Origin of the sequence: Shewanella spartinae (genome assembly GCF_019457555.1) — a bacterium.
Classification (GTDB): Bacteria; Pseudomonadota; Gammaproteobacteria; order Enterobacterales; family Shewanellaceae; genus Shewanella; species Shewanella loihica.
The window spans coordinates 115,344-173,014 of record NZ_CP080418.1; the positions used below are offsets into that span (position 1 = coordinate 115,344).

Genomic DNA, 57,671 nt, shown 5'->3' on the forward strand with positions numbered 1-57,671 from the left:
TCGGCACGCCCGGCTGGAAGAAGAAGGTCTGGTTATGGCCCATCTCGTGGAAGTCGCCCAGGTAGTGCGGCTGCCACTTGTGGAACAGGGCGATGCGCCCTTGAGACTCGGGATGACGCAGGAACAGCCAGTCGCGGTTCAGGTCGGCAAAATAGTGGTTACGCCTGCCGGCCGGCCAGTTTTGTCTGTGCTCGTTGTGATTCTCATCGCTCACCTTCACCTTGCCTGTGTAGTTGTTGGTCCAGGTGGAGAAGCGATCTAGGCCGTCGGGGTTTTGCGATGGGGTGATCAGTACCACGGCCTTGTCCAGCAGCTCCTGCACCCAGGGCTCCTGGCTCTGGCTGAGGCGATAGCTGACCTCAAGCGCCGCATGGGCGCCGCTGGCCTCGTCGCCATGAATCGAATAGGCCAGCCAGATGATCAGCGGCCCGTCGGGTGCCTTACCCGCCTTGACCTGCTGACGTCCCTCAATGATCTCTGCCAGCCTGGCCTGGTTGGCGGCCGAGGTGATCACTGCCGTGAGCTGCTGTCTGGCCTCGTGGCTCTGTCCGGTGGATTCCAGGCTGACTCTGGGGCTGTTTTGGGCCAACTGCTTGAGGTAATAGTTGATCTGATCGTGGCGCAGATGCCACTGGCCGAGGGGATAACCGAGAAACTCGCTAGGCGACGCTAGGCTGCTGGCACTCTGGGTAGCGGACGCGACTGAGATCACGCTTTGGGCATTTGTCGCAAAGCTTAGGAGCAGGGGGACGATAGAAAGCAGCAAAAGGCAGAGTCGCAGCATGGTAATGCTCTTTATTATTGTATATAAAGGCTAAATTAACAGTTAGGCCAATGAGTTTCCAGCATCAGGCCTGACTTTAGAGCATACTGCCAAGGCAAAAATCTCGCGACTATTAGACAAAGGGGCTACAAAGCTGATGATAGTCGGAGTATTATAGGCTTAATTCTTACTAAATCACTCGGGTTTATCCTGACGGAGCATGTCTTAATGATCACCATTTCCGATGCAGCTCAGGCGCATTTTGTTAAGCTACTCGCTGACCAGCCTGAAGGAACTCATATTCGCGTTTTTGTTATCAGCCCGGGTACCCCTTCGGCTGAGTGTGGCGTGTCTTACTGTCCGCCGGATGCCGTAGAGGCAGACGACATCGAACTCGAATTTAATGGTTTTCATGCCATGGTGGATGAGAAGAGTGCTCCTTTCCTCGAAGAGGCTTCTATTGATTTCGTCACCGACCAGCTGGGTTCACAACTGACCCTGAAGGCGCCCAACGCCAAGATGCGTAAGGTCGATGCCGACGCGCCGCTGAAAGAGCGTATCGAGTATGTGATCCAGTCTGAGATCAACCCACAATTGGCTAGCCACGGCGGTAACATCATGCTGGTGGATATCGACGAAGCCGGTATCGCTATCCTGCAATTCGGTGGTGGCTGTAACGGTTGTTCTATGGTCGATGTGACCCTGAAAGATGGTATCGAGAAGCAGCTACTGGATATGTTCCCTGGCGAATTGACTGGTGTACGCGATGTCACCGAACATCAACACGGTGAACACTCTTACCAATAAAGGGTAAGCAAGCAGACAGCGGGATGACTTAGGTCATCCCGTTTTCGTTGGGGTCAACATCTTGCTGAGGCGGTAGTGGTAATCCAGTGCCAGGCTGAGGCTGCGGGTCAGCATAAACAGGCTCATGGCGGCCCATAGGGCATGGTTGCCATAGCCCTGTAGCAGTAACCATGTGGGGAAGAAGACCCCGAAGGTGGCGAGTATCATGGTGTTGCGCATCGCCTTGCCTTGGGCGGCGCCGATATAGACGCCGTCGAACAGGTAGGAGCCGAAGGCGAGTAGTGGCAGGGCGACCACCCAGCCCAAGTAGGCCTGAGCCTCCTGGCGCACCTCAGAGATGTTGGTCAGCAGCTTGATGATCTGCTCGCCCCACAGGGCAAAAAACAGGGTAAACAGCAGGGCAAAGATGGCCGACCAGAGCCCGGCAAGGGTGATGCTCTGGGTCATGCGCTCATGGCTCTTTTCACCCACGGCCCGACCCACCTCGGCCTCACCATAATAGGCGATACCATCCAGGGCGTAGGAGATGAGCAGCAAAAGGTTGAGCAGCACGGCGTTGGCGGCCACAGTATTGTCGCCCAGGTTCGCTCCCTGAAAGGTCATGAAGGCGAAGGCAAGTTGCAGGCAGAGGCTACGGATAAAGATATCCAGGTTGAGGCGCACCAGGCGCTGGTAGCTATTGAGCGACAGGCTGCTAAGTAGGGTCAGGAATTCGAAACCTCCCTGTCGCTTGATGGTACGCACCACCATGCTGGCGGCCACGGCAAAGCCTGTCATGTCGGCCAGTACAGAGGCCAAAGCGGCTCCTTCGACGCCCCAGCCAAGTCCGATTACGAACAGCAGATCCAAAAGTATGTTAGTGAGGTTGGCGGCGATGAGCTGCCACATGGCGGCCTTAGGCTGCTGGCGCCCTAGCAGCCAACCCAGCAGGGCCAGGTTGACCAGGGCAAAGGGGGTCGACCAGATGCGGATGTTAAAATAGGCCTGGCTGTAATACTGCACCTGCTCACTGGCGTCGGAGAGCGCCATCGCCGTGGCGATTATGGGTTGCTGCAGGAGTAGCACCAGCAGGGAGAGCAGCAGTGCCAGGCTGGCTGACTGCATCAATAAACGGTATTGGGTGTTAAGCTCCTTGGCGCCGAAGGCCTGCGCCACAAGACCCGTAGTCGACATGCGCAGGAAGCCCAGAATCCATAAAATCAGGGTGATCACCGTTGACCCGACGGCGACTCCCCCTAAATAATAGGCGTTACTCAGATGTCCCACGACGGCAGTATCGACCAGCCCCAGCAGGGGAACCGTAATGTTAGACAGAATCATAGGCACGGCGAGCGCGAACAACTGGCTGTTTTTCTGTTTATTTAACAATAAGTTTAGTGGCGACATAGACTCTCAGAGGTTACTCAATATGTTTAGAAGCGTGATTGCAGCGCTATTTGCCTGTCTCAGTTATTCGGCTCATGCTGTGGTGATTCTACAATATCATCATGTATCCGAGGATACCCCTAAGGTGACCAGTGTGACACCTGCTCAGTTCAGAGAGCAGATGAGCTATCTGAGGGAGAATGGCTTCAAGGTCAAGCCCTTGGGCCAAGTGGTCGAGGCGATAAAACAGGGACGAGAGCTGGCGGACAAGACGGTGGCCATCACCTTCGACGATGGCTATCAGAACATTGCCGATACCGCCCATCCTATCCTGAAGGAGTTCGGCTATCCCTACACCATCTTTATCTCCATCGACCCTATAGAGCGCAAGCATAAGAATGTGATGAGTTGGGCGACCCTGAAACGCCTGAGCGATGAGGGGGTGACGCTGGCCAACCACAGCTGGGGCCATGAGCATCTTATTCGCCGTCTACACGGTGAGGATGAACAGGCCTGGCTGAGTCGGATTACAGAGAATCTGCTCGCTACCGAGGCCGAGATAGAGGCGAAAACCGGTCAGAGCGTGAAGATGTTAGCCTATCCCTATGGCGAATATAACACGGCCATAGAGGCGCTGGTGCAGAAGCTGGGCTTCGTGGGCTTCGGCCAGCAGTCTGGCGCTGCAGGCGGTTACTCTTCGCTTACCGCCTTGCCGCGCTTCCCGGTGGCGGGTGCCTATGCTGATCTCACCTCGCTCAAGGCCAAGCTCTATAGCCTGAATATGCCTGTGTTAGCGCTCACCCCGCGCAATACCCAACTGCCCCTGGGGCAGTGGCGGCCCGAGATGCAGGTGACCTTAGATATGGCAGATATCGTCGCCAGCCAAGTGATGTGCTTCGTTCAGGGGCAAGGCGCCATGAAGCCTAGCTGGGAGAGTGAAGATACCTTCAGTATACAGGCGGTGACAGACCTGCCGCCGGGACGTTCGCGCTATAACTGCACAGCCCCAAGCAAGGCAAGCGGACGCTATTATTGGTTTTCCCAGGCCTGGGTGCGGCCAAAAAACGACGGCACCTGGGTGAAGGAGTAGTTTAGGTAGACGAGTAGATAAGCTAAATCATTAGATTAGCTTAACAACTCGCGAGAGCTAAGAGATCTCCGCCGTCTTGCTGGTGTTGAGTAGTTGCATCAGCCGGGCGGGGATCTTGTCCAGATGCAGTATCTCCCTGTGGGCATTGAGCTCTGCGGCGGCGCCGGGCATGCCCCACACCACAGAGCTGGCCTCATCCTGTATTATGGTGTGACTGCCGGCAGCCTTGAGGCGTTCCAGCCCCAGGGCACCATCTTTTCCCATTCCTGTCAGCAGTATGCCTATGGTGTTGGCTCCAAAGCAGTCGGCGATACTGTTGAATAGCACATCCACCGCAGGTTTATGTCGATTGACCGGATCTGAGTCCAGTAGCTTGGTATAGAGCCTGGCGCCGTGTTTCTCGACTGTGAGATGAGCATCCCCAGGGGCCAGATAGGCGGTGCCTGACGCTATGAGTTCGCCGCCCTTGGCCTCGATCACCTTCATCGCCGAATGGCTGTCCAGCCGCTTGGCGAAGGAGAGGCTAAAGGCGGCGGGAATATGTTGGGTGATCACTATGGGCGGCGTATTTGCCGGCAGCGGGGTGATCACCCGCTGGATAGCCTCGGTTCCGCCGGTCGAGGCACCGATGGCGATCAACTTGTCCCCCGTAAGGGAGAACTTATTATTGGAAGCGACCTGAACAACCGGCCGGGTGAGCGGCTTAACATGGCTGACTGCGGCGGTGCGCACCTTGTCGATCAGCTCATCGGTATAATCCAGCAATGTATTGGTGAGATCCGACTTGGGCTTAGAGATGAAGTCCACCGCTCCTAGGGCCAACGCCTCCAGGGTGATTTCGGCGCCCTTGTGGGTCAGGGTCGAGACCATGACGACCGGCATGGGTCTGAGCTTCATCAGATTGCGCAGGAAGGCGATGCCGTCCATCTTGGGCATCTCGATATCCAATGTCAGTACATCTGGGTTGAACTGCTTGATCAGGCTCCTGGCCTCATAGGGGTCTTCGGCGGTGGCGACCACCTTGATATCCGGCGCCTGTGAGAGCATATGGGTAAGCAGCTGCCTGACCAGAGGTGAGTCATCTATGATCAATACTTTTATCATATGGCGCCATCCTTTTGCGTCATCTGGCTCATGCACCGACACCGAGTCGTTGCCGCACCAGGGCGGCGTGTTGAGGTTGATAGATGGTTTGGCCGATCAATTTGAAATCGCTCGAGATATTATGCAACGTCTCCGAATGACCGATAAACAGGTGACCATCGTCGGCGAGCAGTCGTCGAAACTGGCGGATGATCTTCACCTTGGTCTGGGCATCGAAGTAGATGAGCACGTTGCGACAGAAGATGAGATCGAAGGGGCCATGCATGGGCCATTCGCCTAGTAGATTCAATTGCTTGAAGTGGATCAGCCGCTTGAGCGAGTCGCACAGCATGACCTCGCCGGGATGGGGCCCGGGTTCCACATATTGGTTCAGCAGCGCCTTGGGCAGGTTGGCCATCGCCTCCTGGCTGTAGATGCCGGCCCTGGCCTTGTCCAGCACATTAGTGTCGAGATCTGTAGCGAGGATCTTGAGATCCCAGCTGGCGGGCGGAAAGTGCTTCGCCAGGGTCATGGCGATGCTGTAAGCCTCTTCGCCGGTGGAGCAGGCCGACGACCAGACGCGCAGGCGGCGATTTCGTCTCTGTTGCCACTGAGGCACCAGGTGCCGCTCCAGGTAGTCGAAGTGGTGGGCCTCGCGAAAGAAGGAGGTGAGGTTAGTGGTCAGGGCATTGATGAAGTTGATCAACTCGCCGCCGTCGTCCTCTAGCCTCTGGCAATACTGATGGAAATTGTTCAACTTGAGTGCGCGCAGGCGTCTGCTGAGGCGCGAGTAGACCATGTGCTGCTTCCTGTCTGGCAACACTATGCCCGACTCGCGATAGGCAAGCTGCCGAATAAATTCGAAGTCTTGCTGCGCCATCGGAAATTCCTTTTCATTGCTCTGTTCCAATTGCATCCCCTAGCCTGAAATCGGCTGCTGGCTATCGAATCGACTCTATGGGGCGCCTTCCTCTGGCGCCCACAGTTCCTAAAACTCGTTCCACTCCTCGTTGCTGATGTTAAGGGGGCCATGGCTATCGCCGGCCACCAGGGAGAGCGGCGCCGAGGTCATGCCCGAATGCACCGGCGTCTGGGACTGGAAGAAACCGAGCTGCGCCTTCATGTTGCGTGCCTGCTCGGCCATGGCATCGCCAGCGGCCGATACCTGTTCGACCAGGGCGGCATTTTGCTGGGTCATCTCATCCATCTGAGAGATCGCCTTGTTGACCTCCTGAATGCCAGCCGATTGTTGATCCGAGGCGATGCTGATCTGGCTAATCATGTCGGCGACCTTAGTTACCGCCTGTACGATGTCTTCCAACGTTTCACCGGACTGGTTCACCAGCTGGGTACCGTCGGTCACCTTGGTCACGCTGTCACGGATCAGCTCCTTGATCTCCTTGGCGGCGCCGGCGCTGCGCTGTGCCAGGTTACGCACCTCGCCAGCCACCACGGCAAAGCCGCGTCCCTGCTCGCCCGCTCTGGCGGCCTCGACGGCGGCGTTGAGGGCCAGCAGATTGGTCTGGAAGGCGATCTCATCGATCACCCCTATGATGTCGGCGATACGCTTGCTCGATTCGTTGATTGCCTCCATGGCGGTCACAGCCTGCTCCACCACCTTGCCGCCATGGGCGGCCTTAGTGTTGGCCTCCTGGGCCAGCTGATTGGCGACCGTGGCGTTTTGCGCGCTCTGGGTGACGGTTGCCGTCATCTCCTCCATGCTGGAGGCTGTCTCTTCGAGGGAGGCGGCCTGCTCCTCGGTGCGCTGACTCAGGTCGGCGTTGCCTTGTGCGATCTCTTCGGCGCCAGAGGTCACTGTATTGGCCGACTGGTTGATTCCGTCGAGCACCTCGGTCAGCTTGGCAGCGGTGGCATTGGCATCGGCCTGTAGCTTGCCGAACTGGCCCTGATACTCGCCCTGGATCTGACGATTGAGATCCCCCTTGGCCAGGCCGTCGAACATGTTCACCACATCGCCTATCACCTGGTCGGCGATGCCGACCAGACGGTTGAGGCCGTTGGAGAGGTTGAGGAAGAAGCCTTCCTTATCCTGGGTGCCGACCCTCAGGGAGAGATCCCCCTTGCTGGCGGCGCCTATGATGGAGTCAATCTCATGCTCTATCGCTACCTCGGCGGTTCTGTCGGCCCACTCCACAACCGTGCCTATGCTTTCACCGTTAGGATCGCGGATAGGGTTGGCGACTACCTGGAAGGTGCGTCCGCCAACCTTGAGCTGGCTGGTGTAGGTGGTGGTCAGCGTCTTGAGCAGGTTGCGTTGATGGCTGGGATTCTTGTGGAAGTTGTCTATGTTGACGCCCATGAGGTTGCTGGCGTCGAAGTTAGGCAGATCCTTGGCAATATCATTCTGCGCCTGCTTGAACATCTGGCTGACGGCCTTGTTCATGTAGATGATGTTCAGATCGGCGTCGGCCACCATGGTATTGGAGGAGACATTGTCCAGCGCCTGCTTGATGCGGGCGTTCTCGGCGGCCAGTTGACGCTCCTTCGCCTCCTTGGCCAGCTTCTCGGTGACATCCTGCCACTCGACCACAGTACCGGTGCGCACGCCATTCTCAAATACCGGGGTGGCGATCAGGGTGAAGTCCAGCCCCGCGACCTGGATGCTGGTGTCGTAGCTGCCGGTAAGCCTGTCGAGCATCTTACGTTGATGGGCCGGGTTCTGGTGGAAGAGATCGATATTGCTGCCGAGCAGGCTATCGGTATTGAATTTGGTCAGCGTCTGTTGCAGCGTCTGCTCATTATCCTTAAGCATCTGGGTGACAGAGTCGTTGAGGTAGATGATGTTGTAGTCGGCATCCGCCACCATGACGTTGGCGCGGCAGACATCCAGCGCCTGCTTGATGCGGCTGTTCTCCTGGGCCAGCTTGTTCTCTGCATCGGCCTTGGCCAGGGCCTCGGTCTTATCCTGCCATTCGACCACAGTCGCGATGCGTTGATGTTCGTCGTCAAATACGGGAGAGGCGATCAAGGAAAAGATGCGACTACCCACCTTAATCTGCGCCGAGTGAGGGCGCTGCAGCTTAGCGATGATGTTTTGTTGATGGCTGGGTTGCTGGTGGAAGGTATCCATGTTGGTGCCGATAAGCGTGTCGACACTGAAGCTGGCTATCGCCTGCTGTATGTCGGACTCGGCCTTTTCCAGGGTCTGGCGCAGCGATTGGTTGAGGAAGTTAATATTGCCTTGGGGGTCGGCCAGCATCACGTTGGCCTGGCAGATCTCCAGTGCCCTGAGCTGTGCCTGATTGCCCTGGTTGGCATGCCATTGCTGGGTCAGGCTCTGGCTGATCTCAGGCCAATGGGGATAGTCGAAGGCGGAAAAGCTCGGCGGATTCTTGCCGTCGAGTGCCTGGCGGATCTCCTCGAAGGCTTGCCGCAGACTGTGTTGCATCTGCCCCTGTTGTTGAATACCCAGGGCGATGACGGCGATGGCAACCACCTGAGCTATGCCGACCCAGAGCGAGGGCTGCTGGGTAAAGGCCAATAGGGCTGCGACGCCAGCGATCAGCAGTCCAATGATCGGCAGATTGTTTGCGTTGCCAGTCTTGCTGTTCATTGCATCCATTCTCTGTTCCTCTCTTGCCGGGTTAGGCGCTGACAGCCTGTGTTGAAGCAGCGTCGATATTATTGATGATGTTTGACAGTTGGGCGGCCTCGGGCAGCACCTCACTGCTAAGTAGGGTGTCTATGTCCAGCAGGATCACCATCTTGTCCGCCAGATTGGCGAGTCCCTTGATGAAGGTGAGATCTGTCTCCTCGCCGAAGTCGGGGGCATCGCGCAGATCCCTGTGGTGGACACTGAAGACATCAGAAACGGCATCGACCACTATGCCGATCACCTTGTGTTCGTCACCGACACAGACCTTGATGACGATCACCACGGTAGTGGGGCCGTAGTCCAGGCTGGCGATACCGAATCGCTGCCGTAGATCTATGATGGGAACTATGGTGCCGCGCAGGTTGATGACCCCTTTGACATGGCTGGGGGAGTTGGGAATAACCGTCGTGGGCTCCCAGCCACGGATCTCCTGCACCGAGAGTATGTCGACACCATACTCCTCATCGGCCATGATGAAAGTAAGATACTGGTCGCTGGCATCGTCTTTGGCGGTGAGTGTGATGCCTGCTTCATCTGCCTGTGTCATGGATGAATCTCCCTTCTCATTTGGTTTCCTAGGCGGCGTGCTCTTGGGTACTGTTGATGCCCGCGAGGCTGACTAATCCGGCAATGTCTATGATCAAGGCAACGGTACCGTCGCCGAGTATGGTGGCGCCCGAAATACCGGCCACCTTGCTGTAGTTGTCTTCCAGGCTCTTGATCACCACCTGCTGTTGGGACAGCAGCTCGTCGACCAGGAGTCCCACCTTGTCGTTGTTGGCATCGACCACCATCACCAGGCCATCTTTAATCTGTTTGGCATCTGCCTCGTGATGGAAGGCCTCATAGACCTTGAGCACGGGCAGGTATTCGTCCCGCAGACGAATCACCTCATGTTCTTCACTCAGGCGATTGATATGGGCGGCGGGCACCTCGAGCGACTCGTGAATTGCCACTAGGGGCACCACATAGGTGTGCGTGCCGATGCGTACCAACTGACCGTCGAGAATCGCCAGGGTGAGCGGCAGGCGTATGGTAAAGCGACTACCCTTGTCCTGGGTGGATTTCAGCTCTATGGTGCCGTTGAGTTCGTGAATGTTTCTCAGCACCACATCCATGCCGACGCCGCGGCCGGAGAGGTCTGAGACGGTTTCTGCGGTAGAGAAGCCGGGTTTGAAGATCAGCTGGTGAATGGCCTCTTCGCTCAGCTCTTCGTCGCTGCCGACTAGTCCCTTGGCGCGTGCCTTATCGAGAATTTTCTGGGTGTTGAGACCGGCGCCGTCATCGATGATCTCTATGATGATGTTACCGCCCTGATGGAAGGCATTGAGGGTGAGTGTGCCGGTTTCGGGCTTGCCCTTCTGACGGCGCACCTCAGGGGTCTCCAGGCCATGGTCGAGGGAGTTTCTTACCAGGTGCACCATAGGGTCGACGATCTTCTCCATCACAGTCTTATCCAGCTCGGTATCCTCCCCCTTGAGAATAAGCTCCACCTGTTTGCCCAGTTGCTGGCCTATGTCCCGTACCAGACGGGGGAAGCGGTTGAAGGCGAAGCTGATGGGCAGCATGCGGATCTGCATGACACTCTCCTGCAGATCCCGGGTGTGGCTGGCCAGCTGCTCCAGCCCCTGCTTCATGGTGATGAAGGACTCGGGCGTCATCTCCTCCTGCTGACCTATCTGGCCCAGCATGGCCTGGGTGATCACCAGCTCGCCCACCATGTTGATCAGCAGATCTATCTTCTCTATGCTGACGCGGATGGATCCGGCGTCCTGGGTCTTGCTGCTGACCACGCTGGGCCTAGTCTGGCTTGCGGGTTTTTCGGGTTGGACACTAGCTGGGGTAGTTGTTTGAGTACTGGCCTGAATATCGCTTTCTGCCGTCGCCTCTATCTCTTTCTCAGTCGTTATCTCACTGGCCTCGCTCGCCTTGGGCTGAGCCTGATAGTCAATGTCGCACTCATCCTCGACCCATTCGAAGGCTTCCTTAAGACGCGAAAGGGGTTGGTCTGTGGTGAGGGTGAGCGACCAGGCGAGGTAGCAGGCCTCGGGGTCATATTGAGTGAAGTCGGGGATCTCCTGCGGCAGTAGCTCGACACTGAGTTCTCCGCACTGACCCAGCTCGTTGAACATCAGCAAAGGGTCGTTACCGTACCTGAGGATGTCCGTGCCCGCCTTGAAGCTGATCTGCCAGGTCGTCTGTTCTGGCGTCTCGGGTTCGCGCGAAGCCGCATCTTCTTGTGACTCGCCCTGGGATAGCTCGGCGGCAAACTTCTGCTCCAGATCGGCGAGCATGGGATGGTCGAAGGTTTGCTGATGCATCACGGCGTCGAGCATGTTGCGCAGCAGGTCGACCGACAGCAGGAGTATGTCCTGATGATGGCTGGTCATCTCGCGGCGGCCGTCGCGGATCTCGTCCAGCAGCGTCTCTAGCAGGTGGGTGTAGTTGGCGACCTGGTTAAAACCGAAGGTGCCGCTGCCCCCCTTGATGGAGTGGGCGGCGCGAAAGATGGTGTTGATCGCCTCGGGATCCGGCGCGGCGATATCTAGCTTCAGCAGCTCGGACTCCATGCTTTCCAAGCCCTCTAGGCTTTCTTCAAAGAAGACTTGGCTGAATTGACTCAGATCGATTTCCATATCCCACCATCCAGACTCAGATTAACGTAACACCTTGTTGACCGTGGCAAGCAGCTGGTCGGGGTTAAAGGGTTTGACTATCCAGCCGGTGGCACCGGCCGAGCGTCCCTCCTGCTTCTTGTCGCTGCCCGATTCTGTGGTGAGCATCAGCAGGGGGGTGAACTTATAGTTGGGCAGGCTGCGTAGATTACGGATCAGTGTGATGCCGTCCATCACTGGCATGTTGACGTCTGAGATCACCAGATCATAGTCTTGGCTCTTCGCCTGGGTCAGCGCCTCGTCACCGTTGCAGGCTTCGGTCACGTCGAATCCCGCCGTCTTGAGGGTAAAGCCCACCATCTGACGCATGGAGGCCGAATCATCCACTGCGAGTATCTTCTTCATTCCTGAATTCTCTCCTGAGCAAGCGCAAAGATCTGTGTCGCGTCGAGCCCCAACTCGGCCAGGGTATGTTCGACCTCCTCTGCTGGAGGTGTCCATTCGATGGCATGGTGGTGCGTCTGGCAATAGTGATGCAAAAAGTAGAGCAGCTGCGCACCTGAGGTATCGACCCGGGTCAACTGGCTGGCGTCGACGCACAAGGTGTCGGACGCTGTGAGTTGTTCGGCAATATCGTGGTGGACCTGCTGGATGTTACGAATCGTCAGCTCGGACGCCAAGCGAATCGGACTCTGGGTCATCGGGGGGCTCCTCTACAATCCCTGTCAATAAGACTCCACTAGGATCAAAAGATAGACGGTAAATAAGAGGCTTGCCTGAAAAATAACAGTTTTTTAACTAAATGGGCTACCAAGAGGGGAACCCATTAGCGGTGATGAGAGCAATTTTGACGAGTGAGTCTCGCTATTCACCATAGTGAGTCGCCAGGGCGATCACATCATGAATGAGGTTCTTGTTGCGAATCTGCGGCAGCTGCCGTGGATCCAGGCTGGTGGGTTTAACCGTGGCCACCCGGGTGCCGTCGGGAGAGATGAGCACCATGGAGGCGCTGTGATCCACCTGATAGTTTTCGCCTTCGCCCACCATGGTATAGACGAAGCCCAGCTCCCGGGTCAGCGGCAGTAACTGGCTGTGGGGTGCCGTGACCGCAACGAAGTTGGGATTGAAGAAGTTGATGTAATCCTTGAGTTTTGCCTGGGTATCCCGCGCAGGATCGATCGACAGAAACACCACCTGCAGATCCACCACGCCTTCCAGTTGTTGATAGGCCGCCGCCAGCTTGCCTAGGGTGGTGGGGCAGACATCCGGGCAAGAGGTGTAGCCAACGAAGAACAGGCTCCACTTGTCTTTTAGCCGGGCGTTGGTGAAGGCCTCGCCGTTCTGATCTGTCAGCTCGAAGGGGGACAGAGGTCGCTGCTGGGGATAACGATAGCTGGTGAGCAGCTCGGGCGGCGTGGCTTGGCCCGTGAAGTTAACCGCCGCGAGCGCCCCCAGGCCGCTGAAGATGAGTAAGGTTAGGACTATCCATAGCGGTTTCATCGCGTTAGCTCCACAGATAGTGGTCGACCAGGAGCAGCAAGAAGAGCAGCATCAGATGGTAGATGGAGAAGCGAAACACCTGCATCGCTAGGCCCGGCTTGTCTCGATACTTGAGCTGCCACGCCTTATAGATGAAGCCACAACTCAACAGGGTCGACCCCACCAGATAGAGGGGGCCGCACATGCCGACCAGTACAGGGTAGAGGCAGGCCAGCGCCAGCAACACCGTATAGAGCATGATGCAGGTCTTGGTAAACTCGACGCCGTGGGTGACGGGCAGCATGGGCACATCGACCTTGGCATATTCGGCGCGTCTGTGGATCGCCAGCGCCCAGAAGTGGGGCGGGGTCCAGGCGAAGATGATGATCACCAGCAGCAAGGCGTGGCCGTGAAACTCGCCGGTGATTGCCGTCCAACCCAGTAGGGGGGGCATGGCGCCGGCCAGGCCGCCGACGACGATATTCTGCGGCGTTGCGCGCTTGAGATAGGCGGTATAAATCACCGCATAGCCGATAAGACTGGCGAAGGTGAGCCAGGCGGTAAGCGGATTGACGGCCCAGTAGAGCAGCGCAAAGCCGAGAATAGCCATGGCGGTGGCAAAGGTCAGCGCCTTGGTGATCGAGACCCGGCCTTTGGGGAGCGGACGGTTATAGGTGCGGGCCATCAGGCCGTCGATGCGGCGGTCGATCAGATGGTTATAGGCCGCAGCGGCCCCCGCCATCATGCCTATGCCCACCAGGCCAGCGATCAGCGGTTGAACCGGTACCGCGCCTGGCACCGCCAGACACATGCCGACCAATACGGTCAGCAGCATCAGGGCAACTACCCTAGGCTTGGTCATTTCGAGGTAGGCGCGCCAAGGGAGCGGGGTGGCGACAGGCTTAGTGATTGTCATAGGTTTGGCCATGGCGATGCCTCCTTATGCCTTACGCCACAGGGCGTAGTTGATGAAGACCAAGGTGAGTAACAGGAGTGCGGCGCCCGCGTTATGGGAGACGGCGATCCCCAGGGGGAGATGCAGCACTACGTTGCTGATCCCCAGGGCTATCTGCAGGCACAGTAACCCAAGGAGTACCCAGGCGCTGCGTCTTAGCAGCTGAGAGTGCGAGAATTTAATCATGCGATACACCAGCCAGAGCAGGGCGGTCGCCGTGATGATGGCGCCGAACCTGTGAGCCACATGAATTGTCATGCGGGAGGAGTAATCCAGGATGCCGAACTCGTAGCTACCTTCCGTCTTATGCAGGGGATAGAAGGCATGCAGCGGGTCGAGGTTGCTTACCCAGTCTCCTTCGCAGATGGGCAGTGTGGTGCAGGCCAGCGCCGCATAGTTAGAGGAGGTCCAGCCGCCCAGGATGATCTGCAGCACGAGTAAGCTAAGGCAGAAGAGGGCGTAGGGTGCCAGTTTTCGCAGCCTTGGCTCGCCGCCGGGCAGTCGTAGCGGCTTGGTCCTGAGGTAGAGGAGCCACAATAAGGAGATCAGGGTAAAGCCGCCTATCAGGTGGGACATCACCACCACGGGCATGAGTTTCATGGTGACGGTCCACATTCCCAGCGCCGCCTGAAATAGGATCAGCAGGGCGATAAAGCTCGGCAGCTTCTTAGGAGCATCGGGCCGCCTGAAGCTGATGAAGAGGATGAAGGCGACCAGCAGGCCCAGGGTGCCGGCAATGTATCTGTGGATCATTTCCAGCCAGGCCTTCTCGGGTTCTACCGTGTGTTCGGGAAAGCTGTCCTGGGCTTTGGCCAGCTCATGGCTCTGGGTGGGCACCTTGATCATGCCATAGCAGCCGGGCCAGTCGGGGCAGCCAAGGCCGGCGTCCGACAGTCGGGTGTAGGCGCCCATCAGGATAACGCATAGGGTAAAGACCAGGGTGAGTTTGAGTAGGGATGTCATCTGCATTAGCCGACCCTCGACAGTTTAAGCATCTTTCTTAAGTCGGCGATCATCGCCTTGCCCAGCATCAGCTGGGCCTGCTCATCTTCGACCTGGGCATAGCGCATCACCAGGGAGCCCAGGGGATCCACTATGATGATCTCTTCCCGGGTCAGCATCTGGCTGAGCGCCTCGGTAGCCTGGGCGGTGGTGAAGCTGAACTCACTCTCCTGCAGCGCCGCAAGATCGCTGTCTGCCTGTAGCAGTATGATGGGGTTGACCCTGTGTTGGTCCCGTCCCAGAGCGATCTGGCTCTGATGCAGTATGTAGAGTCGGTTCATGCAGGCCTGATCGCATTGGCTCGGCAGCAGGTAGATCATCTGCCAGTGCTTGGGCATGGGGTTGGCCATCGCCAGGCGGGCGTAGTTGGTATCGGGCGGCAAGAGTTCGCCCTTGTTGGTGACACCACCATTGTAGAGATTCAGACTCAGCACCAGCTTTGCCACCGCAACGGGTAAGACAAATACCAGTAGCAAGATCAGTAGGGGTTTTGCGCCTCGGCTCTTTGGGGATCTCATCTTAATCCTCTGTTGATTATTTTATGGGTTAGCGCGTGCCAGACACCGAAAAATATCAACTCCCCGAGACGGCTAGGAAGTGACCATTTACCTGGGTGAGCGCCCCGTTAATTTGGGGTGCCTATTGTTTAACCTACAGGGTCAGCTGGTTTTGCGCAACAAGTTACGGCACTCATTTGTTTTTACTGGATTCTTTATTTTTCCTCTTAAATATCAGAAGGTAAGTCATAAGCATCAGGAAGACGGTCGCCATGGAAAACCACTGTAGGGCATAGCCCTGATGCTTCTGGGCACTCATGGGGATCGGCTGCCAGGGATGGGGTAGCGCGCTGCCCGGAATCGCCTCGGGTTGAAGAATGGCGGGGGCGAGCGGCAGCCCAAGTGTTTGCGATAACTCCGGCAGGTTAAGGTTCTGGATCCGCATGGGGGAGCCCGTCTCGGCCAGCAGATGCTGACTCAGAGGGTTGCTGGCTCGCTGATAGACGCGGCCGCTCAGTGCCACCTCTCGGCTTAGTTTGGTTAGTTGGGGCAGTTTCTGTCTGTCCAGGCCGCTGTCGATAAAGCCGAGCTCGACCATCAGCAAGGGGATGTCGGCTTTGACCTCAGCTTCGACCTCGGCCTCGACACGCATCACCTGGTAGGCAAGATAACCGACGCGGCCTTCATACACCTGGTTGTCCAGCAATATGATGGGGGCGTCAACAGGTGTCGCCTTGACCTCCAGACGATAGCCGGTGAGGGGCCCGCGCTCGGCTAAGACGAGCAGACCCTGATAATCCAGTGGCGCGGCGGCCTGCTTGAGAGTGAGCGCCTGTTGCAGCGCCTGCTTCTCGGCGGCCCTGTCTAACTGCCACAGTCCCAGCTTGACCAGAATGGTGAATACCAGCAAAGTAACTAAAACGAGAAAAATCGTGCCACCGCGAATCGTGGGAGCCTTCATGAGCGAAATACTGCTATTTAAGATCGTCTTAGTACTGCTATTGGTCTTCATTATCTTTAATCTTGGCCGGGCCTTATTTGTCTTGGTGAAGGGAGAGGGCAAGGCGCCCATGAGTCAGTATCTGGGGCGGCGTGTGCTCTTCTCTGTGCTGGTGGTGCTCCTGCTATTGATTGCCTTGGGACTGGGGATTATCACCCCCAACCCCAGACCCTATTAGTCTCTCGATTCGTCGCTAAAGCACATAGACGAACACGAACAGGCAGAGCCAGACCACATCCACGAAGTGCCAATACCAACTGCCTGCCTGGAAGGCGAAATGCTTATCCGGTGTGAAATGCCCCCTCAGTACCCGCAAGAAGAGGACGAACAGAAAGATGGTCCCTAATGTCACGTGCATGCCGTGAAATCCGGTGAGCAGAAAGAAGGTGTTGCCATAGACACCGGAAGAGAGGGTCAGCCCCATCTCCTGGTAGGCGTGGGCATACTCTTTCGCCTGCAAGAAGAGGAATGCCAGACCTAAGAGTATGGTGATGCCTAACCAGAGGGTGAGCGCGGTGCGTTTGCTCTTCTCCAGGCTCACATGGGCGAAATGCAGGGTGACCGACGAGGTTAGCAGTATGATGGTGTTGTAAAGGGGCAGACCCGTCCAGCCCATGGCCTCCGTCTTGGTGCCATCGGGTGTGGTGACCAGGGGCCAGACCGCCTGGAAGTTAGGCCAAAGTACCTCGTGGGTCATGGCATTGTTCGAGGCACCGCCGAGCCAGGGCACGGCTATGGTACGGGCGTAGAGCAAGGCGCCGAAGAAGGCGGCGAAGAACATCACCTCGGAGAAGATAAACCAGCTCATTCCCTGGCGGAAGGAGCGATCCATCTGCTTAGAGTAGAGGCCAGACATGGACTCGCCGATCACTGTCCTGAACCAGCCGAAGACCATATAGAGGATAACGGCGATTCCCGCCGTAAGGATATAACCGCCGCTGGTCTGCTCCGTCTGTAACTGCTGTACATAACTGCCGGCGCCATAGGCGATGAGGAAGAGGCCGAAGGCACCAATGATGGGCCAGGCACTTTGGGCGGGGACATAGTAGTGTTCATGTTTGCTTGTCATTTCGCAGCTCCTTTCTCAACATCATCTACGTACCCCTTGTCGGTGATGTTGTATAGCGTATAAGAGAGGGTCAGTGTCGAGATCTGCTCGGGCAGCTCGGTATCGACATAGAAGATCAAAGGTAATTGCGCATCGGCATTGGCATCGAGCTTTTGCTGGTTAAAGCAGAAACACTCTGTCTTGTGGAAATAGGCCGCGCCCTGTCCCGGAGAGACAGAAGGAATAGCCTGCCCGACAATCTGCTGCGCCGAGAGGTTTTTGGCGTGAAACTGAGTACGAATCACCTCACCCGGATGCACCTGAATGCGTTTCATCTCGGGGGCGAAGACCCAGGGCATATCTTTCTGGGTCTGTGCCATAAATTCGACCGTTACCGTGCGGCTGGTGTCTATGGTCACCGCCTTATATTCGGCAGCAGTCGATTGCGTCTTACCATTGATGCCTAATTTTTCACATAGCACATCGTATAGAGGCACCAAGGCGAATCCGAAGCCGAACATGCCCACGCAACCTAACAGCAGCAGGCCGATCAGCTTACGGTTGGAGTACGCCTTAGTATCCGTCATGCTATTTCACCTCGGGTGGTGTCGAGAATGAGTGGTAGGGCGCCGGACTCGGCAATGTCCACTCCAGTCCTTCGGCGCCATCCCAAGGCTTGCTGGGCGCCGGCTCGCCGCCGCGGATGCACTTTATCACCACCACCAGGAAGATCAGCTGTGACAGGCCGAAGGCGAAGCCACCGATAGAGACTATCTGGTTGACGTCGGCAAACTGAATCGAGTAGTCCGGAATACGTCGCGGCATGCCCGCCAGCCCCAGGAAGTGCATGGGGAAGAAGAGCACGTTCACCGAGATCACCGAGCACCAGAAATGCAGCTTGCCTAGCTTCTCGCTGTACATATGCCCGGTCCACTTAGGTAGCCAGTAGTAGGCCGCCGCCATGATGGAGAAGATGGCGCCCGAGACCAGCACATAGTGGAAGTGAGCCACGACGAAGTAGGTGTCGTGGTACTGGAAATCCACCGGTGTGATGGCCAGCATCAGCCCAGAGAAGCCACCTATGGTGAAGAGTATGATAAAGGCTAGCGCAAACAGCATGGGCGTCTCGAAGGTGAGCGAGCCGCGCCAGAGGGTGGCGACCCAGTTAAATACCTTCACGCCGGTCGGCACGGCGATCAACATGGTGCAGTACATGAAGAAGAGCTCGGCGAACACAGGCATGCCAGTAGTAAACATGTGGTGCGCCCAGACCAGGAAGGAGAGGATCGCGATACTGGCGGTGGCGTACACCATGGAGGAGTAGCCGAACAGCTTCTTGCGGCTGAAGGCCGGTACTATGGCGGAGATGATGCCGAAGGACGGCAAGATCATGATGTAGACCTCGGGATGGCCGAAGAACCAGAAGATATGCTGGAACATCACAGGGTCACCACCACCGGCGGCGTCGAAGAAGCTGGTGCCGAAGAACTTGTCGGTCAGTACCATGGTCACTGTACCTGCGAGTACCGGCATCACGGCGATCAACAAGAAGGCGGTGATCAGCCAGGTCCAGACGAACAGTGGCAACTTCATCCAGCTCATGCCCGGAGCGCGCATGTTGACTATGGTCACGATCACGTTGATGGCGCCCATGATGGAGCTGATACCCATGATGTGCACCGAGAAGACAAACAGCGCCGTGCTGTCCGGGCTATAGGCCGTCGACAGAGGGGCGTAGAAGGTCCAACCAAAGTTAGGCCCGCCACCCTCCATAAACAGCGAGCTGAGCAGGATCGCAAAGGCGAAGGGCAAGATCCAGAAGCTCCAGTTGTTCATCCGCGGCAGGGCCATATCTGGCGCGCCTATCATCATAGGGATCAGCCAGTTGGCCAGGCCGGTAAAGGCTGGCATCACGGCGCCAAACACCATGATGAGGCCATGAACCGTGGTCATCTGGTTGAAGAAGTTGGGCTCCACCAATTGCAGACCTGGCTGGAACAGCTCGGCGCGGATCACCATGGCCATGGCGCCGCCGGTCAAGAACATGATGAAACTGAACCAGAGATACAGGGTGCCAATATCTTTATGGTTGGTGGTAAACAGCCAACGTTTTATGCCCGTCGGGTGCTCCTCATGGTGGGTCGAATGTTCGCCAATATGAGTGGCATCCATATCTGCTTCACGCGTAATTGCATTCATAATGCCTCCCTATTGACCCTGTTGATTGACGTCTGTTGCCTGAACCATGTCGCCTGTGTTGTTACCCCAGGCGTTACGCTCATAGGTGATCACCGAGGCGAGCTCCTGTGGCGTTAATTGGCTGGCGAAGGCCTGCATGGCGGTGCCAGGCTTACCGTGAAGCACTATGTTTAGGTGATTTTCAACTGGCCCAGTGGCGATGGCGCTGCCTTTGAGTGCCGGGAAGGCGCCGGGTAATCCCATGCCGGTGGCCTGATGACAGGCGGCGCAGTGACCGAGGTAAACCTGCTCTCCCTTGGTCATCAGCTCATCCATGGTCAGATCGTCTAACACAGGTGCTTGAGATTCCTCGGCGGCGGAGCTTGCTGCTGCACTCGATTCGGCCGTCGGGGTAGGCATAGATTGAACCGCTTCGGCAGCTGTATCTGCTCCTGTATTAGCGCCGCTCGATGCGCCTGAGTTTGCCTTGTTAACGTCGGCTGCCTGCACCGTATCGCCCGTGTCGTTACCCCAGGCGTTTCGCTCGAAGGTGACCACGGCGGCTATCTCTGTGGCGGTGAGCTGCTGGGCGAAGGCCTGCATCGCTGTGCCGGAGCGGCCATGTAGCACCACATCTAGGTGATCGGCGACAGGGCCCTTGATGATTGGGCTGCCTATGAGTGACGGGAATACACCAGGTAAACCGGCACCATTTGGCTGGTGGCAGGCGGCGCAGCGGGCCATATAGACCTGTTCGCCCTGGGTCATCAGCTCTTCTTTCGACAGGGTTTTCGACAAGGCAGCCTGGGCCTCGGCGGCGGCCGCGCTGGCCTGTGCCTCCTGCTCGACAATCCAGTTGTCGAAATCGGCTTCGGAAAGTACCTGCACCACGATCGGCATGAAGCCGTGATCCTTACCACAAAGCTCGGCGCACTGGCCGCGGTAGATGCCTGGCTTGTCGATGCGGGTCCAGGCCTCGTTGATAAAGCCTGGGTTAGCATCCTTCTTCACCGCGAAGGCCGGGACCCACCAGGAGTGGATCACATCCTCCGAGGTCATCAGGAAGCGGATCTTACGATTGACCGGCAATACCAGTGGCTTGTCGACCTCCAGCAGATAGTGTTCGCCTTTGGTCTCCTTGCCTTCTATCTGTTCTCTGGGGGTCGCCAGCAGGCTGTAGTAGCTGATGTCTTGATCAAAATAGCTGTAGTGCCATTTCCATTGGGAACCTGTGATCTTAATGGTGAGATCGGCATTGCTGGGGTCTTCCATGGCGATGAGGGTCTTGGTGGCCGGGATGGCCATGAGGATCAAGATGACAAAGGGAACGAGCGTCCAGGCGATCTCTACCTTAGTGCTCTCATGAAAGTTTGCCGCAACGGCACCCTTAGAGCGTCTATGGTTGATGATGGCGTAGATCATCACCCCAAAGACGACTAGGCCTATGGCACAACAGATATAGAGAATCGTCATATGAAGGCTAAACACCTTATTGCTGATCTCTGTGACCCCTGATGTCATATTTAGGGGCATATCTGCTGCGAGTATGGTGGGCGTAAATAGCAACGCCAGCAAACAACACAACACTTGCTTCACTAGACTTCTCCTCTGTCAATTGCGAAGGCAACTACAAAGAAGAGCCACACAGTATGTCTCGGCTCTATGCAAACTCTTCAGTTCCCAAAAAAGCAACGATGACTTCAAAGTGCGTCGGTGGTGAATCTCTTGTTCTGCTGGTGGTGACCACGCTTGCACTTACGGCTGAATATATCAGACCAATTTCAGCTTCTATGGGCGAGGTATTACAGGTTCATTTTCGCCGCTCAAGCCGACAACCAAATTGTGCGATATAACAAATAATCGTTGATATCTCTTACTAACTTAATGGCTGTTTAAATATTGATCAAGATCACTTTTATTTTATTTTGCTAAACAAAACAGACACAAAAACGCCCCTTGCGGGGCGTCTGTATGGAAAGGTGGGGCGCGGAATATCAGTGTAGCGAACCGAACAGACTCAAGGTCTGGCCGCTGAGATCCTCTTGGGGAAAAGGGTTGGCAGGTAAGTGACCGTTCGCATCTTCGATCACCACCCCTAGGGCGCGGGTATTCTTGGCAACTATCTGTAGGCGACGACTGTCACGGGCATCCAGGGTTTGTGCCCAGCAGATCACCGCACTGGATGTACCACTTGTGAGGGCTTTTTCCATCGCCCACAGGGTTTCGACCTCATCCTTGGTGTGTACCAAGAGGATGCGATCCATACGCACACCGCCATCGGCCAGCATCTGTTTGTAGCCTATGTTAGGTGGGCTGATCAACACCACCCATTGTCCCTGCTGACTGAGTCTGGCTAGCTCCGGGGTGAGGGCCTGCAGCTCTTGCTTCCCCTGAGTAGAACTTGCCGTAGTCGAGATAGTGTTGCCATCGCCGCGCTTAAGTGAGCTGTCGAGATCGACCCACAGCCCTGGATGGCGTGGCGCCATGCCCATTAGGTTGTTCATTGCCAGTCTCCATTTCGAATAACGCCGACGGCCAGGCCTTCGATGCTCAGGCTCTGGGTGGTGAGGTCCACCACGATAGGGGAATACTCTTCATTTTCGGCATGCAGATAGACGGTTCTGCCACGCCTCTCGAAGCGTTTAACCGTTACATCATCTTCCACGCGCGCCACGACTATCTGGCCGTTTCTTGCCTGTTCGACCTTATGTACCGCGAGTAGATCGCCCTCGAGAATGCCTATATCTTTCATACTGTCACCCCTGACGCGCAGCAGGAAGTCGGCGCTGGGGCGGAACATGCTAGGGTCAACCTGATAGTGTTGCTCCACATGCTCCTGGGCCAGGATGGGCTCACCGGCGGCTACCTGACCTATAAGGGGCAGGCCGAGATCTTCTGGCTCTTCCTCTTGGGTCAGCTTGATGCCACGTGAGGTGCCGGGCATGATTTCGATGCAGCCTTTCTTGGCCAGGGCCTTGAGGTGTTCCTCGGCGGCGTTGGCACTCTTAAAGCCTAAGCGACGCGCAATTTCCGCACGGGTAGGCGGCATGCCCGTGTCGGCAATATTGCGTTTAATCAGATCTAAAATCTCGGCTTGTCTCGGGGTTAAGGGTCTCATGATTAATCCTGTCTTTCCATACAGTACCTGTCAGTATATACAGTATTTTATACAGTGCAAGTATTAACCAGATTTTCTCCCAATCCCATCAAGTGATTAGCGCCTACAGCGTGATTGATTAGCCGAGTTGCGTCTGCTCAAGTGAGAGCAGCAGATGATGATAATCGTCGATGGCCGGGAAGTCGGCAAACTGCTTGTGAGGCTTCTGGCTGTCGGGATTTTTGATCCCCAGCTGGTAGCCGACGCCAGCCTGCTTGGCCGCCTGTAGTATGGGCTCGCTGTCGTCGATAAACAGGCAACGGCTGGGATCCAAGGAGAACTGATTAAACAGGTGACGCCAAAATTGTGGGTGTTCCTTGGGATAGCCGGTGGCGTGACTCGAGAGCATCTCATCGAGTCCCTTAGCCAGCTCTGTATGCTCGAGTTTCAGCGCCAGGCTGTGGGGATGGGCGTTGGTGACCAAGATGCGCCGCTTGCTGTGTCTGGCCAGTGCGGTGAGAAAGGGCATGCTGTCCTGACGCAGCTGGATCCTGTCCACCAGAGTGTGGTGTAAAGCCAGGATGTCCAAATCCAGCTCCTGTTGCCAATATTCAAGGCAATACCACTCCAGGGTGCCGAACACCTTGGCGTAGGCATCCTCCACCAGTTGTTGGGCGTCGGCCTTTGGGATCTGCCTTTGTTCACACAAGGCCTGAGGCACCAGGCTAAGCCAGAAATGGTTGTCGAAATGCAGATCCAACAGGGTGCCGTCCATATCCAGCAGCACGGTATCTATCTTATTCCAGGGAAACATAAAGCGAGTAAAAAAATTCCTTGGTTTGAGTTGTGGATTAGGCCCATCATAGTAAGATTGAGTGGTTAAGCAAACGCCATTTTTATCAGGAAGTTTCATGCCGGACAAAAAGCCGCAGATCCTACATGCCGAAGTTGTTGCCCAGAGCCGTCTGTTTCAGATAGAGCAGGTGCATTTAAAATTTTCGAACCAGGTCGAGCGCCAGTATGAGCGCATGAAGGGCAATGCCCGTGGCGCCGTGATGGTGGTGCCTGTGCATGGCGAGGAGCTATTGCTGGGACGCGAATATGCGGCGGGTACCCACAGCTATGAGCTGGGTTTCCCCAAGGGCCTGGTGGATCCCGGGGAGACCCATGCGGAGGCGGCCAACCGAGAGCTGCAGGAAGAGATAGGTTTTGGTGCGCGTAAGCTGACCCATCTGATGGAGTTGAGCCTGGCGCCAGGCTACTTTGCCAGCAAGATGCAGATCTTCGTCGCCGAAGATCTGTATGAGAGTCGATTGCAGGGTGACGAGCCCGAACCCATAGAGGTGGTACGCTGGCCATTGAGCCAGTGGTCTGAGCTGTTATTAGAAGATGATTTTTCCGAATCTCGAAGCGTTAGCGCCTTGTTTTTGGCACAGAAACATCTAAAACTAAAGTAGTTAAACCGAATTATCATATTAGGCATTGCCAGATGTAGGCTGTTGGAGTTGTGATGAAGCCAGAAGAGTATGTTGAGCAGGCGATTTCGATTGCCATCGAGGCGGGTGAGGCCATCAAAGGGATCTACCTCGAGGGCAGTTTTGACAAAGAGGTGAAATCCGACAATACCCCGGTGACCTCTGCCGATATCGCGGCCCATGAGATCATCTCTTCCCAGCTAATCAGCCTTACCCCAGAGATCCCCGTCCTCTCTGAAGAAGATGCCGATATTCCTTTCTCCGAGCGCGCCGATTGGCAGCGTTACTGGTTGGTAGACCCTCTCGATGGCACGGGTGAGTTTATCGCCGGTAGCGGCGACTTCTCGGTGATCATCGCCCTGGTCGAGCACAATCGTCCCATCATGGGAATCGTCTATGTGCCCATGACGGGTGTGGTTTACTATGCCGTGGCAGGCCTGGGTGCCTACAAGCGTAGCAGCAAGGGCGAGGTGCGTATCGCCAGCAAGCAGCTAACCAAAGACGATGAGCCCTGCCTGCGTCTGGCGGTGAGCCGCCGTCAGGATCCTCAATCTGTGTTGAAGCTCTTCAATCATCCTAAGCATTGTGAACTCGTGGTGCTTGGCGGTGCGGCGCTAAAGAGCTGCCTGGTGGCAGAGGGCCGCGCCGACTGCTATGTGCGCATCGGCCCAACCGGCGAGTGGGACACAGGCGCGGCGCAGATCATCATCGAAGAGGCCGGTGGTCAGGTAATGGATCTCGAGTTGCAGCCGTTGAGCTACAACGAGCGCGAATCACTAGAGAACCCCAACTTCATCGTCGTGGGCTCGACTCACCTGCCCTGGGATGAGCTGTTAACCGGTGAATAATCCTAATCTTATCAGTGTCGAGGCGGCTTGTAAGACTCAGCTGCCGGCGATCTATCGTCTCGAGCAGGGGCTCTTTGGCGACCATGCCTACCCGGATTTTTTCTTTCGTCAGAGCTTCGATTGTTGGCCGAGCGGGTTGCTTGTCGCCTGCGATAACGCTGAACGCCTGCTCGGTTACATCTTGCTGGCCAGGAGTGAACAGGCCGACTGTGCCTGGATCCTCTCTGTGGCCGTCGATGATGCCGCTCAGGGGCAGGGCATAGGCAGGCGCCTGATCACCGAGTCTCTGAGTGCGCTGCCAGATGGTGTGGCCCAGGTGAAACTCACGGTGGCGCCGGAGAATCCCGCCAGACACCTCTACGCCAAGCTGGGCTTTGTCGAGCAGGGGCTGGAGGCCGATTATTTCGGCCCGGGCGAAGACAGGATCCTCATGATACTCCAGCGATAAAATCCTAATTTTCATCTACCCGGTGAAAAATAATCTTATTATGAACATTGTTTTTTATTTTGCTTGCTGGTAACTTGTGCACAAATTGACAGCGCGATGGAGCCGAGATGGCAAGACGCAAAGAACATACTCATGATGAGATCCGGGCGATGGCAACCGCCGCCGTGCAGCGCCACCTGGAGGTCGAGTCGCTCGATAGCCTGAGCCTGCGCAAGGTGGCGGCGGCCATAGGTTATGTGCCCAGCACCCTGGTGAATCTCTTCGGCAGCTATCAGGGCTTATTGCTGGCGGTTGCCGAGCAGACCCTGGATGAACTGTATAAGCGCTTGGCTGCTAAAGCCCAAATTTGTCAAGCAAATGCCTCTCAAGAGCAAGCCGGTCAAAGCCAAGCGTCTGAGTCGAGTCAGCTTGAGGCGATGGCCACGGCCTATCAGCAATTTGCCTTCGCGCAGCCAAGGGCGTTTCAGCTGATCTTCGAGCTAAAGGCGACGGAGGAGCAGGGGCTGAGCGATCACCATGCCCAGCTAATCGCGCAGCTGTTCGGCCTGATTGAGTCATGCCTGGCGCGTCTGCTGCCCGAGCTTCCGGCCGAGCAACTATTACTGGCGAGCCGCGCCCTGTGGGGCGGCGTCCATGGTCTGGTGAGTCTGGCGCTGGACGATAAGCTCTTCGCCCCAGGGATCGGTATTGAGCAGGCCATTAGTCATCATCTCGCGGTACAACTTAAAGGATTGGGTTATCACAAGGAGGCGTTATGTTGTTAACCAAGCGGTTTTTCCCCTATTTTGCGACCCAGTGTCTGGGCGCGCTCAACGATAATATCTACAAGAATGTGCTGCTGCTGATGGTGACCTACAGCCAGATAGAGAGCCTGCCCATCAGCGTCAACCTGTTTGTTAACCTCGCCGCCGGCGTGTTTATCCTGCCTTTCTTCCTGTTTTCCGCCCACGCGGGTGTGGTAGCAGATAACATGGATAAGGCTAAATTGATCAGACGCTTAAAGCAGCTCGAGTTGGTGATCATGTCCTGCGCCGCCATGGCGATCTTGACTCAGAGCTACATGATGATGTTGTTGTTGCTCTTCTTAACCGGTAGCCAGTCTGCCTATTTTGGGCCGGTCAAATACTCGCTGTTGCCTCAGGCGCTTGCGGAAGATGAGCTGGTGACGGGCAATGCCTGGGTGGAGATGGGCACCTTCTTGTCGATCTTGATAGGCACACTCAGTGCCGGGCTTCTGGTGGCCAGCGACAAGGGCATTATAGCTACCGCGGCGACCGTGTTTGTGCTGGCCGTTGCCGGCTATCTGGCCAGCCGCGCGATCCCTGCCATGCCGCCACAGGGAAATGTCACTAAGATACGTTTCGCGCCTCTGTCTGGCACCTGGCGCAGCATCGCCAAGGTGAGGAAGACGCCGAGTATCTGGATGGCTATCTTAGCGATCAGTTGGTTCTGGTTCCTCGGGGCGACCTATCTGACCCAGTTCCCCAACTTTGCTAAGTTGCATCTGCACGCCGATGCTACCGTGGTCTCACTCCTGTTGGCGCTCTTCTCTATCGGGATTGCCGCAGGCTCCTTCCTGTGTGAGCGCTTCTCCTTCGGCCATGTGGAGCTGGGGCTGCTGCCCTTCGGCGTGGCTGGGCTAACTCTGTTTGGTGTGGATCTGCTGTGGTCGCTGCCCGAGTTGCCCGTCCAGGCCGAGACCATCTATAGCTTTAGCAGCTTTATCGCCGAGTCACAGCACTATCGGGTGATGTTTGCCCTGTTTATGGTGGGGGTGAGCGGCGGTCTGTTTATCGTGCCCCTGTACGCCTTTATTCAGTCCCGTGCCGACCGGGGTGAGTGTGCCCAGGCGATCGCCGCGAACAATATCATGAACGCCCTGTTCATGGTGGTCTCGGCGGTCATGTCTATCTTGCTGCTAGAGGTTTTTGGCTGGCAGATCACAGAACTCTTCCTGTTGCTGGCGCTGCTCAATGCCGTCGTCGCCCTCTATGTCTATAGTCAGGTGCCCGAGTTTACCCAGAGATTTGTCAGTTACCTGCTGAGCCATATTTTGTATCGCGTTACGGTGACCGGCCGCGACAAGCTGCCTAGCGAAGGTGCCGGTATCATAGTGTGCAACCATGTGAGCTATGTGGATGCCTTGATCATCATGGGCGCCTCGACCCGTCCGATCCGTTTCGTGATGGATAAATCTATCAGCGAGATGCCGCTGCTCAAGTATCTGTTTCGTCATGCGGGGGTGATCCCCATCTGTTCGCCGCGTCAGAGTGAGGCCACCTATAACCAGGCGTTCGAGTCTATCCATCAGGCGCTGGCCGATGGCGAGCTGGTGTGTATCTTCCCCGAAGGGCGTCTGACGCCTAACGGTGAGCTGGGTGAGTTCCGCCCCGGTATCGACAAGATCCTCGCCCGCGACCCCGTGCCTGTTATCCCCATGGCTCTTAACGGCCTATGGGGTTCCTATTTCAGCCACAAGGATGGCCATGCCCTGAGTACCAGGCCAAAGCGCTTCTGGTCTAAGATCTCCGTGGATCTGGATGATGTGGTGTCGGGCACAGAGGCTAACCGCCATCTGCTGCGCGAGCGGGTCGAGGCCATGTTGCCCGCATCCTAGTAGGTTGCTGCTTGAGATTAATTAGCGAAAAGCCAGGCAGATGCCTGGCTTTTGTTTGCTAGCGAGTGGCGTATTCATCCAGCCACTGGTGCATTGCTTGATGGTCGCCCTGGAAGATCACCCTGTCAGCCTTCTTGCCAATCTGATACTGATACATGGGATCGTAATACTTGCTCAGCAGCAGGGCGATCCATTCGAGGTGCCCCTGGGTATCGCCGCGTTGCATCTGTACGGCTAACGCGTCTGTGATCATCTGCTGCAGCTCATCGTGCTGCTTACCACCCAGGCGTTTCTTGATGCCACTGATGCTGTTGGCCAGGTACTCGGCAAATGCCCCAAAGCCTGCCTCCTCGCCCAGACGCTTGACATAGCCTCGATGCATCTTGTGGACATACTCGTCCAGCAGACGTGTCAGCCTTGCCTCCAGCGGTTCCTCCAAGATGACCACGCTGGCGGCTTGCATTCCCATGTAGAAGGCCTTGGGCAGCGCCGAGCGTCCGATAAGGTAGCTCTCATCTTCTAACAGCAGGATTCTCGCCGGGCTCTGTTGGTGTCTGAGCAGGGCGACGCCCAGACTGTTTTCGAAGTTGATCTGCGTCGGCTGGCCCTCGTGATAGCGGCCGAAGCTGGATCCCCTGTGATGGGCCAGCCCTTCGAGATCTACTGCTTCCTGGCGCTGCAACAGAAAGTCTGTCTTACCGCTGCCTGTGATGCCGCTGAGGATCAGCATAGGTTTCACCTCTGGCGCCCTGTCTATGGTGTCGATCAGGTATTGGCGCATCGCCTTGTAGCCGCCCTGGATATAGGGGACGTCTCTGCCAGCCTCGGCCAGCCATTGCTGGGTCAGTTGTGAGCGCAGGCCGCCGCGAAAGCAATAGAGGTAGGCGTCTGGATGGGCGTCGAGATAGGCAAGCCAGGCGTCGACGCGCTGCTGTTTGACCTCGCCACACACCAGAGAGTGGCCCAGGGCGATGGCGGCATCCTGGCCATGTTCCTTATAGCAGGTGCCCACCTTCTGCCGCTCATCGTCGCGCATCAGGGGATGGTTGCTGCTGGCGGGAAAGGCGCCCTTGGTGAACTCTATCGGCGCACGCACATCCATGATGGGATGGCCGCTGGCAAGGATACGGCCATATTCGCTTGCCGGAATGACGTTAGCCAATTGATGATTACCCATTAGATCAGCTCGACCAGTGGCTGCGACTCAGTTTGCGGCGCTAAGTGGCCGATGCATTGGGTCGGCAGTCCCTCTTTTTCCAGCAGAGCCAGTAGCTCGGCCTCATGGCTGTTAGATACGGCTATCAGCAAACCGCCGCTGGTTTGTGGGTCGCACAGCAGGGCTTTCTGCTCGTCGTTCACTTCTGGCAGGTGTTCGCCATAGCTGTCGTAGTTTCTATGGGTGCCGCCGGGGATACAGCCGAGCCTGAGGTAATCCATCGCCTTTGGCAGCATGGGCAGGGCATTCAGGTCTATCTTGGCCGCCAGCGTGGCGCCCTGGCACATCTCGATCAGGTGGCCAGCTAGGCCAAAGCCGGTGACATCTGTCATGGCGGTTACGCCCGGGATCTTGGCAATTGCCGCTCCAATCTTGTTGAGCTGGCACATGGCACCCGGTGCGATGTCGATATCCTCGTCTGCCAGCTTCTTCTGTTTCTGCGCCGTGGTTAGAATGCCGATACCCAGAGGCTTGGTTAGGAACAGCCTGTCGCCCGCCTTGGCGGTATCGTTCTGCTTAAGCTCGTCTAAAGGGATCTGTCCGGTCACGGCGAGGCCGAAGATAGGCTCGGGCGCATCGATACTGTGGCCGCCTGCCAACATGATGCCGGCATCCTTACAGGCCTGGCGTCCGCCATCGACCACCTGCTGGGCGATCTCGGCAGGTAAGACGTTGACCGGCCAGCCCAAAATAGCGATGGCCATCATAGGAGTGCCGCCCATGGCGTAGATATCGCTGATGGCATTGGTGGCGGCAATACGCCCGAAGGTAAAGGGGTCATCCACGATCGGCATGAAGAAGTCTGTGGTGCTGATGATGCCTGTCTCATCGTTGAGTCGGTAAACGGCGGCATCATCGCGAGTCTGATTGCCTACCAGGATGTTGGGGTCGTCAAAGCTGGGTAGCTGAGAGGCGAGTATGGTGCCCAGTACCTTAGGTGAAATCTTGCAACCACAGCCAGCGCCATGGCTGTATTCGGTGAGTTTAATCTTTTCTGCTGACATAACCGCAAACTATCTCTGGATGAAGTGGAGAGCCGCTCATGATAGACCCATAGGTGCGCCACTTCAATCGCCTGACGTGTTATACCAATCGTAATAAATAACTGATCATGCTAGTTTGTTAAAACGCTCAATAACGGCATTAGTATTTTTAATTGTAGAATAACTACTTATCTAAAAATTCTGCTTTGTTCTCAAGCGTTTTTCCTGCGCTATCTCTGCTCACTTACTTAGTGTGATTGGTATTAGATGTGAAGGGCGGGAGGCCGTTATCATTCCTGTTTATTTCAGGGTGTAAAAAAGCCACCCCGGGGGTGGCTCTTTCGAGATCGGATTAGGCAAAGCCTGTGGTGAGGGACTTCCACTGCTTCTGGCGTGCCAGGAGTTCCTGCTTCAGGTGCTCTACCTGCTGCATCAGCTGATGTGTGGTCAGCTGTTTGCGCTTGGCTTCCAGCAGCTCCTTATGGGCCTGATAGTAATCGGCAATATGGGTCTTGAGTAGCTCATATTCCGTATGGATCTTTTCGAGGATCTCTTCATGGTTGGCCAGCTGTGTGACCTTATGCTGCGCCTTCTTCAGTTGCATCTGCAGCTTGGCGCTCTCGATCCGCTCCTGTGGCGTGACCCTGAGGTTGTTGGCCAGCCCGGTCCAGGCCATGGCGTTGATCAGCCATTTGGTGGGATCATAGTGCCACCAGAGAATGCCGTTGCGATAGTCGTTCTCGAAGATGTGGTGGAAGTTATGATAGCCCTCGCCATAGGTAAACAGTGCCAGCACGCCGTTGTCACGCGCCGTGTTTTTGTCTGTGTAGGGCTGGCTGCCCCAGATGTGGGCCAGCGAGTTGATGAAGAAGGTGCAGTGGTGAACGACCACCAGACGCAGCAGGCCCGCCATTAGCAACATGGCCCAGATATCGCCATTAAGCCAGCCTAGTAGCGCCGGCAGGCCTATGTTCATGATGATGAGAAGCGGCAGATAATATTTGTGCTGCCACATCACAATTTTCTCATTCTGCAGATCACGCACGTTCTTATAATCGTGATAACGCTGCGCCTGATACTCCCTAAGCATCCAACCGATATGGCTGTACCAGAAACCCATGTTAGCCGAATAGGGGTCTTTGTCGTTGTCATCCACATGCTTATGATGGATGCGATGATCCGAAGACCAGTGCAGGGCGCTGTTCTGCAGAGCCAGGGCGCCGCCCAAGGCAAACAGAAAACGTACCGACCAGTGTGCCTTGTAGGTGCGATGTGACCAGAGCCTATGATATCCGGCGGTTATCGACAGGCCGCTGGCGAAGGCGAGGCCGACAAAGGCAACCCATTCTGCCATGCCATAGCCATAGGTGATGCCATACCAAGGCACCAGGATGACAGCACCTAAGAAGGTGATGGCAAAGAGTAAAATGTTGGTCCAGATGAGGGGAGGCTTTTTCATTATAATGTCCAGGTTCTCTTCGTTGAGCGTACAGCTGTAAGCCAATTCTACTGACTTAATGGAGCAGGTCAAGGCGGGCTGCGTTTTTGCCTCAAAGAAGGTATGATTGCCAGATTGAGTTTTATCTAGTGGATTCATCATGATGGGTATCAGAGCACAGCAAAAAGAAAAAACGCGTCGCGCCTTGGTCGATGCGGCATTTAATCAATTAAGTGCCGAACGCAGTTTTTCTAGCCTGAGTTTGCGGGAAGTGGCTCGCGAGGCCAACATAGCGCCAACCTCCTTCTATCGTCACTTTAAGGATATGAACGAGCTGGGGCTCACCATGGTGGATGAGGGCGGCCTGACCCTGAGGCAGATGATGCGCAAAGGACGTCAACGCGCCGAGGCCGGCGGCAGCGTGATTCGCATCTCAGTCGATACTTTTATGGAAGTCTTGGAGTCTAACCCCAACGTCTTTCGTATCTTGTTGCACGAGCGTTCGGGCACCTCGGCGCCGTTTCGTGCGGCGGTGGCGAGAGAGATAGAACACTTCATCTCTGAGTTGGCGCACTATACCGAGGCGACCACCAAGCGCACCCCCGAACTGGCAAGAGCCCAGGCGGAGGCCCTAGTGACTTTAGTCTTCAATGCTGGCGCCGCGGCGCTGGATATGAAGCGGGTCGATCGCAAGATATTGGCGGATCGCCTGGTTATCCAGCTGCGCATGGTGGCTAAGGGCGCCGAGTCCCTGCAGCAGAAGATGGAACACCGTTAGCTGGTAATAAATAGCCGGTAATAAATCGGACAAGCGAGCAACAAAAAAAGGGCCATCGGGCCCTTTTTTACTGTTTGACTTATAGCTAGCCGATTAACGACGTTCCAGCAGGACGCCAGATTCCATATGATCTGTATAAGGGAACTGGTCGAACAGCGCGAAGCGGGTGATCTTATGGGTCTTGTCTAACACCTTGAGGTTGTCCAGCAGGGTATTGGGATTACAAGAGATATAGAGAATACGCTCGTAGCCCTGCACCATAGACAGGGTATTATCATCTAAGCCTGCTCTTGGCGGGTCGACGAAGATGGTGTTGCAGTCATAGCTGTCCAGATCCACACCTTCTAAGCGTCTGAAGCTGCGCTTCTTGGCCAGCGCATCGGTAAAGTCTTCCGCCGACATACGGATGATCTGCAGATTATCTATCTGGTTCGCTTCTATGTTGTACTGGGCCGAGTCCACAGATGGCTTGGCCAGTTCGGTAGCGAGCACGCGGTTGAAGTTCTGTGCCAGGGCGATAGAGAAGTTACCGTTGCCGCAGTAGAGCTCCAACAGGTCACCACTGCTATTGCGGGTGATGTCTATGGCCCACTCGAGCATCTTGATCGCCACCTCGCCGTTAGGCTGAGTAAAGCTGTTCTCGACCTGCTTGTAGGTAAGCTGTTTGCCGTTGACGGGTAGGGATTCGATAACGAAGTCGCGATCCATCACCAGCTTCTGCTTACGAGCGCGGCCTATGATGTCCACCTTGAACTTGCTCGACAGTGACTGTTTCAGCGCCTGAGCTTCCTCTTGCCACTGGGCATCGAGCTGCTTGTGGTACAGGAGTGACACTAAGATCTCTCCGCTGAGGGTAGAGAGAAAATCCACCTGGAACAGCTTATGTCTCAGGACTGGGTTAGGACGCAGCGCCGCCATAAGCTCTGGCATCATGTCGTTGATCAACTGACTTGCCGGTAAGAACTGCTCGCAGCGTATCTTCTGGTTCTGCGCCTTATCGAACATGTAATAGTAGAGATCCTCACCCTCATGCCAGACGCGGAACTCGGCGCGCATGCGGTAGTGGGCTTTCTGTGAGGCAAACACTTCCAGTTCGGGTGTCTCGAAGTCGGCAAATAGCTGGGCTAGTTTCTGACGCTTCACATCGAGTTGTGCGTCATATTGCTGGGGATCCATTGCGTCTACATTCATTTCTTAACACCGTTACTGTCTCTGGGGGCGCAAATAGTATACTACTTGTCGTTGATGTCTAGGGGTTGGCTAACATTGTAGCGGACTTTCCCGGCGGATTAAGCTGCCATAAAAGCCAATTGTGAGGCCTATGGCTTTAGCTTTTATCGCGAATGTGAAAAAATCGCCCCTTTAGTGTGTCTGCGTTTCTATGATGGGAGAGCCAATTTGTCAGCAAATATACTCGTGTTCGATTCTGGGGTAGGCGGCCTGTCGATATTGGCGGCGGTGCGAGAGCAGCTTCCCAGTGAGAACTACTGTTATCTGTTTGACAATGCCAGGCTACCCTATGGCGAACTCGACGAGCAGGAGCTGATCCAAGGTTGCGTGACCTTAATTAGCCAGGCGGTTATTCAGTGCCAGGCGGATATCGTGGTCGTGGCCTGTAACAGTGCCAGCACACTTATATTGCCAGCGTTAAGAGCCTGCCTGAAGGTGCCCGTGGTCGGCGTCGTTCCGGCTATCAAGCCCGCGGCGGTGTTATCACAGAAGAAACACCTTGGGCTATTGGCAACGCCCGGTACTGTCAATCGCCAATACACCCAAGATCTTATCGATCAGTTTGCCAGTGATTGTCGCGTGGACAGATTTGGCTCCTCCGAGCTGGTCTATCTGGCCGAGGATAAGATGGCGCAGCGGCCTGTGGATAGCGAGGCCCTGCATCATATCCTCGCACCAATCAAAGCATCCGGGTTAGACACCCTGATCCTCGGCTGTACTCACTTTCCGATTCTAAGAGAGGAGCTGCAAAGCTACTTGGGTGAGGGCGTGCATCTATTAGATTCATCCAACGCTATTGCGGCTAGGGTGGTGAGCCTGCTCGAGCCGAGCATGAGTGGAGAGATAGGTAAGAGTCAGGCGCTTTACACGACAGATAGTATTTCCGAGGGATTAAGGAAGACCTTAGCTGCCTGGGGATTCAGATCGGCTACCGCTTTTCGCGATAGCCTGATGCCAATAGGCAGCTAGGTTATGACGCTGCTAAATATAAGCTGACTTTCTAATATCAAATTAATATCAATTAAGCCGGGTTAAATTTAGCTGGCCTGTGCTGCTTCGTTTTTCTCTGCGTCTTGCGACTTAGCTTCACGAACCTTGAGGGTGCGTTCCTGGAACTCGAATTCGTTTAGTTTGGTCATCGCCTTCTTGGCACCCGCCTCTGACATCTCGATAAAGCCGAAACCCTTACGACGTCCTGTCTTGCGATCGCGAACCAATCTGACCGAGCTAACAGGACCATACTTGCCAAATAACTCTTTCACTTCACCTTCGTGCACACGGTAAGGCAGGTTGCCTACATAGAGTGTCATTGTGGGTCCTGTATAAGTGTCGCCTCCGGTAGCGTTAGCGGGAGATGACTGAAGTGTAAAAATAACACTCGCAATAATAGCACCAGTAAAAAATGCGACCGCTGAATAAAGCTCTGGTGTGAACTGAGATATTGCCAATGCGCCCAGGATGGCGACAATCAAAACAATAAGAAATGGCTTTTGCATATAATAGGTTCTCTGAGGAATTGATAATTAACTGTTAACAGCTCGTATATGGTAATGAATTATTAGCAATTACACTAGCATATTGATGAAAAAACGAACTTTAGCGGCCTTTGATATTGCGAGATCTAGATCCATTTTGTGTGATTTCCCCTCATTTTGTTTCTTAATTCAACGAAGCGATTAAAAGATCGACTTGCGATCGCCAATCCTTGAAAAAGCCCTTGCGCCCAAATTAGAACTGCCTATAATGCGCATCCACTGACACGGCAAAGCAGACAACGCAGCGTCGAAACACTTGGTAGCTAAGGCGATAAGGTAGTCAGTCACTGAAAAGTGAAGCCTCAAAAAGTTTGCAAAAACTGCTTGACGCGAACAAGGGATTGCGTAGAATACGCAGCCCTAGCCACTCGGGAATCACCGGGGTGTGCTAACGCTCTTTAACAATTTATCAAGTAATCTGTGTGGACACTCACAGGTATTGAGTTAATCGAAAACGATTTAAATCTCAATGCAACGATGAGTGTTCATAGCAATATGTACAAACATCCTTAGATTCTTCCGAGTCTAAGTGATGAATCAGAATTCATTGAGTCGGACTTAGGTCCACAAAAACTTTTAATTGAAGAGTTTGATCATGGCTCAGATTGAACGCTGGCGGCAGGCCTAACACATGCAAGTCGAGCGGTAACAGGAAGAAAGCTTGCTTTCTTTGCTGACGAGCGGCGGACGGGTGAGTAATGCCTAGGGAACTGCCCAGTCGAGGGGGATAACAGTTGGAAACGACTGCTAATACCGCATACGCCCTACGGGGGAAAAGAGGGGATCTTCGGACCTTCTGCGATTGGATGTACCTAGGTGGGATTAGCTAGTAGGTGAGGTAATGGCTCACCTAGGCGACGATCCCTAGCTGTTCTGAGAGGATGATCAGCCACACTGGGACTGAGACACGGCCCAGACTCCTACGGGAGGCAGCAGTGGGGAATATTGCACAATGGGCGCAAGCCTGATGCAGCCATGCCGCGTGTGTGAAGAAGGCCTTCGGGTTGTAAAGCACTTTCAGCGAGGAGGAAAGGTTAACGGTTAATACCCGTTAGCTGTGACGTTACTCGCAGAAGAAGCACCGGCTAACTTCGTGCCAGCAGCCGCGGTAATACGAGGGGTGCAAGCGTTAATCGGAATTACTGGGCGTAAAGCGTACGCAGGCGGTTGATTAAGCGAGATGTGAAAGCCCCGGGCTTAACCTGGGAACTGCATTTCGAACTGGTCAACTAGAGTCTTGTAGAGGGGGGTAGAATTTCAGGTGTAGCGGTGAAATGCGTAGAGATCTGAAGGAATACCGGTGGCGAAGGCGGCCCCCTGGACAAAGACTGACGCTCAGGTACGAAAGCGTGGGGAGCAAACAGGATTAGATACCCTGGTAGTCCACGCCGTAAACGATGTCTACTCGGAATTTGGTGTCTTGAACACTGGGTTCTCAAGCTAACGCATTAAGTAGACCGCCTGGGGAGTACGGCCGCAAGGTTAAAACTCAAATGAATTGACGGGGGCCCGCACAAGCGGTGGAGCATGTGGTTTAATTCGATGCAACGCGAAGAACCTTACCTACTCTTGACATCCAGAGAACTTTCCAGAGATGGATTGGTGCCTTCGGGAACTCTGAGACAGGTGCTGCATGGCTGTCGTCAGCTCGTGTTGTGAAATGTTGGGTTAAGTCCCGCAACGAGCGCAACCCTTATCCTTACTTGCCAGCGGGTAATGCCGGGAACTTTAGGGAGACTGCCGGTGATAAACCGGAGGAAGGTGGGGACGACGTCAAGTCATCATGGCCCTTACGAGTAGGGCTACACACGTGCTACAATGGTCGGTACAGAGGGTTGCGAAGCCGCGAGGTGGAGCTAATCTCACAAAGCCGGTCGTAGTCCGGATTGGAGTCTGCAACTCGACTCCATGAAGTCGGAATCGCTAGTAATCGTGGATCAGAATGCCACGGTGAATACGTTCCCGGGCCTTGTACACACCGCCCGTCACACCATGGGAGTGGGCTGCACCAGAAGTAGATAGCTTAACCTTCGGGAGGGCGTTTACCACGGTGTGGTTCATGACTGGGGTGAAGTCGTAACAAGGTAGCCCTAGGGGAACCTGGGGCTGGATCACCTCCTTACCTATACGATTGACTGATATTTGTTGAGTGTTCACACAGATTACTTGATAGAAGATAGAGCAAAGATATACACGTCTATTTAGACGCTGTTAGTTTGTTTCAGCGCTAGGCGTTTGAGTTGCGAACGAAAGAATGTAGATAACTACATGACTGAGTGAGTAATGAAAAACAACAACGCGATGGAGCAAAGAAACAAGTATAAATGGGTCTGTAGCTCAGCTGGTTAGAGCGCACCCCTGATAAGGGTGAGGTCGGTGGTTCAAGTCCACTCTGACCCACCAATTCTTTTCTACTCTTCGTTAGTTTAATACTCGTTTAGCAGGCTAAACGTCGCATTAAACTGCCTTGATTAGAATGCGAATTGGAAAATGTATACTTTGTTCGCTGCATGTAATGGGGCTATAGCTCAGCTGGGAGAGCGCCTGCCTTGCACGCAGGAGGTCTGCGGTTCGATCCCGCATAGCTCCACCATTTGCTCTTAAAGAGAGCATGCAGTTATGGTTAGAGATGCCAAAGATAAATGCAGAATTTATCTTTGGCTTTTTTAAGCCCGCTCTTTAAAAATTTGGAAAGCTGATAGTAATAACCGAAAGGTTATTGCGAAAAATAATTGAGTTCTCAAAACACACTTTAATCAAGTGACTTGAGTATTCTTTTGGCGAAAGTAGAAACCGTTAGTTGCGATGCAGCTCAGATGAAACTCATTTGGGTTGTATGGTTAAGTGACTAAGCGTATACGGTGGATGCCTTGGCAGTCAGAGGCGATGAAGGACGTAGTAACTTGCGAAAAGCGTTGGCGAGCTAGTAACAAGCATTTGAGCTAACGATGTCCGAATGGGGAAACCCGGCACCATAAGGTGTCATCACTAAGTGAATACATAGCTTAGTGAGGCGAACGAGGGGAACTGAAACATCTAAGTACCCTTAGGAAAAGAAATCAACCGAGATTCCCCTAGTAGCGGCGAGCGAACGGGGATTAGCCCTTAAGCCTAGAGGGTGTTAGTGGAATGTGTTGGAAAGCACAGCGATACAGGGTGATAGCCCCGTACATGAAAACTAACTTTAGGTGAAAACGAGTAGGACGGGACACGTGATATCTTGTTCGAATATGGGGGGACCATCCTCCAAGGCTAAATACTCCTGACTGACCGATAGTGAACCAGTACCGTGAGGGAAAGGCGAAAAGAACCCCTGTGAGGGGAGTGAAATAGAACCTGAAACCGTATACGTACAAGCAGTGGGAGCGGTTCTTGAGACCGTGACTGCGTACCTTTTGTATAATGGGTCAGCGACTTACATTTTGTAGCGAGGTTAAGCGAATAGCGGAGCCGTAGGGAAACCGAGTGTTAACTGCGCGTTTAGTTGCAAGGTGTAGACCCGAAACCCGGTGATCTAGCCATGGGCAGGTTGAAGGTTGAGTAACATCAACTGGAGGACCGAACACACGTATGTTGAAAAATGCGGTGATGACTTGTGGCTGGGGGTGAAAGGCCAATCAAACCGGGAGATATCTGGTTCTCCTCGAAAGCTATTTAGGTAGCGCCTCGAGCGAATACCATTGGGGGTAGAGCACTGTTAAGGCTAGGGGGTCATCCCGACTTACCAACCCTTTGCAAACTCCGAATACCAATGAGTACTACTCGGGAGACACACGGCGGGTGCTAACGTCCGTCGTGAAAAGGGAAACAACCCAGACCATCAGCTAAGGTCCCAAAGTTATTGCTAAGTGGGAAACGATGTGGGAAGGCTTAGACAGCTAGGATGTTGGCTTAGAAGCAGCCATCATTTAAAGAAAGCGTAATAGCTCACTAGTCGAGTCGGCCTGCGCGGAAGATATAACGGGGCTAAGCAATACACCGAAGCTATGGGTACTAGCGCTTGCGCTAGTGCGGTAGAGGAGCGTTCTGTAAGCCGTTGAAGGTGAAGGGGTAACCCACGCTGGAGGTATCAGAAGTGCGAATGCTGACATGAGTAACGATAAAGGGGGTGAAAAACCTCCTCGCCGAAAGACCAAGGGTTCCTGTCCAACGTTAATCGGGGCAGGGTGAGTCGACCCCTAAGGCGAGGCCGAAAGGCGTAGTCGATGGGAAACGGGTTAATATTCCCGTACTTCTGCTAACTGCGATGGAGAGACGGAGAAGGCTAGGCTAGCGCGGCGTTGGTTGTCCGCGTTTAAGGCTGTAGGTAGGGTACTTAGGCAAATCCGGGTACCTAATACTGAGAGTTGATGACGAGTCACTACGGTGATGAAGTAGTTGATGCCATGCTTCCAGGAAAATCTTCTAAGCTTCAGGTTAGCAGGAATCGTACCCCAAACCGACACAGGTGGTCGGGTAGAGAATACCAAGGCGCTTGAGAGAACTCGGCTGAAGGAACTAGGCAAAATGGTACCGTAACTTCGGGAGAAGGTACGCTCCTGTTGGTGATGAGACTTGCTCTCTAAGCTGACGGGAGTCGCAGATACCAGGTGGCTGCAACTGTTTATCAAAAACACAGCACTGTGCAAAATCGCAAGATGACGTATACGGTGTGACGCCTGCCCGGTGCCGGAAGGTTAATTGATTGGGTTATCTTCGGAGAAGCTCATGATCGAAGCCCCGGTAAACGGCGGCCGTAACTATAACGGTCCTAAGGTAGCGAAATTCCTTGTCGGGTAAGTTCCGACCTGCACGAATGGCGTAATGATGGCCACGCTGTCTCCAGCCGAGACTCAGTGAAGTTGAAATTGCGGTGAAGATGCCGTATACCCGCGGCTAGACGGAAAGACCCCGTGAACCTTTACTATAGCTTGGCACTGAACATTGACCCTACATGTGTAGGATAGGTGGGAGACTTTGAAGCGGGAACGCCAGTTCTCGTGGAGTCATCCTTGAAATACCACCCTTGTAGTGTTGATGTTCTAACTCTGGCCCCTGAATCGGGGTTGAGGACAGTGCCTGGTGGGTAGTTTGACTGGGGCGGTCTCCTCCCAAAGAGTAACGGAGGAGCACGAAGGTTGGCTAAGTACGGTCGGACATCGTACGGTTAGTGCAATGGCATAAGCCAGCTTAACTGCGAGACATACACGTCGAGCAGGTGCGAAAGCAGGTCATAGTGATCCGGTGGTTCTGAATGGAAGGGCCATCGCTCAACGGATAAAAGGTACTCCGGGGATAACAGGCTGATACCGCCCAAGAGTTCATATCGACGGCGGTGTTTGGCACCTCGATGTCGGCTCATCACATCCTGGGGCTGAAGTCGGTCCCAAGGGTATGGCTGTTCGCCATTTAAAGTGGTACGCGAGCTGGGTTCAGAACGTCGTGAGACAGTTCGGTCCCTATCTGCCGTGGGCGTTGGATGATTGAAGGGAGCTGCTCCTAGTACGAGAGGACCGGAGTGGACGAACCGCTGGTGTTCGGGTTGTCATGCCAATGGCATTGCCCGGTAGCTACGTTCGGAATCGATAACCGCTGAAAGCATCTAAGCGGGAAGCGAGCCCTAAGATGAGTCATCCCTAGACCTTTAAGGTCTCTAAAGAGCCGTCCGAGACTAGGACGTTGATAGGCAGGGTGTGTAAGCGTTGTGAGGCGTTGAGCTAACCTGTACTAATGACTCGTGAGGCTTAACCATACAACCCAAAAGGGTTTCGTACGATGGTTTTACGTAATCAAAAGAATACAAAAGTACTTGATTGAAGTGCGAACTCAAGCAGCTTTCCGAATTTCCAATTTTGTCTGGAAACCATAGCATTGTGGTCCCACCTGATCCCATCCCGAACTCAGAAGTGAAACGCAATCGCGCCGATGGTAGTGTGGGGTCTCCCCATGTGAGAGTAGGTCATTTCCAGGCGCCTAATTAAGTGAAGAAGCCACCTGAATAAGGTGGCTTTTTTGCGTTTGGGGTTTATGAAATTATCAGTATCCCCTCTCGAAACCACCTTAATTAAAATCAGGTGGCTTATTCACTTATGTAGGCATGAATGCCTACTCCCGATGTCGTCCCACCGCTGAGCGGGGTCTCCGGCTACGAAGCATAGCTTCTCCGCGTTCAAGTGAGGCTAAATACTGCGTATTTAAAGCGCCTCACTTTCACCCCCATGTGTTCGCTACGCGAACCGAGTAGGTCATTTTCTGCTGCTACCGTTCTTTTGTTTTTGACAAAGTAACTGGAATGTTTATTCCTGTGTTCAGTTCTAATCGTATGTCTTACGCCCCCATGTGAGATTGAACATCTATCAACGAGAGCGAAGAAAATGTTTTAAGTAGGTCGATACTCTTCGCAGCTCTGTTAGCAACTGTATGGGTATCCTTTTTACAGGTGTCGATTGCCGACCGGTACGATCCTTCCTATTTTCAGTGTCCATTCATAAGTGAATCATGAGCTCCATCAAGATTAATCTTTGTTGGGATTTAGGTTGCCGGGGTTAGATACGTTACAATGGCTTTTTTGGCTGACAGACATAAATCACGCTTCCTCTATGGACTCCAAGAACACTGACTCTTTAACGCAATTTAATACCCTGGGCCTTAAGGCTGACTGCTTTCGATTGGTTAGGGCAAGGCAGGAGGCCGAGCTTATTGCCGTCTGTTTGAAGGCCTTTAAGCAGCAGGAGCCGCTATTGCTGATAGGTGGCGGTAGTAATATTGTGCTCATCGAGACCTTCCAAGGAACAGCCGTATTAGTGGAGACCAAGGGAATTGAGGTGAGTCAGGATGACCAATGCTATTACCTCAGTGTCGAGGCTGGTGAGGTGTGGCATGATCTCATCAAGTTCTGTCTCGATAATGAGATGCCAGGACTTGAGAACCTCGCGTTGATTCCGGGTTCTGTCGGCGCCGCGCCTATCCAAAATATCGGTGCCTATGGCGCAGAGCTGGCACAGTTCTGCGATTGGGTCGAATATCTCGACCTCGCTAGCGGTGAGATAAAACGGCTGAATGGTGGCGAATGCCAGTTTGCCTACCGAGAATCTATCTTCAAGAATGCCCTAAAGCATCGCGCCGTGATCTTGCGGGTGGGCCTCGTGCTACCCAAGGCGTGGCAACCTAATCTCAGCTATGGCCCATTGCAGGCATTGAGCGAACGTACCCAAGCGGTGACCCCAAGAGAGGTGTTCGACTGCATCTGCGAGACACGCATGGCCAAACTGCCCGATCCTGCCGTGTTAGGTAACGTCGGCAGCTTCTTTAAAAACCCTGTGGTGAGCCAGCAAACATTCGACGCGCTTAGGCAGCAATATGCCGACATAGTCGGTTATGCGCTCGCGGATTCACAGGTCAAGTTAGCGGCTGGCTGGTTGATCGACAAGGCAGGACTCAAGGGGCAGTCTGTCGGCAATGCATCGGTTCATCTTAAACAGGCCTTAGTCATTGTTAACAGAGGGGGCTGTAGGGGGCAGGATGTATGTGACTTGGCGAAGTTGGTGATAGATAGGATATTCGAACAATTTGGCGTAAGGTTAGAGGTCGAACCTAGGATCATAGGCGCAACCGGACAGAAGGAATTAGCAGATGCATGATCAGTGGGCCCGTCGCCGGGATATTATTCGTTTGTTGAGTCAGGGCCAGTTTGTGTCTGGCGAGGCGCTGGCCAGTGAGCTCGGCATCTCTCGGGCGGCAGTCAGCAAGCAGGTAGCCAACTTAGAAGAGTTTGGTGTCGACATCTATAGCGTTAAAGGCAAGGGCTATAAGTTAGCCACACCTATCTCGCTTATCGATGAGGCTAAGCTTAAGGCCGCTATCAAGAATCGCTGCTTCTATTTTAATGAGATCAACAGCACCAATGGTTTCCTACTCGAGCATGTGAAGGATCTCAGCAGTGGCGATATCTGTGTGGCCGAGTATCAGTCTGCCGGGCGTGGACGCCGCGGGCGTCAATGGGTATCTCCCTATGGATGCCACCTCTATACCTCCTTCTATTGGCAGTTTTCTCAGGGGATGGCCCAGGCGATGGGGCTTAGCTTGGTGGTAGGCTGCTCTTTGGTAACAGTGCTGCGTTCACTGGGAGTCGATGGCATAGGGGTTAAGTGGCCGAACGACATCTACCTCAACCATAAGAAGCTTGCGGGGATACTGATCGAGATGAGTGGCCAGGCAGACAGTGTTTGTGACCTGGTGATAGGTATAGGCATCAACCTCTCTATGTCGCCGGCGCAGGCGGATAAGATAGATCAGCCCTGGAGCGATCTGTCTGAGTTGGCGCAATTGCCGGACAAAACGGAATTGATGATTGCACTGCAGCAGCAATTAGTGACAGATCTCGAATTGTTTCAACGCCAAGGCCTGAAGGCATTCCAGTCAAGATGGCGCGAGGCCGATCTGTTCGACGGTGAGCCTATCAAGCTGTTGATGGGAGAGAATAGCGTCGAGGGGATCTGCTGCGGCATCGACGAGCAGGGAGCAATACTGCTTAAGACGGAGGAGGGCACTAAGGCCTTCGTCGGCGGTGAGATCTCCATGCGTCCCGCATAACAAAACGGCCATCTTTTGATGGCCGTTTGTCTATCTGTGAGTAAATGCAAGTGACAGGCTACCTAGTGTTAGCCTATTTACGCATCAGCACCTGGTGCATCATATGATCTGTTCCCTTGCGCAGGATAAGATGCGCCCTGTCCCGTGTGGGCAGAATATTCAGATTCAGGTTAGGGCCGTTGATGCTGTCCCAGATGTTGGCGGCTATCTTGGTGGCCTCATCGTCAGTCAGCTCTGAATAGTGATGGAAGTATGAGTTAGGGTCGCTAAAGGCGCCGGTGCGGAATTTGAGGAAGCGGGAGATATACCACTCCTTGAGCAGCGGCTCTTCGGCATCCACATAGATAGAGAAGTCGACAAAGTCGGACACGAAGGGCTGCTGTATGGCTACATGGGTATCCTGCCCCGTCTGCAGCACGTTGAGCCCTTCGATGATCAGGATATCGGGCTGTTCTATGGCCTGCTGGGTATCGGCCACCCTGTCGTAACTGATATGCGAATAGATAGGGGCATGTACCAGACTCTCACCTGCCTTGATCTTGGAGATGAACTCGACCAGCAGTTTCATATCATAGCTTTCTGGAAATCCCTTACGCTGTAGCAGTCCGCGGCGTTTGAGTTCGGACAGGGGATATAGAAAGCCATCTGTGGTGACCAGATCCACCTTGGGGTGCTCGGGCCACTGACGCAACAACGCCTGTAGGATACGCGCCGTAGTGCTTTTGCCTACCGCGACACTGCCGGCGATGCTGATAATATAGGGACGCTTAGGCGGCACACGACCGAGGAACTGATTCAAGACCAGTCCTCTCTGCTGCTTGGCGCCGACGATTAGATTCAGCAGGCGGCTCAGGGGCAGATAGATGTCGGTGACTTCATCGAGGGAGATAGATTCGTTGATACCGCGCAGATCGTCGAGATCGGATTCGCTGAGTGTCAGAGGCACTGATTTTCGCAGCTCGGCCCACTGCTGGCGGGCAAATGCGAGATAGAGTGCATTGTGAATTTGGTTGTTGGCGCGCATGAATGAAATCTCCCCTTAGGCAAGGCACAGTACACCATAGACCTCGGTGGAACAACATCAAAAACACGATTCCATAATGGCTTATTAACCTGTCGAAGCTTAGTGGGTAAATAGTGCACTTTCTGAGGCTTGCGTGGCGGAAAAAACGACGTTTAGGCGATTTTTTTGCAGATTTTTAAAATTAGGTATTGCACTTGTGCTCACGATTACCTAATATCCGCTACCGAAATGACACGCCGGCATAGCTCAGTTGGTAGAGCAACTGACTTGTAATCAGTAGGTCCCGAGTTCGACTCTTGGTGCCGGCACCATTTCTCTGGAGGGGTTCCCGAGTGGCCAAAGGGATCAGACTGTAAATCTGACGGCTCAGCCTTCGAAGGTTCGAATCCTTCTCCCTCCACCATTTTTCTAGGTAGTTAGGTAACCTTAGTTAGGTTGCGCGGATGTCGTATAATGGTATTACTCCAGCCTTCCAAGCTGATAACGCGGGTTCGATTCCCGCCATCCGCTCCAATTTTCGCTGATTGTGCCCGTATCTATGAGCCAGCCCAACAGGGTCCAGTTCACGATAAACTGCCTTCAGCCTTCCCAACTAAGCTTCCGTAATTATCTTAATTAAATCGATTCGATGACATAATAGGCATCGGATTTTTTGTTGTATGTAGATTTCATCACCAAGTATCTCTTAATTGGGGCAATACCATGGCTAAAGAAAAATTTGAACGTAGCAAACCTCACGTAAACGTGGGCACCATCGGTCACGTTGACCATGGTAAAACAACTCTTACAGCTGCTATCTCTCACGTACTGACTAAGACGTACGGTGGTGAAGCTAAAGATTTCGCACAGATCGATAACGCTCCAGAAGAGCGTGAGCGCGGTATTACCATCAATACCTCTCACATCGAGTACGACACTCCAACTCGTCACTACGCACACGTAGACTGCCCAGGCCACGCTGACTATGTTAAAAACATGATCACTGGTGCTGCACAGATGGACGGCGCTATCCTAGTAGTAGCTTCTACTGATGGTCCAATGCCACAGACTCGTGAGCACATCCTGCTTTCTCGTCAGGTAGGTGTACCTTTCATCATCGTATTCATGAACAAGTGTGACATGGTTGACGATGAAGAGCTGCTAGAACTAGTAGAGATGGAAGTTCGTGAACTACTATCTGAATACGACTTCCCAGGTGATGACCTACCAGTTATCCAGGGTTCAGCTCTGAAAGCCCTAGAAGGCGAGCCAGAGTGGGAAGCTAAGATCCTAGAACTAGCTGAAGCACTAGACTCTTACATTCCAGAGCCAGAGCGTGCAATCGACGGTGCATTCATTCTGCCAATCGAAGACGTATTCTCAATCTCAGGCCGTGGTACTGTTGTAACTGGTCGTGTTGAGCGCGGTATCGTTAAAGTTGGTGACGAAGTAGAAATCGTAGGTATCAAAGACACTACTAAGACTACTTGTACTGGTGTTGAAATGTTCCGTAAGCTGCTTGACGAAGGTCGTGCAGGTGAGAACTGTGGTGTACTACTACGTGGTACTAAGCGTGATGAAGTTGAGCGTGGTCAAGTACTGGCTCAGCCTGGTTCAATCACTCCACACACTCAGTTCGAATCAGAAGTATACGTACTGTCAAAAGAAGAAGGTGGTCGTCACACTCCATTCTTCAAGGGCTACCGTCCACAGTTCTACTTCCGTACAACTGACGTAACCGGTACTATCGAACTGCCAGAAGGCGTTGAAATGGTAATGCCTGGTGACAACATCAAGATGGTTGTTACTCTGATCTGCCCAATCGCGATGGACGAAGGTCTACGTTTCGCTATCCGTGAAGGTGGCCGTACAGTTGGTGCTGGTGTTGTAGCTAAGATCATCGCTTAATAGCATTTGATTTTACAAACACACTGAAAAAGGCAGCTTAGGCTGCCTTTTTTGTTTTAGAACTCCCAGATATTGTGCTTATCCTTGTGCGGCTTAGCCTTGCTTACTGCGCGGAATAAGAATACAATCTATGGCCGATTTTTGACCCTCTGGGCTTACTGCTTGCTCTGGGAGTAAGTTCGGAGAATGTTAGTGGTATGGACTGGGCAATCTCAGCACTTGCGAGTTTTTTATGCCCGGCCAGACTTAAGCTCAGGTCGTAGTGAGTAACGGAATTAACCGATGACAACAAATACTGAAAACCAGGGAAGCTCTCTGGATATCGTTAAATGGGGCATAGTAGTCGTACTGCTAGCGGCCGCCATTATTGCTAATCAGATGTATAGCGAAGCTAGTGTATTAGTTCGTGCTATCGGTGTCGTAGTGGCATTTGCTATAGCAGGTTTTATCGCGCTTCAAACCGAGAAGGGTAAACAAGCGCTGACTTTCGCTCGCGAGTCTCACATTGAAGTGCGTAAAGTGGTATGGCCGACGCGTCAAGAAGCCCTAAACACGACATTTATCGTACTACTGGCAACAGGCGTACTGGCATTGGTTCTGTGGGGAATGGATGCGGTACTGCTGAGAATTGTTAATTTTATTACGGGCGTATAGGCATTTCATATGACTGAAGCTAAAAAAAGATGGTATGTGGTTCAGGCCTTTTCTGGTTATGAAGGTCGTGTATGCAAATCATTGCTTGAACACATCAAAATGCACGGCATGGAGCATTACTTCGGCGAGGTACTAGTACCTACAGAGGAAGTGGTTGAGATGCGTGCAGGCCAGCGTCGTAAGAGCGAGCGTAAGTTCTTCCCTGGCTATGTGTTGGTACAGATGGAAATGAACGATGAAAGCTGGCACTTGGTGAAGAGCATCCCTCGTGTGATGGGCTTTATCGGTGGTACCTCTGATCGTCCAGCGCCTATCTCTGATCGCGAAGCTGAAGCGATTCTGCAGCGTCTACAAGAGACGACAGAGTCTCCGACTCACCGCGTGATGTTCGAGCCTGGTGAAGTGGTTCGCGTAACCGACGGTCCTTTTGCCGACTTTAACGGTACCGTTGAAGAGGTCGACTACGAGAAGAACCGCGTTAAGGTGTCTGTAATGATCTTCGGTCGTTCAACACCGGTAGAGCTAGATTTCAGCCAGATCGAAAAAAGCTGATTAAATAAAGCACAAAACGTATTGGAAATGGGTGCGGATTTTTGTATAATCCGCACCCATTATTTTCGGGGAGCTAATCGGCATGTCGCCGCTAGCGTTTGTACCCAAACTTGAGGAAAATGTCTCATGGCAAAGAAAGTTGATGGTTACATCAAACTACAAGTAGCAGCCGGTGCTGCAAACCCGTCGCCACCAGTTGGTCCTGCATTGGGTCAAAAAGGTGTCAACATCATGGAATTCTGTAAAGCATTCAACGCTCGTACTGAAAAGTTCGAGAAAGGTATGCCAATTCCTGTTGTGATCACTGTTTACACTGATCGCTCTTTCACTTTTGAAACTAAGACTCCACCTGCTTCATTCCTGCTGCTTAAAGCTGCTGGTCTTAAGTCTGGTTCAGGCCGTCCTAACACTGAAAAAGTGGGAACTATCAAGCGTAGCGCTGTCCAGGAAATCGCTGAGACTAAAGCCGCTGATATGACTGGTGCTGACATTGAAGCGATGACTCGCTCAATCGAAGGTACTGCGCGTTCAATGGGTTTGGTAGTAGAGGATTAATATCATGGCAAAGCTAACTAAACGCGCGCGTTTGATCCGCGAGAAAGTAGAAGCGACTAAGAGCTACGACATCAACGAAGCTGTTGCACTACTGAAAGAACTAGCTACTGCTAAGTTCGTTGAAAGTGTTGACGTTGCGGTTAACCTAGGTGTTGACCCACGTAAATCAGACCAAAACGTTCGTGGCGCGACTGTTCTGCCACACGGTACTGGTCGTGAAGTACGTGTTGCTGTGTTTACTCAAGGTGCTAACGCTGACGCCGCTAAAGAAGCCGGTGCTGAGCTAGTTGGTATGGACGAGCTTGCTGCACAAGTTAAAGCTGGTGAAATGAACTTCGACGTAGTTATCGCATCTCCAGATGCAATGCGCGTTGTTGGTCAGTTAGGCCAAATCCTGGGCCCACGTGGTCTGATGCCTAACCCTAAGACTGGCACTGTAACGCCTAACGTTGCTGAAGCTGTTAAGAACGCTAAAGCTGGTCAGGTTCGTTACCGCAACGACAAGAACGGTATCATCCACACTACCATCGGTAAAGTGGACTTCGAACCAGTTCAACTGAAAGAAAACCTAGACGCTCTGCTAGGCGCGCTTATCAAAGCTAAGCCAGCTGCAGCGAAAGGCGTTTTCGTTAAGAAAGTAAGCATCTCTACCACTATGGGTGCAGGTGTTGCGGTTGATCAGAGCACTCTGAACCCAACTGCTTAATTTCTTAGCTTGTTTTACAAGGTGCGGGGATTAGTCTATAATGCGCGCACCTTGTGGGTTGAGGACCATTTTCATTCGTGCAAATGGTTCACGTCCAAGACCGTAGGTGTTAACGAATAGACGTTAGCTTAATTCCCTACGTAGACGGTGTCGGACCCCAGATAGATTTATTCTGCCTGGATATTCGCGCCGTAAGTAACTGAGTATTTAATACTTAGTATGGTAATTGCTAGGGATATCCCTAGATTGAATCCAGGAGTAAAGCCAATGGCATTAAGACTCGAAGACAAAAAAGCGATTGTTGCTGAAGTCAACGAAGCTGCCAAAGGTGCTTTATCTGCAGTTGTTGCCGATTCTCGCGGTGTGACTGTAGGTGATATGACCGGTCTTCGTAAAACCGCTCGTGAATCTGGTGTTTACATTAAAGTTGTACGTAACACACTAGTTAAGCGCGCTGTTGAAGGTACTGATTTCGAGTGCCTAAGCGAAACGTTTACTGGTCCTACTTTGATTGCATTCTCTAACGAGCACCCAGGTGCCGCTGCGCGTCTTCTTAAAGATTTCGCGAAAGCTCAAGGGAACTTTGAAATCAAAGCAGCAGCCTTTGAAGGGGAATTAATCCCTGCAAGCGACATTGATCGTTTAGCAAAACTACCAACATACGAAGAAGCACTAGCACAGTTCATGATGACTATGAAAGAAGCATCTGCTGGCAAGTTCGTTCGTACATTGGCCGCTCTACGCGATCAGAAAGAAGCTGCTTAATTTTACAAGCCGCTTAAATAAATTGAATTCAGTACAATTAGGAATTTTTTGTTATGTCTATCACTAAAGACCAAATCTTAGAAGCCCTTGCAGCTATGTCTGTAATGGAAGTTGTTGAACTAATCGAAGCAATGGAAGAGAAGTTCGGCGTTTCTGCCGCTGCTGCTGTTGTTTCTGGTGGTGCTGATGCAGGCGCTGCTGCTGAAGAGAAGACAGAGTTTGACGTAGTTATGACTTCTCACGGCGACAACAAAGTTGCAGTAATTAAAGCTCTTCGTGGCGCTACAGGTCTAGGCCTGAAAGAAGCCAAGGGTATGGCTGAATCAGCTCCAGTAGCTGTTAAAGAAGGCATCTCTAAAGAAGAAGCTGAAGCACTGAAGAAAGAGCTTGAAGAAGCTGGTGCTCAAGTAGAGATCAAGTAAGTTATACTCTAACTTACAACCTCCCGAGTGATCGGGCGGAGGCTGGCGGTTTTTTAACCGTCGGCCTTTTTTGCGCTGTAAGCGTAGGCGATTTTTTATTCACCGTTTGTCGCCAGATTTCGCAGTCCCTAGCAGAGATTATTGGTTAGGTTCTTGCTTTCAACGGTGATGGGCAAACGTGCTGTTGCAACCCAGCGTTGTTTCAGTCTTGGTCACATCTCGCAATCAGAGGAAACCCATGGTTTACTCCTATTCTGAAAAGAAGCGTATTCGCAAAGACTTTGGTAAGCGTCCACAAGTGTTGGATATCCCTTACCTTCTGTCAATCCAGTTGGACTCGTTTAAGAAGTTCACCGATCAAGATCCTACAGGTGAGCGTGGTTTAGAAGCCGCTTTCCGTAGCGTTTTTCCCATCAAGAGCTTTTCTGGTAATTCAGAGCTGCAATATGTCAGCTATAAGCTAGGTGAGCCAGTTTTTGATGTGAAAGAGTGTCAAATTCGCGGTGTTACATACTCTGCTCCACTACGCGTTAAACTGCGTATGGTGCTGTATGATCGTGAAGCTGCGCCTGGCACAGTTAAAGACATTAAAGAACAAGAAGTCTATATGGGGGATATCCCTCTGATGACTGAAAACGGTACCTTTGTTATCAATGGTACTGAGCGTGTTATCGTTTCTCAGCTGCACCGTTCTCCTGGTGTATTCTTCGATCACGACCGTGGTAAGACCCACTCTTCAGGTAAGGTACTTTATAACGCACGTATTATTCCTTACCGTGGCTCATGGTTGGACTTCGAGTTCGATCCTAAAGATGCACTGTTTGTACGTATCGACCGTCGTCGTAAGCTTGCGGCGTCTATCATACTGCGTGCACTTGACTACTCTACTCAAGATATTCTCGATCTGTTCTTCGAACGTGTTCAGTACAAGATCAAGAAAGATAGCCTAGTCATGGCACTGGTTGCCGATCGCCTGCGTGGTGAGACAGCCAGCTACGACATCAAAGATGCTGAAGGTAACATCATAGTTGAGAAGGGCCGTCGTATTACTGCGCGCCACATTCGTCAACTTGAAAAGACCAACACCACAGAGCTTGAAGTACCTGTTGAGTACATCTCAGGCAAGATTGCTGCACAAGACTACATCGACCCAGATACGGGCGAAGTACTGGTTTCTGCTAACGCCGAAATCAGCCTGGAAGATCTTGCTAAGCTGTCTATGGCCGGCATCAAAGATATCGACACCCTATACGTCAACGAGCTTGACCACGGTGCCTATATCTCCGACACCCTACGTATCGATTCAACTACTAACCGCCTAGAGGCGCTGGTTGAGATCTATCGTATGATGCGTCCTGGCGAGCCGCCAACCAAGGATGCTGCCGAAGCGCTATTCCAAAACCTCTTCTTCAGTGAAGAGCGTTACGACCTGTCTAAAGTGGGTCGTATGAAGTTCAACCGTCGTCTCGGTATCGATGACGATGAAGGTACAGGTATCCTGACCAAAGAAGATATCGTTGCAGTAATGCAGAAGATCATCGAAATCCGTAACGGTAACGATGAAGTCGACGATATCGACCACCTGGGTAACCGTCGTATCCGTAGTGTTGGTGAAATGGCTGAGAACCAGTTCCGTGTTGGTCTCGTTCGTGTAGAACGTGCCGTACGTGAGCGTCTGTCTCTTGGCGATCTTAACGAGCTGATGCCACAAGATCTGATCAACGCTAAGCCGATTTCTGCGGCAGTGAAAGAGTTCTTCGGTTCTTCTCAGCTGTCTCAATTCATGGACCAGAACAACCCGCTGTCAGAAGTGACACACAAGCGTCGTATCTCTGCGCTTGGCCCAGGCGGTCTGACCCGTGAGCGTGCAGGTTTCGAGGTTCGAGACGTTCACCCAACTCACTATGGTCGTCTATGTCCAATTGAGACCCCTGAAGGTCCAAACATCGGTCTGATCAACTCGTTGGCAAGCTTCGCGCGCACCAACTCTTACGGTTTCCTCGAAACACCATACCGCAAAGTGGTTGATGGTGTGATCACAGATCAGGTGGATTACCTGTCTGCTATCGAAGAAGGTCGTTACGTGATCGCACAGGCTAACATCGAAGTCGATGCCGATGGCCGTATGGTTGAAGAGCAGATCGCTTGTCGTCATAAGGGTGAATCTACCTTTATGCGTGCAGCAGACGTTCAGTACATGGACGTATCACCACAGCAGATCATCTCTGTGGCAGCCTCTCTGATTCCGTTCCTAGAACACGATGACGCGAACCGTGCATTGATGGGTGCGAACATGCAACGTCAGGCAGTACCAACACTTAGAGCTGACAAGCCGCTAGTAGGTACTGGTATTGAGCGTACATTGGCCGTTGACTCAGGCGTAGTTGTTGCCGCTAAGCGTGGTGGTTACGTTGACTATGTCGATGCGAGCCGCATCGTGGTTAAGGTTAACGAAGACGAGCTGACTCCTGGTGAAGCCGGTATCGACATCTACAACCTGACCAAGTACACCCGTTCTAACCAGAACACCTGTATCAACCAGCGTCCATGTTGTAGCGTTGGCGAGCCAGTGGTTCGTGGTGACGTACTTGCAGATGGTCCATCTACCGACCTGGGTGACCTGGCGCTTGGTCAGAACATGCGTATCGCATTCATGCCTTGGAACGGTTATAACTTCGAGGATTCGATCTTAATCTCTGAGCGCGTTGCGCAAGAGGATCGTTTCACCACTATCCATATTCAAGAGCTTTCTTGTATTGCTCGTGATACTAAGCTGGGTAGCGAGGAGATCACCGCCGATATTCCAAACGTAGGTGAGTCTGCGCTGTCTAAGCTGGATGAATCAGGTATCGTTTACATCGGTGCAGAAGTGAAGGGTGGCGACATCCTGGTTGGTAAGGTTACGCCTAAGGGCGAGACTCAGCTGACCCCTGAAGAGAAGCTGCTACGCGCTATCTTCGGTGAGAAGGCTTCTGACGTTAAAGACAGCTCACTGCGTGTCCCTAACTCTGTTAAGGGTACCATCATCGACGTTCAGGTATTTACCCGTGACGGCGTTGAGAAAGACAAGCGTGCTGTTGAAATCGAAGAGATGCACATCGCTCAGGCTAAGAAAGACCTGACCGAAGAGTTCAAGATCCTTGAAGAAGGTGTCTTCGGTCGTGCGCGTAACCTTCTCATTGGAGCAGGTTTTGCCGAAGCCGAGCTTGATGCTCTGCCACGTCCTCAACTACTGGTACAAACCATTGAAGACGAAACTAAGCAGACTGAACTCGAGCAACTCGCCGAGCAGCATGAAGAGCTGAAAGCCGATTTCGATAAGAAATTTGAAATCAAACGCCGCAAGATCACCCAAGGTGATGACTTGGCGCCTGGCGTACTGAAGATCGTTAAGGTTTACCTGGCGGTTAAACGTACTATCCAACCTGGTGACAAGATGGCGGGTCGTCACGGTAACAAGGGTGTGATCTCTAAGATCAACCCAATCGAAGATATGCCGTACGACGAAAACGGTAACCCAGTGGACATCGTATTGAACCCACTAGGTGTACCATCACGTATGAACATAGGTCAGGTTCTCGAAGTGCACTTAGGTGCCGCGGCCAAGGGCATTGGTGATCGCATCACCGCTATGCTCGAAGAGCAGCGTGAACTTGCAGAGCTTCGTGGCTACATCAAGAAGGTGTACGAACTGGGTGAAGACGTGCAGCAGCAGGTCGATATCGACTCGTTCACCGATGAAGAAGTTCTACGTCTTGCTAAGAACCTCAAAGGCGGTATTCCGACTGCGACTCCAGCATTCGACGGCGCGAAAGAGAAAGAGATTAAGGACATGCTTGAACTAGCAGGTCTGCCAACCTCTGGACAGCTGAAGTTGTTTGATGGTCGTACCGGTAACGAGTTTGAACGTCCAGTAACCGTAGGTTACATGTACATGCTTAAACTTAACCACTTGGTTGACGATAAGATGCACGCGCGTTCAACAGGTTCTTACAGTCTTGTTACTCAGCAGCCTCTGGGCGGTAAAGCTCAGTTTGGTGGTCAGCGTTTCGGTGAGATGGAAGTATGGGCACTTGAAGCATACGGTGCCGCTTACACGCTACAAGAAATGCTTACTGTTAAGTCTGATGACGTTAACGGTCGTACTCAGATGTATAAGAACATCGTCGACGGTAACCATCAGATGCAACCAGGTATGCCTGAGTCCTTCAACGTATTGCTGAAGGAGATCCGTTCGCTCGGTATTAACATCGAGTTGGATCAAGAGTAAGACTTGGCCATCGCCGAAGTTTGGCAATAAACGGTGCTCTGCGAGAGCAGGGCACCTGGTTTAACTCCTTCAGGAGAGAAACGTGAAAGACTTATTAAAGTTTCTGAAACAGCAAAGCAAGACTGAAGAATTTGAAGGCATCAAGATCGGCCTAGCGTCGCCTGATCTGATCCGCTCTTGGTCATTTGGTGAAGTTAAGAAGCCAGAAACCATCAACTACCGTACTTTCAAGCCTGAGCGTGAAGGTTTGTTCTGTGCGCGTATTTTTGGTCCAGTTAAAGACTACGAGTGTTTATGCGGTAAGTATAAGCGTCTTAAGCACCGTGGTGTGATTTGTGAGAAGTGTGGCGTAGAAGTTACCCAGACTAAAGTACGTCGTGAGCGTATGGGTCACATCGATCTAGCCAGCCCAGTAGCACACATTTGGTTCTTGAAGTCTCTGCCGTCTCGTATCGGTTTGATGCTGGATATGACTCTGCGTGACATCGAACGTGTGCTTTACTTCGAATCTTTCGTCGTGATCGAGCCTGGCATGACCAGCCTCGAGCGCGGTCAGATGCTGACCGAAGAAAACTACCTCGACGCACTCGAAGAGTACGGTGATGAGTTTGAAGCCAAGATGGGTGCCGAGGCAGTACTTGAGCTGCTGCGCGCTATCGATCTTGAGAAAGAGATTGAAGAGATGCGCGAAGAGCTGCCATCGATCAACTCTGAGACTCGTCGTAAGAAGATCACTAAGCGTCTGAAGCTGATCGAGGCCTTCTACCAGTCTGGCAACAAGCCAGAGTGGATGATCCTCAAGGTGCTACCTGTTCTGCCACCTGATCTGCGTCCACTGGTTCCACTGGATGGCGGTCGTTTCGCGACTTCAGATCTGAACGATCTGTATCGCCGCGTGATCAACCGTAACAACCGTCTGAAGCGTCTGTTAGACCTAGCTGCACCGGACATCATCGTACGCAACGAAAAGCGTATGCTGCAAGAGTCTGTTGATGCGCTATTGGATAACGGTCGTCGCGGTCGTGCGATCACGGGTTCTAACAAGCGTCCTCTGAAATCTTTGGCCGATATGATCAAGGGTAAGCAGGGTCGTTTCCGTCAGAACCTACTGGGTAAGCGTGTTGACTACTCAGGCCGTTCGGTTATTACCGTAGGTCCTACTCTGCGTCTGCATCAGTGTGGTCTGCCTAAGAAGATGGCACTCGAGCTGTTCAAGCCATTCATCTACGGCAAGCTGGAAGGTCGTGGCCTGGCTACTACCATCAAAGCTGCTAAGAAGATGGTTGAGCGCGAAGTACCAGAGGTTTGGGACGTACTCGATGACGTGATCCGTGAGCATCCTGTGATGCTTAACCGTGCACCAACACTTCACCGTCTTGGTATCCAGGCGTTTGAGCCGGTACTGATTGAAGGTAAGGCGATCCAACTGCACCCATTGGTGTGTGCGGCATACAACGCTGACTTCGACGGTGACCAGATGGCGGTTCACGTGCCACTGACGCTAGAAGCTCAGTTGGAAGCACGTTCACTCATGATGTCTACCAACAACATCCTGTCACCTGCGAACGGTGAGCCGGTGATCACACCGTCACAGGACGTTGTATTGGGTCTGTACTACACCAGCCGTGAGCGTATCAACGGCCGCGGTGAAGGCATGGCATTTGAATCTGTTGCCGAAGTAGAAAAGGCATACCGTACTGGCGTTGCCGAGCTGCACGCTCGCGTTAAGGTACGTATTACCGAGACGACTATCGCTGAAGACGGCGAGCGCACCGAGTCACGTCGTATCGTAGATACTACTGTGGGTCGTGCCCTGTTGTCTCAGGTTCTGCCAAAAGGCCTTTCTTATGATCTGGTTAACCAGAACATGGGTAAGAAGCAGATCTCTAAGCTATTGAACACCTGTTACCGTCAGCTAGGTCTGAAAGATACCGTTATCTTCGCTGACCAACTGATGTATACCGGTTTCCATTTCGCGACCGTTTCTGGTGCGTCTGTGGGTATCAACGACATGGTGATTCCAGATGAGAAATACTCTCTGGTTGCCGATGCCGAAGCTGAAGTACTTGAGATTCAAGAGCAGTTCCAGTCGGGTCTGGTTACCGCCGGTGAGCGTTACAACAAGGTTATCGATATCTGGGCAAGTGCGAACGAAAAAGTTTCTAAGGCGATGATGGATAACCTGTCTACCGAGACAGTGATTAACCGTGATGGCGAAGAAGAAACTCAAGCTTCGTTCAACAGCATCTACATGATGGCCGACTCGGGCGCTCGTGGTAGTGCTGCACAGATTCGTCAGCTAGCGGGTATGCGTGGTCTGATGGCGAAGCCAGATGGCTCGATCATCGAAACCCCAATTACGGCGAACTTCCGTGAAGGTCTAAACGTACTCCAGTACTTTATCTCTACTCACGGTGCGCGTAAGGGTCTAGCGGATACCGCACTTAAGACAGCGAACTCGGGTTACCTGACTCGTCGTCTGGTTGACGTTGCACAAGACTTAGTGGTTATCGAAGACGATTGTGGTACACACGAAGGTCTGACAATGAAGCCGCTGATCGAAGGTGGTGATGTTGTTGAGCCGCTACGTGAGCGTGTACTGGGTCGTGTGGTAGCTGAAGATGTTTACTACCCAGGTACCGAAGATGTACTTGCGCCGCGTAACACCCTGCTTGATGAAGCATGGTGTGACAAGCTCGAAGAACACTCTATCGACGAAGTTAAGGTTCGTTCTGTAATTAGCTGTGACACAGACTTCGGTGTGTGTGCGGCGTGTTACGGCCGTGACCTTGCACGTGGTCACCTGATTAACCAAGGTGAAGCCATTGGTGTGGTAGCTGCTCAGTCAATCGGTGAGCCAGGTACACAGCTGACGATGCGTACCTTCCACATCGGTGGTGCGGCATCGAGAGCGTCTGCAGAAAACAACGTACAGGTTAAGAATGCCGGTACAGTTAAGCTGCACAACGCTAAGCATGTTACCAACAGTGACGGTAAGCTGGTTATCGTATCGCGTTCATCTGAAATCGCGATTATCGATGAGCTGGGTCGTGAGAAAGAGCGTTACAAGGTGCCTTACGGTACTGTCCTAGAGAAGCTGGA

48 protein-coding genes, 5 tRNA genes and 3 rRNA genes (2 of these 56 cut by a window edge) are annotated in these 57,671 nt (G+C 53.3%); 29 read left to right on the top strand and 27 right to left on the bottom strand.

From position 1 onward, the window contains the following. Positions 1-784 carry the beginning of a M14 family zinc carboxypeptidase gene (locus tag K0I31_RS00525; protein ID WP_220079576.1) on the bottom strand. 1,754 nt of this gene lie to the left of the window's left edge, so only the first 784 of its 2,538 coding nucleotides appear in the window; the start codon lies at positions 782-784; its stop codon lies beyond the left edge, outside the window. Between the two features lie 207 nt (positions 785-991). Here K0I31_RS00525 and nfuA point away from each other — a divergent pair, with 207 nt between their 5' ends. Then, the gene (gene nfuA, locus K0I31_RS00530; RefSeq protein ID WP_144202418.1) at positions 992-1,570 is read left to right on the top strand and encodes a Fe-S biogenesis protein NfuA; all 579 of its coding nucleotides are present in this window, start codon (positions 992-994) and stop codon (positions 1,568-1,570) included. Positions 1,571-1,603: 33 nt separating this feature from the next. On the opposite strand, the gene K0I31_RS00535 is transcribed toward nfuA, so the two are convergent. Continuing rightward, positions 1,604-2,956, bottom strand: coding sequence for an MATE family efflux transporter (locus tag K0I31_RS00535; RefSeq protein ID WP_220079577.1), 1,353 nt, complete (start codon positions 2,954-2,956; stop codon positions 1,604-1,606). A gap of 22 nt (positions 2,957-2,978) precedes the next feature. Here K0I31_RS00535 and K0I31_RS00540 point away from each other — a divergent pair, with 22 nt between their 5' ends. Further along, a complete protein-coding gene (locus K0I31_RS00540) occupies positions 2,979-4,025 on the top strand; it encodes a polysaccharide deacetylase family protein (RefSeq protein ID WP_220079578.1) in 1,047 nt (348 codons plus the stop codon). A gap of 57 nt (positions 4,026-4,082) precedes the next feature. On the opposite strand, the gene K0I31_RS00545 is transcribed toward K0I31_RS00540, so the two are convergent. The 12 genes from K0I31_RS00545 to K0I31_RS00600 form a co-directional block, all read right to left on the bottom strand. Then, on the bottom strand, positions 4,083-5,129 hold the full coding sequence (locus tag K0I31_RS00545; protein WP_011863918.1) for a protein-glutamate methylesterase/protein-glutamine glutaminase: 1,047 nt from the start codon (positions 5,127-5,129) through the stop codon (positions 4,083-4,085). A gap of 28 nt (positions 5,130-5,157) precedes the next feature. Then, on the bottom strand, positions 5,158-5,988 hold the full coding sequence (locus K0I31_RS00550) for a CheR family methyltransferase (protein ID WP_220079579.1): 831 nt from the start codon (positions 5,986-5,988) through the stop codon (positions 5,158-5,160). Positions 5,989-6,096: 108 nt separating this feature from the next. Next, positions 6,097-8,691, bottom strand: a complete 2,595-nt coding sequence (locus K0I31_RS00555) for a methyl-accepting chemotaxis protein (RefSeq protein WP_220079580.1) — start codon at positions 8,689-8,691, stop codon at positions 6,097-6,099. 22 nt (positions 8,692-8,713) lie between these two features. Further along, on the bottom strand, positions 8,714-9,271 hold the full coding sequence (locus K0I31_RS00560; RefSeq protein ID WP_011863921.1) for a chemotaxis protein CheW: 558 nt from the start codon (positions 9,269-9,271) through the stop codon (positions 8,714-8,716). Positions 9,272-9,299: 28 nt separating this feature from the next. Continuing rightward, positions 9,300-11,360: a chemotaxis protein CheA gene (locus K0I31_RS00565; RefSeq protein ID WP_220079581.1), complete on the bottom strand. Its 2,061-nt coding sequence runs from the start codon at positions 11,358-11,360 to the stop codon at positions 9,300-9,302. Between the two features lie 21 nt (positions 11,361-11,381). Next, the gene (locus K0I31_RS00570; protein WP_033538855.1) at positions 11,382-11,744 is read right to left on the bottom strand and encodes a response regulator; all 363 of its coding nucleotides are present in this window, start codon (positions 11,742-11,744) and stop codon (positions 11,382-11,384) included. Continuing rightward, entirely contained in the window at positions 11,741-12,040 is a 300-nt protein-coding gene (locus K0I31_RS00575; RefSeq protein WP_220079582.1) for an STAS domain-containing protein, read from the bottom strand. Before K0I31_RS00575 ends, K0I31_RS00570 begins: the two co-directional genes overlap by 4 nt. A 163-nt stretch (positions 12,041-12,203) precedes the next feature. Next, the gene (locus K0I31_RS00580) at positions 12,204-12,839 is read right to left on the bottom strand and encodes an SCO family protein (protein WP_220079583.1); all 636 of its coding nucleotides are present in this window, start codon (positions 12,837-12,839) and stop codon (positions 12,204-12,206) included. A gap of 4 nt (positions 12,840-12,843) precedes the next feature. Beyond that, positions 12,844-13,746 (bottom strand): heme o synthase, encoded by a 903-nt coding sequence (cyoE, locus tag K0I31_RS00585; RefSeq protein ID WP_220079584.1) that lies wholly within the window; start codon positions 13,744-13,746, stop codon positions 12,844-12,846. 12 nt (positions 13,747-13,758) lie between these two features. Beyond that, positions 13,759-14,742 (bottom strand): COX15/CtaA family protein, encoded by a 984-nt coding sequence (locus tag K0I31_RS00590; protein ID WP_220072769.1) that lies wholly within the window; start codon positions 14,740-14,742, stop codon positions 13,759-13,761. After that, positions 14,742-15,293: a redox-active disulfide-containing membrane protein gene (locus tag K0I31_RS00595; protein ID WP_220079585.1), complete on the bottom strand. Its 552-nt coding sequence runs from the start codon at positions 15,291-15,293 to the stop codon at positions 14,742-14,744. The genes K0I31_RS00590 and K0I31_RS00595 overlap by 1 nt, the downstream gene beginning before the upstream one ends. A gap of 172 nt (positions 15,294-15,465) precedes the next feature. Beyond that, complete coding sequence (locus K0I31_RS00600; protein WP_220079586.1) at positions 15,466-16,233, bottom strand: SURF1 family protein; 768 nt, start codon at positions 16,231-16,233, stop codon at positions 15,466-15,468. Here K0I31_RS00600 and K0I31_RS00605 point away from each other — a divergent pair. Further along, positions 16,232-16,450 (top strand): DUF2909 domain-containing protein, encoded by a 219-nt coding sequence (locus K0I31_RS00605; RefSeq protein WP_041406252.1) that lies wholly within the window; start codon positions 16,232-16,234, stop codon positions 16,448-16,450. The two genes, K0I31_RS00600 and K0I31_RS00605, sit on opposite strands and share 2 nt — an antisense overlap. Positions 16,451-16,465: 15 nt before the next feature. Here the strand turns inward: K0I31_RS00605 and K0I31_RS00610 are convergent, their stop codons facing one another. The 7 genes from K0I31_RS00610 to yrfG all read right to left on the bottom strand — a co-directional run bounded on the left by K0I31_RS00610 (position 16,466) and on the right by yrfG (position 23,409). Continuing rightward, positions 16,466-17,341, bottom strand: coding sequence for a cytochrome c oxidase subunit 3 (locus tag K0I31_RS00610; RefSeq protein WP_011863931.1), 876 nt, complete (start codon positions 17,339-17,341; stop codon positions 16,466-16,468). Further along, positions 17,338-17,907, bottom strand: coding sequence for a cytochrome c oxidase assembly protein (locus tag K0I31_RS00615; protein ID WP_220079587.1), 570 nt, complete (start codon positions 17,905-17,907; stop codon positions 17,338-17,340). Before K0I31_RS00615 ends, K0I31_RS00610 begins: the two co-directional genes overlap by 4 nt. Position 17,908: 1 nt before the next feature. After that, on the bottom strand, positions 17,909-19,519 hold the full coding sequence (gene ctaD, locus K0I31_RS00620) for a cytochrome c oxidase subunit I (protein ID WP_011863933.1): 1,611 nt from the start codon (positions 19,517-19,519) through the stop codon (positions 17,909-17,911). 9 nt (positions 19,520-19,528) lie between these two features. Further along, the gene (gene coxB / locus K0I31_RS00625; RefSeq protein ID WP_220079588.1) at positions 19,529-21,094 is read right to left on the bottom strand and encodes a cytochrome c oxidase subunit II; all 1,566 of its coding nucleotides are present in this window, start codon (positions 21,092-21,094) and stop codon (positions 19,529-19,531) included. A 398-nt stretch (positions 21,095-21,492) separates the two neighbouring features. Beyond that, positions 21,493-22,002 (bottom strand): cell division inhibitor SulA, encoded by a 510-nt coding sequence (locus K0I31_RS00630; protein ID WP_220079589.1) that lies wholly within the window; start codon positions 22,000-22,002, stop codon positions 21,493-21,495. Then, complete coding sequence (lexA, locus tag K0I31_RS00635) at positions 21,999-22,616, bottom strand: transcriptional repressor LexA (protein ID WP_220079590.1); 618 nt, start codon at positions 22,614-22,616, stop codon at positions 21,999-22,001. The genes K0I31_RS00630 and lexA overlap by 4 nt, the downstream gene beginning before the upstream one ends. 118 nt (positions 22,617-22,734) lie before the next feature. Further along, complete coding sequence (gene yrfG / locus K0I31_RS00640) at positions 22,735-23,409, bottom strand: GMP/IMP nucleotidase (protein ID WP_220079591.1); 675 nt, start codon at positions 23,407-23,409, stop codon at positions 22,735-22,737. 97 nt (positions 23,410-23,506) lie between these two features. Between yrfG and nudE the strand changes: the two genes are divergently transcribed. The 5 genes from nudE (at position 23,507) to K0I31_RS00665 (ending at position 27,983) form a co-directional block, all read left to right on the top strand. Beyond that, the gene (nudE, locus tag K0I31_RS00645; protein WP_011863938.1) at positions 23,507-24,052 is read left to right on the top strand and encodes an ADP compounds hydrolase NudE; all 546 of its coding nucleotides are present in this window, start codon (positions 23,507-23,509) and stop codon (positions 24,050-24,052) included. A 53-nt stretch (positions 24,053-24,105) separates the two neighbouring features. Further along, the gene (cysQ, locus tag K0I31_RS00650; RefSeq protein ID WP_220079592.1) at positions 24,106-24,918 is read left to right on the top strand and encodes a 3'(2'),5'-bisphosphate nucleotidase CysQ; all 813 of its coding nucleotides are present in this window, start codon (positions 24,106-24,108) and stop codon (positions 24,916-24,918) included. Next, complete coding sequence (locus K0I31_RS00655; protein ID WP_220079593.1) at positions 24,911-25,366, top strand: GNAT family N-acetyltransferase; 456 nt, start codon at positions 24,911-24,913, stop codon at positions 25,364-25,366. Before cysQ ends, K0I31_RS00655 begins: the two co-directional genes overlap by 8 nt. 107 nt (positions 25,367-25,473) lie before the next feature. Beyond that, complete coding sequence (locus K0I31_RS00660; RefSeq protein WP_220079594.1) at positions 25,474-26,130, top strand: TetR/AcrR family transcriptional regulator; 657 nt, start codon at positions 25,474-25,476, stop codon at positions 26,128-26,130. After that, entirely contained in the window at positions 26,121-27,983 is a 1,863-nt protein-coding gene (locus K0I31_RS00665; RefSeq protein ID WP_220079595.1) for an MFS transporter, read from the top strand. Before K0I31_RS00660 ends, K0I31_RS00665 begins: the two co-directional genes overlap by 10 nt. A 58-nt stretch (positions 27,984-28,041) precedes the next feature. Here K0I31_RS00665 and mnmH read toward each other — a convergent pair whose 3' ends face one another. The 3 genes from mnmH to K0I31_RS00680 all read right to left on the bottom strand — a co-directional run bounded on the left by mnmH (position 28,042) and on the right by K0I31_RS00680 (position 31,641). Next, entirely contained in the window at positions 28,042-29,160 is a 1,119-nt protein-coding gene (mnmH, locus tag K0I31_RS00670) for a tRNA 2-selenouridine(34) synthase MnmH (RefSeq protein WP_434086905.1), read from the bottom strand. Beyond that, positions 29,160-30,203 carry a selenide, water dikinase SelD gene (gene selD / locus K0I31_RS00675; RefSeq protein WP_220079596.1) on the bottom strand — a complete coding sequence of 348 codons (1,044 nt, stop codon included), beginning with the start codon at positions 30,201-30,203 and terminating at the stop codon, positions 29,160-29,162. The genes mnmH and selD overlap by 1 nt, the downstream gene beginning before the upstream one ends. Before the next feature lie 331 nt (positions 30,204-30,534). Continuing rightward, positions 30,535-31,641 carry a fatty acid desaturase gene (locus K0I31_RS00680; RefSeq protein WP_220079597.1) on the bottom strand — a complete coding sequence of 369 codons (1,107 nt, stop codon included), beginning with the start codon at positions 31,639-31,641 and terminating at the stop codon, positions 30,535-30,537. Positions 31,642-31,783: 142 nt separating this feature from the next. Here K0I31_RS00680 and fabR point away from each other — a divergent pair, with 142 nt between their 5' ends. Beyond that, positions 31,784-32,398: an HTH-type transcriptional repressor FabR gene (gene fabR / locus K0I31_RS00685; RefSeq protein WP_041406854.1), complete on the top strand. Its 615-nt coding sequence runs from the start codon at positions 31,784-31,786 to the stop codon at positions 32,396-32,398. A gap of 93 nt (positions 32,399-32,491) precedes the next feature. Here the strand turns inward: fabR and trmA are convergent, their stop codons facing one another. Next, complete coding sequence (trmA, locus tag K0I31_RS00690) at positions 32,492-33,589, bottom strand: tRNA (uridine(54)-C5)-methyltransferase TrmA (RefSeq protein WP_220079598.1); 1,098 nt, start codon at positions 33,587-33,589, stop codon at positions 32,492-32,494. Positions 33,590-33,796: 207 nt separating this feature from the next. On the opposite strand from trmA, the gene murI reads away from it, so the two are divergent. Next, positions 33,797-34,597 carry a glutamate racemase gene (murI, locus tag K0I31_RS00695; protein WP_220079599.1) on the top strand — a complete coding sequence of 267 codons (801 nt, stop codon included), beginning with the start codon at positions 33,797-33,799 and terminating at the stop codon, positions 34,595-34,597. 68 nt (positions 34,598-34,665) lie between these two features. On the opposite strand, the gene K0I31_RS00700 is transcribed toward murI, so the two are convergent. Further along, the gene (locus K0I31_RS00700; RefSeq protein ID WP_220079600.1) at positions 34,666-35,124 is read right to left on the bottom strand and encodes an RNA recognition motif domain-containing protein; all 459 of its coding nucleotides are present in this window, start codon (positions 35,122-35,124) and stop codon (positions 34,666-34,668) included. 616 nt (positions 35,125-35,740) lie between these two features. On the opposite strand from K0I31_RS00700, the gene K0I31_RS00705 reads away from it, so the two are divergent. The 7 genes from K0I31_RS00705 (at position 35,741) to birA (ending at position 43,734) form a co-directional block, all read left to right on the top strand. Continuing rightward, positions 35,741-37,285: ribosomal RNA gene (locus tag K0I31_RS00705) — 16S ribosomal RNA — on the top strand. A 204-nt stretch (positions 37,286-37,489) separates the two neighbouring features. Next, a tRNA-Ile gene (locus tag K0I31_RS00710) sits at positions 37,490-37,566 on the top strand. 114 nt (positions 37,567-37,680) lie between these two features. After that, positions 37,681-37,756 (top strand) — tRNA-Ala (locus K0I31_RS00715). A gap of 245 nt (positions 37,757-38,001) precedes the next feature. Beyond that, a 23S ribosomal RNA gene (locus K0I31_RS00720) occupies positions 38,002-40,894 on the top strand. A 103-nt stretch (positions 40,895-40,997) separates the two neighbouring features. Then, positions 40,998-41,113: ribosomal RNA gene (gene rrf, locus K0I31_RS00725) — 5S ribosomal RNA — on the top strand. Together the 16S, 23S and 5S rRNA genes with 2 tRNA genes alongside form the textbook arrangement of a ribosomal RNA operon. Positions 41,114-41,741: 628 nt before the next feature. Further along, positions 41,742-42,782 carry a UDP-N-acetylmuramate dehydrogenase gene (murB, locus tag K0I31_RS00730; RefSeq protein WP_220079601.1) on the top strand — a complete coding sequence of 347 codons (1,041 nt, stop codon included), beginning with the start codon at positions 41,742-41,744 and terminating at the stop codon, positions 42,780-42,782. Then, positions 42,775-43,734 carry a bifunctional biotin--[acetyl-CoA-carboxylase] ligase/biotin operon repressor BirA gene (gene birA, locus K0I31_RS00735; RefSeq protein ID WP_220059587.1) on the top strand — a complete coding sequence of 320 codons (960 nt, stop codon included), beginning with the start codon at positions 42,775-42,777 and terminating at the stop codon, positions 43,732-43,734. Before murB ends, birA begins: the two co-directional genes overlap by 8 nt. Positions 43,735-43,807: 73 nt before the next feature. Here the strand turns inward: birA and coaA are convergent, their stop codons facing one another. Continuing rightward, entirely contained in the window at positions 43,808-44,758 is a 951-nt protein-coding gene (gene coaA, locus K0I31_RS00740; protein ID WP_011863952.1) for a type I pantothenate kinase, read from the bottom strand. Between the two features lie 235 nt (positions 44,759-44,993). On the opposite strand from coaA, the gene K0I31_RS00745 reads away from it, so the two are divergent. From K0I31_RS00745 to rpoC, 12 genes are all read left to right on the top strand, one after another. Beyond that, positions 44,994-45,069 (top strand) — tRNA-Thr (locus K0I31_RS00745). A gap of 7 nt (positions 45,070-45,076) precedes the next feature. After that, positions 45,077-45,161 (top strand) — tRNA-Tyr (locus K0I31_RS00750). 36 nt (positions 45,162-45,197) lie between these two features. Further along, positions 45,198-45,271, top strand: a tRNA-Gly gene (locus tag K0I31_RS00755). 189 nt (positions 45,272-45,460) lie between these two features. Further along, positions 45,461-46,645 (top strand): elongation factor Tu, encoded by a 1,185-nt coding sequence (tuf, locus tag K0I31_RS00760; protein ID WP_011863953.1) that lies wholly within the window; start codon positions 45,461-45,463, stop codon positions 46,643-46,645. A 282-nt stretch (positions 46,646-46,927) separates the two neighbouring features. After that, entirely contained in the window at positions 46,928-47,299 is a 372-nt protein-coding gene (gene secE, locus K0I31_RS00765) for a preprotein translocase subunit SecE (RefSeq protein ID WP_011863954.1), read from the top strand. A 9-nt stretch (positions 47,300-47,308) separates the two neighbouring features. After that, positions 47,309-47,851: a transcription termination/antitermination protein NusG gene (gene nusG, locus K0I31_RS00770; protein WP_144204495.1), complete on the top strand. Its 543-nt coding sequence runs from the start codon at positions 47,309-47,311 to the stop codon at positions 47,849-47,851. Between the two features lie 126 nt (positions 47,852-47,977). Further along, on the top strand, positions 47,978-48,406 hold the full coding sequence (gene rplK / locus K0I31_RS00775; protein WP_011863956.1) for a 50S ribosomal protein L11: 429 nt from the start codon (positions 47,978-47,980) through the stop codon (positions 48,404-48,406). 4 nt (positions 48,407-48,410) lie between these two features. Then, positions 48,411-49,112, top strand: coding sequence for a 50S ribosomal protein L1 (rplA, locus tag K0I31_RS00780; RefSeq protein ID WP_011863957.1), 702 nt, complete (start codon positions 48,411-48,413; stop codon positions 49,110-49,112). A gap of 267 nt (positions 49,113-49,379) precedes the next feature. Next, the gene (rplJ, locus tag K0I31_RS00785; protein WP_011863958.1) at positions 49,380-49,877 is read left to right on the top strand and encodes a 50S ribosomal protein L10; all 498 of its coding nucleotides are present in this window, start codon (positions 49,380-49,382) and stop codon (positions 49,875-49,877) included. Positions 49,878-49,930: 53 nt separating this feature from the next. Beyond that, positions 49,931-50,299, top strand: a complete 369-nt coding sequence (gene rplL, locus K0I31_RS00790) for a 50S ribosomal protein L7/L12 (protein WP_011863959.1) — start codon at positions 49,931-49,933, stop codon at positions 50,297-50,299. Positions 50,300-50,537: 238 nt separating this feature from the next. Further along, positions 50,538-54,569: a DNA-directed RNA polymerase subunit beta gene (gene rpoB, locus K0I31_RS00795; protein WP_011863960.1), complete on the top strand. Its 4,032-nt coding sequence runs from the start codon at positions 50,538-50,540 to the stop codon at positions 54,567-54,569. An 82-nt stretch (positions 54,570-54,651) separates the two neighbouring features. Further along, positions 54,652-57,671: the 5' portion of a DNA-directed RNA polymerase subunit beta' gene (gene rpoC, locus K0I31_RS00800; RefSeq protein WP_220079602.1), read on the top strand. 1,195 nt of this gene lie beyond the right edge of the window; only the first 3,020 of its 4,215 coding nucleotides appear in the window; its start codon is at positions 54,652-54,654; the stop codon falls past the right edge of the window.

Coding starts and splice junctions, on each gene's coding strand:
- nfuA (WP_144202418.1), top strand. CDS start 992: ATGATCACCATTTCCGATGCAGCTCAGGCGCATTTTGTTAAGCTACTC.
- K0I31_RS00535 (WP_220079577.1), bottom strand. CDS start 2,956: ATGTCGCCACTAAACTTATTGTTAAATAAACAGAAAAACAGCCAGTTG.
- K0I31_RS00540 (WP_220079578.1), top strand. CDS start 2,979: ATGTTTAGAAGCGTGATTGCAGCGCTATTTGCCTGTCTCAGTTATTCG.
- K0I31_RS00545 (WP_011863918.1), bottom strand. CDS start 5,129: ATGATAAAAGTATTGATCATAGATGACTCACCTCTGGTCAGGCAGCTG.
- K0I31_RS00550 (WP_220079579.1), bottom strand. CDS start 5,988: ATGGCGCAGCAAGACTTCGAATTTATTCGGCAGCTTGCCTATCGCGAG.
- K0I31_RS00555 (WP_220079580.1), bottom strand. CDS start 8,691: ATGGATGCAATGAACAGCAAGACTGGCAACGCAAACAATCTGCCGATC.
- K0I31_RS00560 (WP_011863921.1), bottom strand. CDS start 9,271: ATGACACAGGCAGATGAAGCAGGCATCACACTCACCGCCAAAGACGAT.
- K0I31_RS00565 (WP_220079581.1), bottom strand. CDS start 11,360: ATGGAAATCGATCTGAGTCAATTCAGCCAAGTCTTCTTTGAAGAAAGC.
- K0I31_RS00570 (WP_033538855.1), bottom strand. CDS start 11,744: ATGAAGAAGATACTCGCAGTGGATGATTCGGCCTCCATGCGTCAGATG.
- K0I31_RS00575 (WP_220079582.1), bottom strand. CDS start 12,040: ATGACCCAGAGTCCGATTCGCTTGGCGTCCGAGCTGACGATTCGTAAC.
- K0I31_RS00580 (WP_220079583.1), bottom strand. CDS start 12,839: ATGAAACCGCTATGGATAGTCCTAACCTTACTCATCTTCAGCGGCCTG.
- cyoE (WP_220079584.1), bottom strand. CDS start 13,746: ATGGCCAAACCTATGACAATCACTAAGCCTGTCGCCACCCCGCTCCCT.
- K0I31_RS00590 (WP_220072769.1), bottom strand. CDS start 14,742: ATGCAGATGACATCCCTACTCAAACTCACCCTGGTCTTTACCCTATGC.
- K0I31_RS00595 (WP_220079585.1), bottom strand. CDS start 15,293: ATGAGATCCCCAAAGAGCCGAGGCGCAAAACCCCTACTGATCTTGCTA.
- K0I31_RS00605 (WP_041406252.1), top strand. CDS start 16,232: ATGAGCGAAATACTGCTATTTAAGATCGTCTTAGTACTGCTATTGGTC.
- K0I31_RS00600 (WP_220079586.1), bottom strand. CDS start 16,233: ATGAAGGCTCCCACGATTCGCGGTGGCACGATTTTTCTCGTTTTAGTT.
- K0I31_RS00610 (WP_011863931.1), bottom strand. CDS start 17,341: ATGACAAGCAAACATGAACACTACTATGTCCCCGCCCAAAGTGCCTGG.
- K0I31_RS00615 (WP_220079587.1), bottom strand. CDS start 17,907: ATGACGGATACTAAGGCGTACTCCAACCGTAAGCTGATCGGCCTGCTG.
- ctaD (WP_011863933.1), bottom strand. CDS start 19,519: ATGAATGCAATTACGCGTGAAGCAGATATGGATGCCACTCATATTGGC.
- K0I31_RS00630 (WP_220079589.1), bottom strand. CDS start 22,002: ATGAACAACCTAATGGGCATGGCGCCACGCCATCCAGGGCTGTGGGTC.
- lexA (WP_220079590.1), bottom strand. CDS start 22,616: ATGAGACCCTTAACCCCGAGACAAGCCGAGATTTTAGATCTGATTAAA.
- yrfG (WP_220079591.1), bottom strand. CDS start 23,409: ATGTTTCCCTGGAATAAGATAGATACCGTGCTGCTGGATATGGACGGC.
- nudE (WP_011863938.1), top strand. CDS start 23,507: ATGCCGGACAAAAAGCCGCAGATCCTACATGCCGAAGTTGTTGCCCAG.
- cysQ (WP_220079592.1), top strand. CDS start 24,106: ATGAAGCCAGAAGAGTATGTTGAGCAGGCGATTTCGATTGCCATCGAG.
- K0I31_RS00660 (WP_220079594.1), top strand. CDS start 25,474: ATGGCAAGACGCAAAGAACATACTCATGATGAGATCCGGGCGATGGCA.
- K0I31_RS00665 (WP_220079595.1), top strand. CDS start 26,121: ATGTTGTTAACCAAGCGGTTTTTCCCCTATTTTGCGACCCAGTGTCTG.
- mnmH (WP_434086905.1), bottom strand. CDS start 29,160: ATGGGTAATCATCAATTGGCTAACGTCATTCCGGCAAGCGAATATGGC.
- selD (WP_220079596.1), bottom strand. CDS start 30,203: ATGTCAGCAGAAAAGATTAAACTCACCGAATACAGCCATGGCGCTGGC.
- K0I31_RS00680 (WP_220079597.1), bottom strand. CDS start 31,641: ATGAAAAAGCCTCCCCTCATCTGGACCAACATTTTACTCTTTGCCATC.
- fabR (WP_041406854.1), top strand. CDS start 31,784: ATGGGTATCAGAGCACAGCAAAAAGAAAAAACGCGTCGCGCCTTGGTC.
- trmA (WP_220079598.1), bottom strand. CDS start 33,589: ATGAATGTAGACGCAATGGATCCCCAGCAATATGACGCACAACTCGAT.
- K0I31_RS00700 (WP_220079600.1), bottom strand. CDS start 35,124: ATGCAAAAGCCATTTCTTATTGTTTTGATTGTCGCCATCCTGGGCGCA.
- murB (WP_220079601.1), top strand. CDS start 41,742: ATGGACTCCAAGAACACTGACTCTTTAACGCAATTTAATACCCTGGGC.
- birA (WP_220059587.1), top strand. CDS start 42,775: ATGCATGATCAGTGGGCCCGTCGCCGGGATATTATTCGTTTGTTGAGT.
- coaA (WP_011863952.1), bottom strand. CDS start 44,758: ATGCGCGCCAACAACCAAATTCACAATGCACTCTATCTCGCATTTGCC.
- tuf (WP_011863953.1), top strand. CDS start 45,461: ATGGCTAAAGAAAAATTTGAACGTAGCAAACCTCACGTAAACGTGGGC.
- secE (WP_011863954.1), top strand. CDS start 46,928: ATGACAACAAATACTGAAAACCAGGGAAGCTCTCTGGATATCGTTAAA.
- nusG (WP_144204495.1), top strand. CDS start 47,309: ATGACTGAAGCTAAAAAAAGATGGTATGTGGTTCAGGCCTTTTCTGGT.
- rplK (WP_011863956.1), top strand. CDS start 47,978: ATGGCAAAGAAAGTTGATGGTTACATCAAACTACAAGTAGCAGCCGGT.
- rplA (WP_011863957.1), top strand. CDS start 48,411: ATGGCAAAGCTAACTAAACGCGCGCGTTTGATCCGCGAGAAAGTAGAA.
- rplJ (WP_011863958.1), top strand. CDS start 49,380: ATGGCATTAAGACTCGAAGACAAAAAAGCGATTGTTGCTGAAGTCAAC.
- rplL (WP_011863959.1), top strand. CDS start 49,931: ATGTCTATCACTAAAGACCAAATCTTAGAAGCCCTTGCAGCTATGTCT.
- rpoB (WP_011863960.1), top strand. CDS start 50,538: ATGGTTTACTCCTATTCTGAAAAGAAGCGTATTCGCAAAGACTTTGGT.